Below are 48,705 nucleotides of genomic sequence, written 5' to 3' on the forward strand. Positions count from 1 at the left end.
CTTACGTTATCTGGGCATTGATCCTGTTACTGCCACCGAACAAGACAAGCAAGATGCGGGTATCTTTTTGGAGGAAACTACCGGCTTGGTACCGGGCTTTGTATCGAATACCGAGACCGATGAAAATTGGGAAGATATTGCTTTTCAGGATGCAGTGAGTCATCAAGCTAACTTTTCCATGACCGGTGGAAATGAAAAAACACAATTTTATATCGGTGGTAATTATTTCGACCAGGAAGGAATTTTATTGGGAACGGGTTTTGAACGCTTCAGTGGCCGTTTGAATCTGGATCACCAGGCTTTTGACCGTTTGAAAGTAGGCGGTGGATTGAGTCTCTCCCGCACCGAACTGGAACGGGTGTCAAACGACAACGCATTTTCCACCCCTTTACAATTGGTAGCCCAAGCCCCGGTGACTCCGGCTTATGATCCGGAAACCGGAGAACCGAACCGGAACACTATTTATGACAATGGCTTGGTGGAATTTGCAAACTCGGAAAGTGGAACCGAGAACTATAGAATGTTGGGAAATATTTATGGAGAATTAACCATCCTGCCAGGGCTGCGTTTCCGTACAGACTTAGGTGTAGATTTATTGGACCAACAGGAAGAAAACTACTCGGGGATTACCTCGATAGATGGCCGCCCCTCTGGCTTGGGGGAAAGCCGGAAAGTGCGGGTAATAAACTTCAATACCAATAATTTCTTGACCTATTCCAAAAGTTTCAATAAGCTCCACAATTTGGATGTGACCTTGGGGATGAGCTTTCAACGTTCTTCCACTCAACTCACCAGTTTGCAGGCCAAAGGATTTCCGCATGATGAATTAAATACGATTGCCAGTGCCGTAGAAACCGTTACATTTATTGCATCGGAGGAAGACTTTTCCTTTTTGTCCTATTTTGCCAGGGCAAATTATAAATTCAATAATCGTTATTTATTGAATGTCAGTGCCCGGATAGACGGATCTTCCAAATTCGGCAAAGACAACCGTTACGGTTTTTTCCCGGCAGTATCTGCCGGCTGGATCCTTTCCGAAGAGTCCTTTCTGGACAACCTTGGAGTCCTTAGCTTTTTGAAACTCCGGGCCAGTTACGGATTAACCGGAAATGCCCCTACCTCAAATTTTGCACACCTTTCCACATATAAAGGGGTGAATTATGCCGGAAAACCGGGCTTGAGACCCTGGACACTCCCTAGTCCCGATCTTAAATGGGAAGAAACTACCCAAATGAATTTTGGTTTGGATTTTGGCCTTTGGAATGACCGCATTACCGGGGAAATTGATTATTATATCAAAAATACTACGGACCTCTTATTAAGCAGAACACTACCTGCTACTTCAGGATACACTTCCATTTTCGAAAATGTGGGAGAAATGGAAAATAAAGGGATCGAGTTACTTTTAAATGTAGCCATCTTGCAACAAAAGCCTTTCTCCTGGGACATGAGCTTCAACATTGCCCGGAATGAAAATGAAGTCGTGAAACTGTTAGGAACAGATATCATCGGAAATCCTTTCCGAGTGCGGGAAGGAGAGCCACTTGGGGTTTTCGTTACCCGGAAATATGCCGGAGTCAACCCTGACAACGGGGATGCTTTATACGCTGACGGGGAAGGTGGAACGACTGCGGATTACAACCTGGCTCCGAATATGGTGGTGGGCGATCCCAATCCTGACTTTGTGGGCGGTTTTACCAATAACTTTTCCTGGAACGGATTTGATTTGAATGTATTCTTCCAGTTTGTCCAAGGCAATGATATTTATGTGGGTTCCAAAACGTATTCTTCCAGTAATGCCTCCAGCTTTTTGGACAACCAAACCAAAGACCAGATGAGAAGGTGGCAAAAACCCGGAGATATTACCGATGTACCCCGGGCCGAATTGGTAGGAGGGATAGGAGATCAAACCTCCAGTCGCTATGTAGAAGACGGTTCGTATATCCGTTTGAAGACTATTACCTTGGGCTATAATTTCCCGAAAACAATTACTGATAAATTGTTTTTAAGAAGTCTGCGGGTATATGTGTCCGGGCTCAACTTATGGACCATTACCGATTATACCGGTTGGGATCCGGAAGTCAATTATACCGGTACCAATCGCTCCCAGACCAATACCAATTTGATCCAGGGGTATGACTTTTACACGGCTCCACAACCCAAAACCTGGAGCTTTGGAGTAAATATTGGCTTATAATTTCCGGAAGAAATATGTCTCAATTTTAAAATTAGAACAAACATGATAAAAATATATAAGGTGCATATAATGAGCCTGGTAGTAGCCGGAACCATGTTGCTACTCACAGCTTGTGATAGTCAATTGGATATTAAGCCCAGGCAGTTGATTAAAACCGAGGAAGTATTGGTGGATGAAGGAAACTTGCAATTGGTGTTGATCAGTGCGTATACAGGGCTAAAAGGGACCTTTGGGACAAATGAGGCCGGTGAGTTGTACGGAGGCGATTTTAACTTTTTCAGTGAATTATTAGCTTCCACCGGGGAAGTGACTTGGGTGGGGTCTTTTGACCAACAGAAAGAACTCATCAATAAAGCCGTTTTGGTTAACAATAGCCGGGTAAGGGACAGCTGGATACGTGCCTATGATGTGATGAATTCACTCAATATTGTGCTCAAATATTTGGACTTGGCTAAGAGTCCCGAAAGTAAAGCTTCTTTGGAAGGACAGGCTCTGGCATTGAGAGGTTTGATATACTTTGATTTAGTGCGTTTTTGGGGAACTCCGTACCAAGCATCGGATAGCGAATATGGGGTGCCATTGGTACTTACGCCAACGGAAAAAGTGGAGGACATTGAGTTTGTACCGCGAAATACGGTTCATGAAGTGTACGGGCAAGTGGTGGAAGACTTATTGAAAGCCAAACAATTATTAGAAGGCTTTGATAAAAATGATGTATTTATATCTTCTTATGCCGTTAGTGCCATTCTTTCACGGGTGTATTTGCAACAGGGTGAGTTTCAAAAAGCGGCTGAAGAGGCCAATAGGGTGATCGGCTTTAATGTAGATGGGAAAAATATTTATAAACTAATGGATTCGCCCCTAAAAGCATTTAACAACGAGTCCAATTCAACGGAAGATGTTTTTGCTTTGCAGTTGAATTCGGTAAGTACCTCCGGTGAAAATAATGCAGGCCTAACCACTCATTATGCCCGGCTTAACGGACATGGAAGAGGGGATATGCGCATCAGTCAATCGCATATTGACCTGTATGAGGATGGGGATTTGCGGGGAGGTGTCGTTGATAACCTGGCAGATGAGGCAGTGATTGCCAATGTAGATCAAATGTTTTATATCGGTGTCGGAGGGCAAAATGACGGAGGGATTCAAACTTCCAAATATGGTGACGGAAGTAGAAATATATCCATCATCCGTTTGGCGGAAATGTACCTGACACGGGCCGAAGCGAATTTTGAAGCAGGAACGAATATCGGAGCTTCTCCCCTGGAAGATATTAATGTGATCCGGGAACGGGCCGGATTGGACCCTTTGGCCGGACCCCTAACCCGGGAAATGATCCATAAGGAAAGGCATCTGGAACTGGCTTGGGAGGGTTTTACCTTGCATGATATGAAAAGATGGAAAGAAAATATCGGGAGCTTGGCTTATGATGCTCCGGAATTGATCTTGCCAATTCCCGAAAGAGAAATAGAAGCCAATGAAAACTTAAAACAACTGCCTCATTACGGTCAGTAATCTTAGGACTGGTTCAAACCAATCAAGTTGCCCCTTTCCGGTTGATCCGGGGAGGGGTTTTATATATACCTGTTCAGAATAGGCATTATTGTAATGAATTTGTAAATAGAAAAGAAGAGGTATATCGGTCTTTTCTTTTTGGGAATAGCCAACTGTTAGAAACTTCTTAGATAAGTGAAGTTTGTGATGTGTTAGTGTTATCTCACATTCTTAAGTAAGAAAATAGTTTTTGCTTTAAGGTGTTGGGAAATAGTGAGTATTGTTGCCGAAGAGCAGTCTCTGTTCTATAGAAGCTTTTTACTTCAAGATAAACCGTACCCTTCTGTTTTTCTTCCGGTTTTGCTCCGAAGTGTTGGATGCCAGGTTTTCCCGGTCGCTTTTTCCCAGGGCGGTGATCCGGTTTTCTTCCATGGTAGGCTTCCGGACAATTATGGTCGATTTCCTCTTGAAACAAATCCCTTAAATTAATCAATGTATTATTAGGAGGAATCCCCACTCTGTATAAGGCATTGATGGGCATTTGAAAACCCCAGACATCGGATTGGGGAGTGGCTTTGCAATGAAAGGCATAGTTGAGTACCGGATGGGTGAAAATAGAGGACTTGACAACCTTTTGTTTGTTTAAAATCAAACTATTGGCTTCCACATAGTAAATATAACAATGGGATGAAGGAAGCATTACATCCAACTTTTTGATGGTGTCCGTATTAAACTCAATAGGCTGTAATAAGAGTGGTGTATTCATTTTTTATATTTCAAAAATGTAGTAATACCAGAATTTTAGGGGTATGGTTTTAATATACTACTTTCTCCGGGTAAAATCCTAATGGATAGCGTTTATGAATTTTTCTTTACAAAATGTAAGATCTGCAAATACTATCCTTTGGATTATACAAAACGAATTTAACTTTGTTGAGTAAATAGAAACTTGTAGAAGATTTTAGGATTTATTTCAGTCCCTGCTGTTGTACATTGTGAGAAAATACTGAAGCAATCTCTTCACGGTTACCACTGAGGCGCAAACAAACTTCCTCAAAGTCCATGAAGAGTGTGACAGTGCAAATTTGTACAATTATATGAATTCTAACATCAATAAAGACTCAAACACAATCCATGAAACACTTGTACCTGATACTTTGCTTTTTACTCTGTATCCCCTTGACCGGTATAGCACAAAAAAAACCGTTTTACCATCCGGAAGTCAGTCATTGGAAGGATGCCAAACCTTCCTCTCAGGAACAAATCACATATAGTTTGTTTTTAGTAGGCGATGCGGGAACTCCTTTGTCAGAAAGTAAAGTAGAGCCGGGGCTGGATTTGCTCCGGCAACAATTGCAAACAACTCAGGTGGCTGCAGATATTATTTTCTTGGGCGATAATATCTATCCCAAAGGCTTGCATAGTAAAGAACATCCTTTGCGAAAACAGGACGAACAAAATCTGACAACCCAATTGGAATTACTTCGGGATTTTAAGGGAAAGGGGTATTTCATCCCGGGCAATCACGATTGGGCGCAAGGGAAAGCATACGGCTTGGAGAATCGCCTCAATCAAGAAGCTTTTATTACTGAGTATGGTTTGGACAATGCTTTAATGCTGCCGGAAGATGCTTGCCCCGGTCCAAAAGTAATTCCGGTAAACGATGAACTGATACTGATTCTGATAGACACCCAGTGGTGGTTGCACCCGTTTGACAAACCGGGAATCGAATCCGACTGTGACGTAAAAAACGAAGAGGAGTTTTTGCTGTTGCTCAAAGATGTCATTTTGGAAAATTATGACAAACAGATTGTGGTCGCCGGACATCATCCCTTGTACAGCAATGGGTTGCATGGAGGGCATGCACCTTTGAAATACCATTTGTTTCCGTTGACTAGCATTAAAAAAGGATTGTTTGTACCCTTACCCGGTTTAGGGTCTATTTATGTAATGGCTCGTACGGTGGTGGGCAATATCCAGGATGTTCCACATCCACTTTATCAAGCCTTGGTAGAAAAGTTAGAAGAAGTATTTCAATTACATCCGAATTTAATTTATGCAGCAGGTCATGAACACAGTTTGCAATACATTCCCAAAAACAAACTGCATTATGTGATCAGTGGGGCAGGGTGTAAGGCTTCTTATGTAGGTAAAAACAAACAGGCCCATTTTACCTACCGCCACAAGGGTTTTGCCAAGGTAAATTTTTATACCAACGGAGACGTTTGGTTGGAGTTTTGGGTGGCTGGAGAAGATGAGCCCCAGGGAAAAGTAGCCTACCGGGAAAAATTATTTACTCATACTGGGCATACTGCCGAATCCCAAGAGGATACAACGGCTTTCCGGAAAAAACCGGGAGAGATGGTTTCGGTGGCAGCCTCTCAGAAATTTGCTTCCAATGAGTTTAATACCTGGTTTTTAGGTGAAAACTACCGGAGTGAATGGAGTGAAAAATTAAAGGAAGTTCCCTGTTTCGATCCGCATACGATGCTAGGAGGATTAAAAGTTGTCAAAAGAGGAGGGGGAAACCAAACAAAGTCCCTACGCCTCCGTGCTCCGGATGCCAAAGAATATGTGTTGCGCTCTGTCGAGAAATTCCCGGAAAAGGTTTTGCCCTCATTTTTGCGAAAAACCATTGCGGAAGATATTGTGGAAGAGCAAATCACCAGTTCCCATCCTTTTGCGGCATTGACGATTCCCCGTTTATCCGAAGCATATGGAATTTACCATACCAATCCAACGATTTTTTATGTGCCCCGTTCTTCCTGGTTAGGGCGTTACGCCAGTGATTTTTCCGAAGGTTTGTATCTGTTTGAAGAGAGGCCCGATGACAATTGGGAAAAAGCCACTTTTTTCGGCAACTCGAAAAAAATCATCAGTACAGCGAAAGTGCTCAAAAAAATCCGGAAGGACAATGATGACTTGATCGACCAATCCATGGTATTGAAGTCCCGTTTGTTTGATAGTTGGATAGGTGACTGGGACCGGCACGATGATCAATGGCGTTGGGCTTCTTTTAAAGATTCCTTAAGAAATATAAAAGTATATCAGCCCATTCCCCGGGACCGCGATCAGGCATTTTTCTGGTCGGATGGTTTTTTGATGAAGTTGGGTACACGTAAATGGGGCTTGCGCAATTTTCAGGGGTTCCATCACGAAATCCGCGACCCGGTGGGCCTGAATTATTATAATGTACATTTTGACCGCTCTTTTTTGAACCAACCCGAATGGCCTGCCTGGCAGGCGGCTGTGGATTCTTTGCAATCTTCGATGAAGGATGAACTGATTGAAGAAGCCATACGGGATTTGCCTCAAGAAATTTATCAATATTCGGGAGAGGAAATCATTGCCAAATTAAAAAGTCGGAGAGACAATTTTGAACAGTATGCACGGGAATGGTATTTATATCTGGCCAAAGAAGTGGATATTGTCGGTTCGAAAAAGCATGAATACTTTCAGGTAGAACGATTGAACGAAGAAGAAACGCGGGTGCGGGTGTTTAAGATGAAGAAAGATAGCCGGGAAAAAAAGCATTTGATTTACGAACGCACCTTTCTGCGAAGCGAAACCAAAGAAATACGTTTGTACGGCATGGAGGGCGAAGATTTTTTTGAGATTAAAGGGGATGTGAAAAAGGGAATCAGGGTACGGGTGATAGGAGGGGAAGATAAGGATGAAGTCAATGATGTTTCTTCGGTGAAGGGTTGGAGAAAGAAAACCAAAGTATATGATCAACCGGGAGGAATTGAAATTAAACCGAATAAAGAAACGCAAAACAAAACAGCAAGCGATCCTCAAATCAACCAATATGATCGCAAAGCTTATAAAATCAATTATGTGGGACCTTTGTTGACCATGGGTATCAGTCCGGATGACGGAATTGTACTAGGAGGAGGAGTGCAAATGAAAACATATGGTTTCCGGAAAGAGCCTTTCAAAGCTCATCACAGGGTTTTGGGAAGTGTAGCCCCTAAAAACCTGTCTTTTTCAGTACATTATCAAGGAGAGTTTAGGCATATTCTGGGCAAATGGGATGCAAAGATAATTGCCGATGTACGCTATCCGAATTTTGTGGATTTCTTTTATGGTTTGGGTAACGAAACCGAAAATCATGTGAACGAACGGGGGAAAAACTATTATCGCTTGCGGTACAAACAGGTCAAATTGTTTCCGGCTTTGCGTAGAAAATCGACCGATGGACAGCACGAATATGGCTTGAGTTATTATTTTCAAAATATAGAAATAGAGGATGATACGGATAAAAGCCGTTTTATTTTTAGTGAAGAAAGTGGCTTGAAAGACGCTACCGTAATTGAAGAAGATCAACGCTTTCAAGGCTTTTTCGGTTATTACCAACTCGATCTTCGCAATTCGGAGGTGTTTCCTACCAGTGGTTTGTATATGAATACCACATTGGGTAGAATATGGGGCTTTGGTGAAAGTCAAATCCGGGATATCAACTATACGAAATTGATTACCGATTGGCGTTTTTATTGGAGTCCGGGCCGGGCCAAACGCCTGACGTTTGCCTTGCGAGCGGGGGGAGCCGTTAACTGGGGGGATTATCAGTTTTTTCAGGCCAATACCTTGGGAGGAGCAAAAAATTTACGAGGATTTCGTAGAATGCGCTTTGCCGGAGACAAATCGTTTTATAGCAATAATGAAGTTCGCTTTACATTACTCAACGTCCGTACTTTTCTCTTTCCTGCCCAGTTGGGACTTAGTGGTTTGTATGACGTGGGAAGAGTATGGTACGAAGACGATCAGGGGAAGGACCCTTCGGTGGCGGATGGCACTTCTGAAAAATGGCATCAAGGCATAGGAGGCGGAGTATGGATCTCTCCGTTCAACAAGGCAATCATCTCTTTGGATTTGACGCATTCGGAAGAAGAAGACCGCTTTTTAGCGTATCTCCGTTTGGGGTTTATGTTTTAGAATGTTGAAGGAATGGAGGAGTGAAGGATAGAAGGAGGGAGGAATATGTCAATGTTAAAAAACGTCCGATCAGCAATTCGCGACTACAACGATTTTGTCTTCGAGCTTCTCAATTCAAGGTTTCAAGCATGTGTTTAAAGAGTTTGGTTCTTTATAAAACTCTTCAAGGTTTTTGCTGAAGTGTCTATACAAATAGATTTTGAAAAACCTTGAAGAGTTGAAATTTCAAATAGAGTAGGAACTACGATTCTTTCAATACACTCCTTGAGATAACAATTTTCTGAATTTCGGAGGTGCCTTCATAGATTTGGGTGATTTTTGCATCCCGCATCAAACGCTCCACATGGTATTCTTTTACATAGCCATAACCACCGTGGACTTGTACGGCTTCAACGGAGATATCCATGGCTGCTTGAGAGGCGTAAAGTTTTGCCATGGCGCTGTATTTGGAAAAATCTTTTTTCTGATCTTTTAAGTAGGCAGCTTTTAGGCAAAGCATCCGGGCAGCTTCCACCTGAGTCGCCATATCAGCCAGTTTAAAGGCAATGGCTTGATGTTCGCAGATGGGTTTGCCGAAAGATTTGCGTTCTTGAGAATATTTCAAGGCCAATTCGTAAGCGCCCGAAGCAATTCCCAAGGCTTGTGAGGCAATACCGATCCGGCCTCCGTTCAGGGTTTCCATGGCAAACTTAAACCCGAACCCATCCGGGCCAATGCGGTTTTCTTTCGGTACTTTTACGTCTGTAAAGCCTAAAGAATGTGTATCGGAACCCCGGATACCCAGTTTGTCTTCTTTTTTGCCTACAACAAACCCTTTCATTCCTTTTTCTACGATCAGGCAGTTAATGCCTTTGTGGCCTTTTTCCCGGTCTGTTTGGGCTATTACCAAATACACCCCGGCAGTACCACCATTGGTGATCCAGTTTTTATTACCATTCAAAAGGTAATAGTCCCCTTTATCTTCCGCAGTGGTATGTTGAGAGGTAGCATCGCTACCGGCCTCGGGTTCGGAAAGGCAAAAAGCCCCAATGATTTCTCCGGTAGCCAGTTTGGTCAGGTATTTCTCTTTTTGCTCTTCTGTACCGTATTTTTCCAACCCCCAACATACCAAGGAGTTATTGACGGACATGACTACGGAAGCCGAGGCATCTATTTTCGAAATTTCTTCCATGGCCAATACGTAGGAGACTGTATCCATTCCCCCTCCTCCGTATTTGGGGTCTACCATCATTCCCAGAAAGCCCAACTCTCCCATTTTTTTCACTTGCTCATGAGGAAACTTTTGTTGTTCATCACGCTCAATAACACCCGGTAAAAGTTCTTTTTGGGCAAATTCCCGGGCTGCATCCCTTACCGCTAATTGTTCTTCAGTAAAATCAAAAGTCATAATCTTATGTCTGTTATTGGTTGGTTATGTTTTATTATGTGTTTGTATAGTTCCCGATGTTTTTGGGATTTTTTGAAGGGAGACCGGAATTTATGTGTCAGTAAGTGGCTCATGCATAGCTTACTGAAGGTCTGCTTCGAGTTATAGCGAATTTTCGCTGAAATTTACAAAAAAGATTGGATTTGAAGAATAAGAAGGAACAGAAAAAATGCCCCTTTGACGGACAGGCACTATCGTCCGCAAAGAGGCATCTTATACTAGGGGTACTGTTTGGAATAAGGTATTTTAGGCTAGTTGTAGGATAATAATTTGGCTTATTTTAACCATTGTTAATCCAGTTGACTCTACTCACTCTATGAATTAGGTTGCTAAGAGAATTATTTCTTGTTCTTATTACAAAGGTAGGGGGAAAGGCATGAGGTATACTCAAATAAATTCACCAAAACCGATACCTGAATCTACTAATTTACACTAGTGAATTATCACTATAGTGAGTCGGCATGATTTTCTGCAGAGTTAGATCTCGCTCTCCGTATAAACGACTTCTTCCTTTTCAGGGACAACTTTAAGTGCTCTTGCCAACAGAATGGCTAAAAAGGAACTGGCTATGGCGATGTATCCTACCGTATCGTAATGGGTGAGTTGTCCGGAAGCATTTACGGTAATTATTATACCGGACACAAAGGCAGCAAGACCGGAACCTAATTGCTGTATGGCAGTCCGCATACTCATAAAGCTGCCCCGGGATTCGGGGGTGACTACCGCGGTAATCATTGTTTGTACGGTCACGATACGCCCACTTGCCAGGATAAAGAACAGAGAAGTGATGATCAGGGCATGTAACAAGGAGGTTTCAGGTAGGTGGGTGAGTAAATAGATGGGAATGGTCACCAACGAAGCGGTGGCGGCAAATACTTTGAGCCTTCCGAAACGGTCGGCCATTCGGCCGATCCAGGGAGATATAAAAAAGGAACAAAGTCCACCAGCCAAATAAATGTATTTGAGTTGTTCTTGTAAAAAACCTACGTTTTTGAGCATATAAGGGGCCAGAAACGGAATAATGGTATATTGACCGGAGATCAATATGACACCTAACAGCAATGCAATGACTTGGTTTTTATTGGAAAAAATATTTTTGAATTTCCGGATCGTTGAGACTTGCTTTGAAGTGACATGTTCCTTCATTGAAGGCATGACTTTGAACATGAATAGACCCACGATAACACTGCCCGTAGCTAGGACAAAAAAAGGCATTCTCCAATTGATCAAATCGGTGAGGTATAAGCCAAAGGGTATACCGGCAACGGAAGCCAATCCAAAAGAAGACATTACGACTCCCATAGCCGAAGCTCTTTGCGACAAGGGGATTGCATCACCTACTATTGATAGAACCAGAGCTCCAATCAAGCCGCCGAAACCTCCGGTAATGATTCTTGCAATTAATAACGTAGAGTATGAATTAGACAGACCACAAAAAAAAGTTCCGATGCTAAAGCCAATGTAAATGCTTAATAAGAGTTTTTTCCGGTCAAACCGATCGATAAAGGTAACTCCTATCAATCCCACTACCCCGGCACTGAATTTATAAGAAGTCACCAATAAGCTAAAGGCGGTGGTATCTATTTGGAATTGGCTCATGAAAATATCCGCCAGGGGCATGATGATCATGAAATCCATAATATGTGTGAAATTGACCGCTGCCAATAAGTAAAGCAATAGCTTATATTCTTTCATACCTCCATTGATTATGCTGCTTTGTACCTTTGCACAAAATCATTTAATACGTTTTCATATAGGAAACTGTGGAGTACCTGATATGTTGAAGCCAGGCCCTTTCTGAAAAGCCCCATTAAGGCTTGTCTGATGTAGAAAAACTCATAAACCTATTGAAAAACAGCAAAACTAGTCTCTTCTTTGCCGGTGCAAATGTATAGAATATTCACCGTACCGGAATCAATAGAGTCACAAGTATATTCCGGTTTTCCGGTTTTTATGCCTTATTTTTGCCTGATTTATTAGCGTATATATGTTGTTTGAACAATGAGAATTGATATAATAACCAGTGTCCCGAAGTTGTTGGAAAGCCCGTTTAGCCACTCTATCTTGCAGAGGGCCCAGGATAAAGGTTTGGTAGAGGTAGTGGTACATGATTTAAGGCAATACGCCATTAACAAACATGGGCAAATCGATGATTATGCGTATGGGGTAGGGGCCGGAATGGTATTGATGATTGAGCCGGTGTATAAATGCCTGATGCGCTTGCAAAGCGAAAGAGAGTACGATGAAGTCATTTATATGACTCCGGATGGGGATAGTTTTGAGCAAAAAACGGCCAATCAACTGTCATTGAAAAAAAATATCATTATCTTGTGTGGGCATTATAAAGGGGTGGATGAGAGGATCCGCCAACACTTTGTCACCAGAGAAATCAGTATTGGCAATTATGTCTTATCCGGTGGGGAATTGGCGGCTGCGGTGATTGCCGATGCTGTAATCCGCCTGATTCCCGGAGTATTGTCGGACGAAACTTCGGCACTGACCGATTCTTTTCAGGACGGCCTGGTGGCACCTCCGGTATATTCACGCCCGGCGGATTTCAAAGGGATGAAAGTGCCCGATATTTTGCTTTCCGGAAATGATGCCAAAATTGAAGATTGGCGTTTTCAACAAGCTTTGGACAGAACCAAAGAGAAGCGCCCCGATTTGTATAAAAAATACACCGGAGAAGAGTAAAGCCTGGCTTTAGATTTAAAACACGCAATATCTGGCTCAAACATTGAACAGTAATGATAAGCGTTAAATTATACTAGAATCTTCCATGAAAAAAACTTTTAGTACTATAGCGGCCCTATGTGTAGCCGGCTGTGTATGGATGAGTTGTTCGGAAACAAAAAGCACACAGGAAAATGAGGCAGCTTCTCAAACGACAACCCCTACACATCAACCAGTTGAACCTGCTGTAACTGCAGATACGAAATTTACTTCCTTTCCGGCTTTTTTCACACACCACTTTGTACAAAAAGAAAAAAGTGTGGTATTGCCAACGCTCAAACAGTTGATTCACTCGGATCATGGCGTGTATTTGAGCTACAAACCTGGAATGTCTGCCAATATTCAACATTTGAAATCCGCCAAAGAGCTTTTGGAATGGGCGCCCAGGCTGTCCGCTTCTCTGGAAGGACTGGATTGTAAGATTGCGGAAGGGGAACTTCCGGAATTTGATTTTGTGACAGGAGAGTTTGCCGAAAACGGTTGTTTTTATTCTACTCAAAAGGCCCGGGTTTTTTCAGAGAAATACGCTTCTTTAAGGGAAGAAGCCATGCTGGAGCCAACAGCTGAAGAAATAAAGCAAGCCCAAAAGATGGATGCATTGATTACAGAGAATGTGGTGATTACCGAGGCAAGAATAGGAATGCAGTTCGCAAATATTGAGGAAAAGTGGTATTTGATAGGGGTGGACGTTTCCTCCTTTGATATGACTTTGTAAGTGCCGAAACAGGTTTGAGGAGAAGCCCTTCTGAAAAATGGTTTTACCTAATGTCCTCAAACCTGTTTTATTTTTTTGTAATACCTTTTTATTAAGAAGTGGTTTCAACGTATAGTTTTTGACCGAAGATGAAAGCAAAACCGGCTCACCAAGGCACTTTTTGAAAAGAATAGCCAGTGCTATTGTTGAAAAAAGGAACACAGAGGAGGCCTTTTTGAAACATTTTCTAGGAAAAAGAAAAAGTTTAATTCACTTCTAAAAACCAAATGGGGTTTTTACACGGTTATTCTCCCGTAATTCAGATAAAAACAACACTTCCCTGGATGTTTTTTTATCAAATTCATTATTACTTTTGTACTACTGAAGTAAACTGACCTGGCTTATTATGGGGAAATTCTTTTTTAGCTTCTTACTACTTAGCCTGCCGCTACTTGCCTTTTCCCAACAATCTACGGAACAAATCAAAGCAAAACGGCAACAACAACTCCAAAAAGTTGAAGCGACTTCCCGTATTTTAAAAGCTACCGAAAAAGACCAATCCTATAACCTTAGCCGGCTTCGGGCTATTAACCGGCAAATAGACCAGTACCACAAGTTAGTAGAGAGTACCCAACAGTTTGTGGTCAGCCTGGAAGAAGATATACACTTTACCTCTTCTGTCATTATGGCCTTGGAGGGGGATATCACCCAATTAAAAGAGGAGTATGCAGCTATGGTGTATATGTCGTCTAAAACGAATAACGACCTCCAAAAGCTGTCTTTCTTGTTTTCCAGCCAAACCATTAATCAATTGATTGCCCGGATTAACTATATGGATCAATACCAATCGGCACGGAAAGAGCAAATAGCTGCGATTGACCAGTTAAAAGATCAGTTGGAGAGTAAGAAAGGGCAATTGGCATTACAACAAACGGAGCAAAAATTATTGTTGGAAAGTGAAGAGAAAGAACTGGAAAAACTAAAACAATTGCGAAGAAGGCAACAGGTGGCCGTCAACCAACTAAAGTCCAAAACCAGTACGCTCAAAGCTCAATTGAAAGAGGAGGAAGTGTCCCGGAAAATGATGAGTGATTTTGTGGAAAAACAAACAAAAAAGCCTTTGAGCGTAGCGGAAGATAATGTGAAAGTGAAAGAACCTGCACCGGCCGTAGCTAAAGAACTTTCTTTTGAAAACCTGAAATCCCAAATGAGCTGGCCTGTAGAAGAAGGCTTTATTTCCTCCAAATTCGGCAAGCAACCTCATCCGGTGCTGGAAAATGTTTTGATCGATAACCTGGGGATTGATATACGTACTAATACCTCTCAGTCGGTCAAAGCTGTATTTTATGGCAAAGTGACTGCGGTTACCAAGGTGCCTAATTTGCGATATGTGGTGATGGTACAACACGGGGATTACATTACCGTGTATGCCAAGTTGAAACGAGCGGATGTAAAAGTGGGACAAGAAGTAACCCCCCAAACGCAGTTAGGGGTAGTCGCCAATAATTCGGATGGGATTCCCGAGTTGCAGTTTCAAATTTGGAAAAAGCAATTGAAACTAAATCCTGAAGAGTGGTTGAAGCAGTGATATGTGTTTTTAACATTATTTATAAAAAGAAAACACTAACTTTAATTGGTTTTTACTAGCTTCATAGTTTCCGGAGTCTGACTTGACGAAGTAGCCTGATTGCTCTTGAATGAGCCGGCTTTTGCGGGAAGTTGTGTAAAAGCCTTTTTTAGTAACAGAAAGGAGGGTAAGTCGTGAGAAGTCCGGTGTTTTTTTAAATTTGAAAAAACTATAACCATCATATCACCTGTTTTTCAGGCAGGACTTGAAAAATAGGGAACATAAAAATTAGTCATTTAAAATCGAAGATGTACGTAATGAAAAGAGCACTAAAAACTTTTGTTCTTGTATTTTTCTTGTCGATAAGCTCCCTGTTGGCCACATCACAAGTTCCGAATTCAGGAAGCCTATCGGATACTAGCGAGATTTTACAACCTAAAGCCAATCATTATAAAGAAGCCATGTTAGTGACGGCAATCTTAGGGCAGTACCACTATAACAAACCTCCTTTTAATGATTCGCTCTCTTCCATCGTCTTCGAGCGCTTTATCAATACCTTGGATAACAGCCGGCAATATTTCATGGCATCGGATTTGGAAGTTTTGGAAGATTACCGCTTTCATTTGGACGATGATCTTAAAAACGGAAATTTGGGGGCGCCCTTTGCTATTTTTGAAGTATTCCGTCATCGCTTTTATAATAGAGTGGATAAAATTCAAAAACGCTTGCACCAAGGCAAGTCCTTTGACTTTACCAAAGATGAATTTTTTGATGTCAACCGGGAAAGTGTTGCTTGGGCGGCTTCGGAAAGAGAACTGGATGAAATCTGGCGTAAAAATTTGAAAAGTCAGGCATTGAATCTCAAATTGAGTGGAGATGATTGGGATACCATTGTACAAAAGCTTACCAAAAGATATGAACAATACCGAAAAGCCATAAGTCAATATAACAGTGATGATGTGTTTCAGCTTTTTATGAATTCATTCTCTGAGGCATATGACCCCCATACAAATTATTTTTCGCCAAAACGGGCCGCAGAGTTCCGCATTGATATGAGCCGTTCTTTAGAAGGTATCGGGGCACAATTAGGGGTGGAAAACGATTATATTGTCGTAAAGGATATTATACCGGGAGGGCCGGCTTTTAAAACCAATTCCCTGAATGTGGATGACAAAATCGTAGCCGTAGCGCAGGAAGGGGACAGCATCTATACGGATTTGGTAGGTTGGCGAGTAGACGATGCCGTACAGTTGATCCGCGGACCTAAAGGGACCGTTGTAAAATTGAAAGTAGTATCTGCCGAAGCCGGGATTCATGCAAAGCCTAAGGAAGTGGTGTTGATGCGGGATAAAATCAATCTGGAAGAGCAGTCTGCACAGAAAAAAGTCATTAAGTTCGATAACAAAGAGAAATCATTCAAATTTGGAGTAATTACGATTCCTGCCTTTTACCTGGATTTTGAAGCGGTGAAAAACGGAGAAGAAGAATTTCAAAGTACTCACCGGGATGTTAAAAAGCTTCTGGGTGAATTGAAAGAGGAAAAGGTAGACGGGCTGATCGTAGATTTGAGATTTAACGGAGGTGGGTCTTTGGAAGAAGCGATTCAATTAACAGGTTTGTTTATCAATGAAGGTCCGGTGGTGCAAATCCGGAGGTCAGACGGAACCGTGGAACATGGAGAAGACGATAACCCTGAAGTAGACTTTGATGGTCCGTTAGTAGTCTTGGTGAACCGCTTTAGTGCTTCGGCTTCGGAAATATTTGCCGGGGCAATTCAGGATTATAAGCGGGGCTTAATTATCGGTGAACAAACATTTGGCAAAGGAACCGTTCAACAAGTAATTGGTCTGAACCGCTTTTTGAATACGGACGAACCCTTGGGGCAGTTGAAATTGACCTTAGCTAAGTATTACCGGGTCACCGGTAGCAGTACCCAACATATCGGGGTTACACCGGATGTTGAATTACCTTCCGCTTACAGTGCCGAGGAGTTCGGAGAGAGTTCGCAGCCTACGGCCTTGCCTTGGGACGAAATTCAACCGATTCAATTCCATAGCTCTAACTTTATCAATGATTCGCTGATGCAACATATCGAAAAGGCTTTTCAGGTGCGGAAAAAGTCGGATGCGGAGTTGAAATTGTTGGAACAAAATATTGAAGAGCTTAACAAGTTGCGTGAAACTACGGTGATTTCTTTGAATGAGGAAGTGCGTAAAAAAGAGATCGATGAGTTGGATGAATGGGATTCGGAAGATTTACTAGAGGAAAATGCAACGATTGCCCCTGAGATAAAGGATATCATGAATGAAGATGAAATTCCGGATACTTACTTAAAAGAAGGGGCCTTTATTTTATCGGAATTGATACTTGCGAAAGTAAGTTAGTCGTAGCAGTGGTTTAAACGTTTTTTAAGAACAAGAAAAAGTTTAATTTACTTCGTAGACAAATACATTTATAGTAAGTAAAAACGGGTGGAATTTAATCCACCCGTTTTTACTTAGAACATTTTATAATACATTAATCAACCGATAGTAATCTATCATTGTCTTTCTAAAGGCTTCCCGTTCTTGGGCAGTATTTAACAGGGGGATTTCCATGTTCTCTTCTTTTATATAAAATTGACATTGGGCCAATAGCTTATTGTACAGCTTAGTGATAAACAAATATTGTTCGATAATATTTCCTTCCTGAAAAGAAATACTTCCGGAAGTGTTCAGGAGGCTGTCTTTCCACACTACTTCAAAATGATAAGGTTGAGAAAAATAAGCATTGGGCTCCAGCATGATATATGCACGGTAATGAAAAGGATCATTGACAATACATAAATTCAATACCGGGGGCAAAGTATCCGTATTTCGCTCTTCAATCCGGTAAAAGACCCTGTCTGTCTGATCATCTTCTTCCTGATCATAGTCCAAGGTCCGTACATTATTGAAAAACATACGGGATTGATCGGTTGTCGTAAACTCAATAGCTTCTTCAGGAATTGTTTTCTTTTTGTCTACGTTGCATGCACTCATCCAAGTTAACAAAATACCCAGGCAGATCCAGGGAGCATTAAATTTCATATACTTAAATCTTTACTATTCTTCTTGTATGACCTTAATAGCTAAGGTCCATTTCTCTGGAAGTGGGTAGTAGTTTTTTGCTTTGTTTATTTTCTTCTTTATTCAAGGGTCCTTTTTGACTTTTTGTGCGAGGCATATCATGGTTGACAGTAACCCTGAGTGCTTTCAATCCCTGAACACCTTGCAAGGCTTCTAACTCAAAATGTTCCACTTCAGAGGTCAGATAGCCCCGGTTTTGTAAATATTCGATGTACTCCAAGTACTCGGTTGCCTCTTTGGGTTGTACATAGACAATCGCGATTTTTCCGGGTTGGGTCAAGCGTTCCTGGGTATCTTTGATATTGGCTTTGTCAATCCGCTTTTTCATGATCTCATACCGGATATTATAGGCTCCGTCCACATCAAATTTTTTCTCATCCGCCCGGAAACGAATGGCCAGAGGGTTACTGTGTACCAATATCAAATGTGTAGTATCCAAAGGTACTCTTAAGGAGGGTTTGAGTTTTTCAGTCATTCTGGCAATTTCACTGGTAATGATTAACTGCCAGATCCGGAAATTCTTTAAAAAGGCTTCGTTAAAAGGTTGATCTTTGGAAATAGATGCCCCTACATACATATTGTATTCCACGCCATCTGTTTTGTATTTTTCGAAATAATGCGGAAACATTTCTTGAGCCTTTTTTTCTTCTTGTTCAATGTAATTGGAAACCATTTCATTGATCTTGGTAAGGCTGTCTTCAAAATCTTTACGCTGTTGGTAAAAGATGCCCAGGCTAGCATCCATTTTATCCCAGTAGGCCTGAATAGCCCTCAATACCTCTTCTTCTTTGCTATGTTCTTCGATATGAAGCATACAAGATTCTATTTCACTATGCAAAAAGTCAATCGTTCCTACTTCATCACCGGAATACAGGCCCTTCTCGATTTTTTCCATATTTTTCTCAATCCTGAAATTCAACTCATCAAAAAATGGAAAAGGGTAGGCCTCATAGGCTTTTTGCATAGCGGTTTTTGCCAGGTCCAATTGTTTCATCAAGTCGTTTTGAATGGCCCTGTTTCGCTCTTCGGAAGAACCCCGGATATCCGTAGCTGCATACAGCGGATACACATCGTCAAACACCAGTTGCTTTACTTCCTGTTTTTTCCCTGCTTCGGAAGCTTGCAAAATGGAGATGGCTTCCTCTATAAATTTCCATTCTACCGAAGGGTGTACGGCCGTAAAACGTTCTTTGATGACTTGTTGTACCTTGCTTTCGTATTCGTCCGCACTGCGCCTCACGGCTACAGAGAATAAGGACAGAATTCCGGAAATTTTATTTAAGGTAATAGCATTGATATCCGAAGGAAGGGAAGAGCTTAACTCCAGTAGTCCTACAAACTCGTTATCGTACAACAAGGGGGCGATCAAGATACTCTTTACATCCCGTTGGAGAAGGTCTTGGACAAATTGTGGAGGGTTTTCCAAATTTTCAAGATTATCTAAGATCAAAGGGGTTCCGCTTTCCCGCACCTCGTCAAAGTAATTTCCATAATACTCCTGACAATCCAGGTTGATGTTACAGTACATCATTACCTTGTTGTCGCGGAGGTTGATAAAATTATTCAGGCTTTTCTGATACATGGCCACACTTAAATGTAATTGCGGCGAGCCTACCAGTGAGCGCAAACTTTTTTGCAAATGCTCAAATTTGTCTTCTTTACCAATGCTGTCCTTTTCCAACAAAAAGTTCTTAATCTCAGAAAGCATTTCCTGTTCGGTTACATCAATCAGGCGCATGACCATGAAGCCCTGAAATTCAAAAGAACAAGGAGGAATTGCTTCTAACCATAAGTCCAAATCGAAAAAATTATTGATCAAATGGTTAATTTCTTTTTGGGTCAAGGGCTTGAGTTTACCGATGAGCTTGATATCGATAAAGTTTGGAATGATTTCCAAACGGTATGTTTTGATTAAGTTATTTTCGTCCGGTATGTTAAATAAAGTTGCCTTTTTAAAAGAAGTAGATACATTGTAAAACTTCTCTAAAATCATAGAATAGGCTTGTAACACCTTAGTTCGGGTGACCTGCTCGTGAGAAACCTGGGCATATTCCAACAAATTGTTGGGCCTATCTCCTACCATTTGTTGGAATCGAGGAGTGAAATATATGGATTCAAGGCCAAAGGGAACAAAGGCTGCGGCAATCTCCTCTTCCCGGAGTCCTACCGGAAAGATGGACTTCATAATCAACTGCACAAAATGGTGATGGTCTTTCAATACATCACAAGTATCCATTGGCTCTAACAAGTAGGGATATTCCGCTATATAGTTTTCAAAATGTTTAAATAACTGATCCTCGAAAGGGCTGGTTTGGTCTCGGCTGGTTTTCCAATCATTGAATATTGGGGCAAAGCTTAACTTGCTATGAAAGGGAAACTTCTTGGCTCCGCACTTTAATTCCTGGTTCATCATGGACTCCTCCGTTTGTTTGAATTCATTAACTATTCTTTGTTATTACCTTAGCGCAAAAAGTTCCTGTTAAGTTCAATTCTACATTAGACCGCTTGAAACATTGAATGGACAAGCCTTCTGTTGAGAGCGTATGAAGAAAGCCATCATATTGACGGGCACTCAAAGCATTTATACGCTGTATTCAGCTTGAGATTTCAATGAAAGGGGATGCGCTTATTATGATGGTAGTCAACTGATTAGCAATAAATTGTAAACTGATTTATGAACGAAATAATTTGGCTAATTGTCTATGCTATCAGTTCTTGTAATTCCAGGTAAAGGTACTTCAAAATGCGGGATCAAAGAACAAAAACATACAATTTTTCAATACTTTTATCCTCTTTTTATCACCTGAGTTTCTTCTTGGAAGAATTGAACGGATCAAGCCTTGATAAGCTCTTGCAAATACTCTGGGCTTGCTTTTAAACGACTGCCAAACCAGGAAAAATAAGTACCGTCAACCAGTATGATTTGACTATCAGGGAAAAGCCTTTGAAATTCCTTTACATGCTTTTCGCGAAAGGGATAAGGTTCGGAGGAAAGCAATATTTTGGACGGTTGAAGTTGTTTGATTTCTTCAATGTTGATCACCGGATAGCGCGGTTGCCGTATTAAATTTTCCATACCGGCACAGGCCAATATATGATGGATATAGGTGTCGTTGCCTGCAATCATAAAGGGGGTTTGCCAGATAAAATACAAGACTCCTTCTTTTTTCTTAGGGAGTACTTCCAATGCTTTAAAGTTGGTCTGGATCTCTGTTGTTAAGCTCTTGGCTTTGGATGTTGTTCGGGTAATTTTTCCGATAGAGAGAATCATGTCCAAGGCACTGGGTACATCACTTACTTCACTTAACCATACGGGGTACTGTTTCCGTAGTTCTAAAATGCCTTCTTTGTAATTTTCTTCTTTGTTGCCGATGATGAGGTCCGGTTGTAACGGATGGATTTTATCGAAGTGAAAGTTTTTGGTTCCTCCGATTTTTACCTTGTTATGTAATTGCTCTTTGGGGTGGATACAAAATTTAGTAATGCCAACGAGCTGTTGTTCCAGCCCCAGCTCTATTAATAGCTCTGTGATTGAGGGTACCAGCGAAATAATTCTTTGGGGTTGTGATCCAATCTCTACCAATTCCCCGGTTTGATCTTTCCAGATAGCTTTATTTTCTGCCATGGTCACTTTTCGGGAAAGTTACATAATGATTTGCGGCTTCAAAAAAATAATGTACTTCGGATTCTACCGGACCCCTCAAACAATCGCCAACTTCCTGAAGTTATATCCCTGTTTAAGGAATAATGATTTGCATTTATGTCAGAATTAAGCATTAAATCCTGGGCTGAAGAAGACCGTCCCCGCGAAAAGTTGATGCTGAAAGGAAAAAGTACCCTGTCTGAAGCGGAGTTAATTGGCATTTTATTAGGCTCGGGTACTCAGCGGTTGAGTGCAGTGGATGTGGCCAAACTTCTGTTAAATCAAGCGGATAACAGCCTGAACCGTTTGGCCCGTTTTGGGATAAAAGATTACAAAAAAATCAAGGGTATTGGCGAGGCCAAGGCGATTACGATTATCAGTGCTTTGGAGCTGGGCAACCGGAGGAAGTCAGAGGCCAAAGAAGATTTACAACAGATTACCTGCTCGGAGGATGTGTATGAACTGATGAAGCCTCATTTATTGGATTTGCCTCACGAAGAATTTTGGGTAATACTATTAAACAGAGCCAATTATGTGATCAAAAAGGAGTCTGTCAGTAAAGGAGGGGTTTCCGGTACGGTGGCCGATCCCAAGGTCATTTTCAAAAAAGCTGTAGACGAAATGTCCAGCAATATTATTTTGGTGCATAACCATCCCTCAGGTAGGCTAAAACCTAGCCAGGCAGATATTCAATTGACGCACAAGATGCGGGAAGGGGGAAAGATATTGGACATCCCCGTGTTGGACCATTTGATATTTTCCAACCATGGCTACTTTAGTTTTGCCGATGAAGGGCTTTTTTGAGAGAGAAGCGGATTCTTTATGTCTACATAATGATTCTTCTACGAAGAAAAATACTACAGGCAGAACCCAAAAGCTCCCTGTATGGCACTTTTTCCTTGTCTTTTTTATGTGTGACTTCTTTTAATTATATTCAAGCCCTGGTAGGGAGAGTCGTGGGGAGGAAGAAAGAAAAATTGTCCTATTATTTATCAAAGAAAAAATGAAAGGGAAAAGCACAAATTACATTTTCTTTTTTGTGGTAATTGTCGTGGTGTCCATGATCATTTATTACTCCTTTGAAGGGGTAGAATACAATCAGAGTTATGAGGAAGAAGTGATTGAGTATCGTGAGAAAAAAGACCGCTCCTTAAAACATGATTCGGAGTCACCTTTGGATAAGCAACAAAAAGAAAAGTTTGGAGGGCTACAGTATTACAAGGCAAATATTGCTTATAAGGTAGAGGCCGAAGTGGTTCCTTATAAAATCCCGGAGACCTTGACGGTTACCACCTCTCAAGATCTTGAGCGCAGTTTTCTAAAATATGGAAAGGCGCGCTTTACTTTGGGGGATAAGGAACACGAGTTGTTACTACTCAAACCTATCCGGAGTACTACTCCTCAAGCAGAAAATATGCTGTTTTTGCCGTTTACGGACGAAACTTCCGGGAGGGAAACCTATGGGGCCGGCCGCTATTTAGACCTTGAGGAAAGAGATGATAAAATTGTCATTGATTTCAATTATGCGTACAACCCTTATTGTGCCTATAATGAAATTTACGATTGTCCCATCCCGCCTCAGGAGAACCACTTGAACATTAAAATATTGGCAGGAGAGAAGGTTTACAAAAACTGATTGTTTTCCGTCATTTTGATAAGAGAGAAAAAGCGGTATAAAGTGTTTCAATACTTTATACCGCTTTTGAGTTTGTTTTATCAAAGTTGATTCGCGTTTCTTCCTCATCGACTAACAAAGTCGCCCGGGCTCCGCAAGGAACTGCCAGGTTATCCGGTTCGTGTCCTATGGGAATGTTAAATGCAATAGGGTAGGAGTATTCTTTTGTATGCTCCAGTATAATATCCTGATAGCTGTGCCCGAAGGGATTGCTTTCATTGGCTTTGATGGCGGAAAAGTGCCCGACAACTAACCCGGCAAGCCCGGCAAGTTTCCCGCTTCTTTTTAACTGGACCATCAGACGGTCAATTTGATAGAGGTATTCGTCAATATCTTCAATAAATAGAATTTTGTCCTTATAGTCCGGTTCGGAGCGGGTACTCATCACGTTGAGTAACAATGAAAGGTTGCCTCCGATAACTTGTCCTTTACTTACGCCATAGCGATTGTATGTACTACTGTCAGCCTCTATACTGTACTTTTCCCCGAAGAGTATTTTTCGTAAACTTTCTAATGAATCCGCCGCATTTTTGGGATCAAAACCAATGGGCATAGGTCCATGAATACTCTGTATACCCAGCTGCTGAAGGGTTCCGTGCAAGGCTGTGATATCGCTATATCCCACAATCCATTTAGGCTTTTTGACAAATTGTGTAAAATCAACTTGGTCTAGAATCCGTGTAATGCCATAGCCTCCTCTGGCACAGACGATGGCCCGTATTTGTGAGTTGTTGAGCATATTTTGAAAGTCTTCCAACCGTTGGGCGTCTGAGCCGGCAAAGGAATGATTTTCTTCGTATAAATATTTCCCGGTAACTACATTCAAATCCCAATCCGAGAAAACAGAAAGTGCTTTTTCAACTCTTGTTTTATCTACCTTTCCTGCAGGAGCAATGACAGCAATTTTGTCTCCTTTTTTTAAAGCTTGAGGTTGAATTAAATTTTTCATAGAAGAAAGTAATAGAGTTGGGTAAAGTTATACCTTCACTTTGATGAATCGTTGGTAATATTTGTTGAATAAAAAAGCCTCTTCATCAATTTGAAGAGGCTTTTTTGATCTTTTTAAAAGATCGCAGCTCTTAGTTGTTTGAAGCTGAAGCGGCTTGTTTTACCTTGGTGATCACATCACCGGTGATGTCATATACCGGATTAGAAAATAAGAATAATTCTTGTCTTAAGATAAAGTCAAACCCTTTTTCTTTTGCCACACTCTGGATAGCTTTTTCGATATCCGCAGAAAGAGGAGAAAGTAACTCCTGTTCTTTCATTCCCAATTTTTGGTTTGCACTTACATTAAATTGCTGATATTCTTGTTGCAAACGTTGGATTTCCTTTTCTTTCTCTTGCAATACATCAGGAATCCATCCAGCTGCATTTTGTTGATAATCCGCTATTTTGGCTTGCAATTCCTTTTCTTTGTCTTGAAGAGTCGTTTGTAGTTGTTTTCCGTAAGTTTCAAGAACTTTTTTCTGGTTTTCGAATTTTGGGTGTGCTTGTAAAACACTGTCTGCATTTACATAACCGAACTTCTGTCCCTGCGCAAATACCCCCGTCACCGCGATCATGCAAGTAAGCAGGGTAAATAAGAATTTCTGTTTCATCAGTCTACTATTATTGTTAATCCTTACAAACATAAATAATAAAGTATTTCTTTTCTAAGAAATTAGCTTTAATTAATACATAAACATTTCTTAACGCGGAGTGTCGGCAGGGTCGCCCAAGCCTAGCTCCTCCAACACATAATCTGTATAATTATGGCGGGGATCAGTGTAAAGCATTACTAAATCTCCCGCTTTGTCGAATACGATAGATAACTTTTTTTGTTTGGCTACTTTCTCTGCGGCTTTGAACAATTTGTCTTGAATCGGTTTCATCAATTCTTGCCTTTTCAAAAACAGAAGTCCCTCATAGCCAAAGGTATTGCTTTGAAACTCTCTGAGTTCGTCTTCCTTCAATTTGATTTCTGCCAAGTACTCCTTCTTCAGTTCGGGAGTCAATAAAATCTCTTCAGCCTGGTAGTTTTCTTTCAGGCTGTCCAGCTGTTTTTTCATTTGGTCGATCTCGTTTTGCCAGTTCATGGCCAAGCGATCGAGTTCCTTTTCAGCTTCTTGATATTCGGGCATTTTTTCTAAAATTACCTGCGTATCAATGTAGCCGAATCGTTGCCCGAAGGAAACAGCTGAAAGGCAGAAGAACAAAAATAAGGTAACAACAGTAGGTTTCATGTTAAGTAGTGATTATCGAATTTGCTGACCAATGGTAAAGTGGAACTGGGCTCCATTGGCAGACGGATTTCCAGGAATATTGTCAAATCCGTATCCCCAATCAACACCCAGCATACCGAAGGCTGGCATAAACACTCTGGCACCTACTCCAGCAGAACGTTTCACTACAAAAGGGTTGAACTCATCAATAGAGCCCCAGTTGTTCCCTGCTTCCAGGAAGCTCAATACGAAGATTGTCGCTGCCGGGTTCAAGGAAACACCATAGCGCAATTCCAAGACATATTTCCCGTAAGCTACACCCCCCGTACCGTTTGACTCAAACGGAAGGATGGAGTTGTTTTCATAACCCCGTAATCCGACAATCTCCGTACCTAACAGAAAGCTGTTTTGCGATAAGCCGTCACCCCCTAAGATAAAGCGCTCAAAAGGACCGATCTCTCTGGAAGGCGTGTACTTCCCGATAAAACCGTAGTGCATGCGAGCATTTAACACCAACTTGTCCAAAATAGGTAAAAACCAAGAGTTATCAAACATCCATTTGTGATATTCTACCCATTTGAACTTAGTTTCCTCAGTAGGTTCACCAAATTCTTTTCCACCGAACTTAGAGTAAGGAGGCGTCAAACTCACTGATAACGACAATTGTGAACCTCTTCTAGGGAAAGTCGGGCTATCAATGCTGTTTCGTGCAATGGTGGTGTTAAAGGTGATGTTATACGATCTACCGTTGTCATACCCCCCAAATCCTGTTGTTCTAAAGTTATCCAAATTGTACATCAGGAAACTAACCGAATTGTTCATGGTAAAGAAGTCATCCGGCCATTTCAAGCGTCTTCCCAAGCCCAATGTAATTCCGGTTACTTTTAAGCTTCCGTTAGTACGATTTGTTCTATAGTCAATCAAGCGCTGGATAGAGCGGCTTAAACTTACGGTAAAGGCATTCGGACGTTTTCCTCCTAACCAAGGTTCGGTAAAGGAGAACGAATAAGTTTGGAAACGTCTACCATTGGCTTGAAGGCGCAAGGATAAGCGCTGTCCGTCACCGGCCGGCAAGGGTCTCCAGGCTTTGAGGTCGGTGATCTTGCGAAGGGAGAAGTTGTTAAACACCAATCCCAAAGTACCCACAAAGCCAAACTGACCTCCCCAACCACCGGAAAGTTCGATTTGGTCACTGGGTCTTTCCGTGACATTGTATTCGATGTCTACCGTTCCGTCCGCAAAGTTAGGAACAGGGTTGATTTCAATGGTTTCAGGGTCAAAATAGCCTAAAGCTGCCAGTTCCCGTTGCGTCCGGATCAAGTTTGTCCGGCTAAATTTTTGCCCGGGAATGGTGCGAAGCTCCCGGTAAATCACATGATCACTGGTTTTGGTATTTCCATTGACAATGATTTTATTGATGGTAGCTTGTTCTCCTTCGTACATCCGCATTTCAATATCAATCGAATCGTCTTCTACCAATACTTCAATAGGTTGCACATTGAAAAACAAGTATCCGTCATCCATATAGAGAGAGGAAACATCCGCTCCGCTAGGGTTAAAGTTGAGTCGCTTGGATAATTCCTGAGGGTTGTACACATCTCCCCGGTTTACACCCAGTACTCTGGAGAGCATCTCATCATTGAATTTGTAATTGCCGGTCCAGGTAATGTTGCGGTAGTAAAATTTCTTTCCTTCATCGACTTTGATCTTCACATTGACCATTTTGCCATTGTGATCATATACCGAATCAGCAACGATGGTTGCATTCCGGAAACCCATAGACCGGTAGTACTCGATGATGTTCTTTTTATCGTTGCGGTATTCTTCGTCAATAAACTTAGAAGGGGTAAAGAGATGGGTAAAGTGTTTCTCTTTGGTTTTCTTCATTTTTTTTCTCAGTTTCTTCTCTTTCACTTGTGTCACCCCTTCAAACTGAATTTCATGAATTTTCACTTTTTTCTTCTTGTCGATGTTGACATGAAGAATCACTCCATTCGCCAAAAGCGAATCCTTTTCCTGGGTGATTTCGACCTGGCAATTTTTAAATCCTTTGCTTGAGTAATGGTTGATAATGGCATTCCGGGCATTTTTAACCAAAGCATCTGTGACGATTCTTCCCCGGATCAAATTGACTTTTTCGCTTAAGGTTTCCCGTTGTCCTTTGGGTACACCATTGAAGAAATAGCGGGAAAGACGAGGGCGTTCTGTCAATTCAATTTGCAAATAGACCTCATTTCCTTCGGTTTTCGTCACGGTGATTTTGACATCGCCCACAATACCGAGTTTCCAAAGTTTCCGGACGGCCATAGAAATGTCATCTCCGGGGATGCGTATTTTGTCGCCCACTTTCAAACCCGAAATGGAAATCAGGGAGTTTTTGTCGTTAAATTGAGAACCCACGACATTGATATCCGCAATTTTATATTCTTTGGGATTTCCATAATCGATATCTTGTGAACTTCCGGAATTGAGTTGAAAGCCCAGTTGTGCCTGTGCTTGGTCAGGTATTACTGCCAGAAAGGAGAGGAGTAATAGACTGGTTACGATAAGTTTGTTAGCAGTGCCTGACAAGAAAAATTTATCCATGAACATATTTCAATAATTATCAATTACCAACCGATTCATTCAACTGTTCGCTGGTTTTACCAAATCTTCGTTCTCTTTTTTGATATGAAAGTAGGGCCTCGTAAAGGTGTTGTTTACGAAAGTCCGGCCATAGTACATCTGTGAAGAACAATTCAGAGTAAGCGATTTGCCATAAAAGGAAGTTGCTGATGCGCATTTCACCACTGGTCCGGATCAGTAATTCCGGGTCGGGAATGTTCCGGGTTTCCAAATAGTTTCGAAAGAAATCTTCGTCAATATTTTCCGGAATGTCTTTGTTGTTTTTTGCTTCCTGTACAATGGCATTGACGGCCTGGAGCAATTCCCATTTACCACTATAGCTCAATGCTAACACCAGGTTCAGCCCGGTATTCTCCCGGGTGAGGTCCATGGCCTCCTTCAATTCTTTTTGACATTTCTTCGGTAAGGCATTGAAATCCCCTATCGTAGAGAGCCGAACGTTATTTTTCAGGAGTGTTTTGGTTTCACTTTTAATCGTACTTACCAACAACTGCATCAACGCTTCCACTTCCAAAGCCGGGCGGTTCCAGTTTTCCGTAGAAAAGGCATAGAGTGTTAAGTAGTTAATACCTAGCTCGGCTGCGCCTTCGGTCACTTCTCTGACGGATTGTACGGCACTTTTGTGCCCAAAAATCCTCATCGAACCTTTTTGTTTTGCCCATCGGCCGTTTCCGTCCATAATTATGGCGATGTGCTGAGGCAAATTCGCCTTATCAATGTTCTCCTTCATGCTATGGTTTAAAGTAGATACCGCAGTAACCCTGCATTTTTTCAACTCGCAAAATTAGAGATATCTGCTTTTTTATCAAATAATGATCCTTGCTTACAAATGGTTGCCTTTACAAAATCGCTATTTTCAGATTTACTTTTTCCCTTCGTGCCTTGGAAGCAGAGTGGCTTATGCTGCCACTATCCCGGTTTTGGATACGCAAAATTACTGTTAAACAAATGCTTATGACAGATTTTATCAAATTTTCAAACTAAGGTCTACTTTAATTTTAGTTGTAAGAGTAAATCATTTTGAAAATAGATGTTAACAAGTTGTAAAGAACAATTTCGCAATTTCTCTATTTACGGACTTTTCTCCAAAGAAAGCCCTAAGGAATTTATTTCATTAAGCAGTTATCCTAAAAAGCATACTGTTCACAAAGTTACGGAATGATGAGGCATTATTTCCGAACTGTTTTTAATTAATCCTCAATTGTTCAGGAATGTTATGACTTCTTTTTGGAGTCAGGGGGATCGGAATTGAGGAAACCAAGAAAAAAGGCAACCTGCAGGTCGCCTTTTTTCTTGGTTTTAAGATAGGAAGTGAATGTTTGATGGTTGTATTTTAAATTCTTTTTTGTCATTATTCTACCCGGATCTTTCCTGCTCCATGATAAGAGTGGTATTCACCGTTGTACATGGCATCGGCACTTACAGGCCCTACTACAAACTCCCCTTTGGAGACAGCCCGTACGGAGTAGTAGAAATGCTTGGCCGTGGTGGAAGCTGAGGTGAATACATGTACCCGGTCGTCACGGAAATCAAAATGCTCGGCTGAAGAAGCATCTTTGGCCCATTGGGCTCCGGAAATGCTGCCGATGCGAGGGTTCTCTACTTCAAAGCCTGCCGGTAACATATCGGTAATGACCACATTTTCAACATTTGGAACATCTGCCGTCAATGAAAGTCTGACAATTACCAGGTCGTTTTGTTCAAATACATTTCCACTGAGGCGGTTGCCCTCTCTGTCAAAATATTCCCGTCTGACTTTCAAATGATTGTCCTCTTCTACATACTCACCGCTCTCGTTCAATCCTTCCATTTCCCAAAAATAGTAAACTTCGCCTCCGGAAGCTTGTAACTGGACGGACTTTCCGGCAATTTTGTCTTTTAGAATCACGTCTTTGCCATCAAAAGAGGCAAGTTGGCTGCCGTTGGCTATCAGTTTTGCCGTAGCTTTTGAACCGGCTTTTTGTTTGGCCAGCTTTCCTAAAGCCAACATTGCAAAGGCTTGCTCTTGAGTGGATAAGTAGCGGCTCTGTTTCATTTGCTCGGTGAGCGTTTTGGTTAATGTACCGATTTGGGCATTCTTAGGATCGTTTTCCAAGAGTACATTTAATACCAAGGCCCTGTCGCGAATATAAGAATGGAAGCTTCCGCCAAATGCCGGTTTGGATTTTTCTCCGGCAAATTGAGGAGGTAATAACTTGCGGAAGTTGCCATGGTCTCCGGCAACCAAATAGGTACAAGCTAGCATATATTTAGAGTCAAGTGAGAGGTCTTCAGGGCGTTTCTTATAATAATTCATTGTAGAAACATCCTTTTGTCCGGCCATTCCTAAGACATACAAAGAATAGAAAATCTCTTTGGGCGCAATCTTTTTGGTGCGTAATTGCTGATTGGCATCCCAATAGACATATTCGATCTGATTTTTTTGTTTGACTTTCTTTTTCAGATAACTATACAACCTATCCAGAAACTGTTGATCCACATCAAACCCGGCTTTTTGTGCCTCCATTAAGAAATGCGCTGCATATACAGTGGCCCACCAACTGTCCTTATATCCTCCTTGCCAGTAAGCTAACCCACCGTTGTACAATTGCATGGTATATAACTTCCGGATAGCTTCCACTACATTTTGATTAGGATTAAGCGTAGCGCCACTCAAATTGCCTAAGGCTTTGCTTAAATCGGCAAAGTAGATTTGAGGGAAAGCCGTTGAGATGGTTTGCTCGGCACAGCCATAGGGGTAGCGAACCAGGTAATTCATGTTGTCGGCAAATTGTACCAAAGGCAATTTACTCACATACAATTTAGCGTCAATGGAAGAAGACAAGAAGTCTTTTTTGAAGTCCAGTTTTGCCGACTGACCGGCTTTTACCATTCCCGATCCGCTGGTTTTGAGTACGGAAGTAGAAGGGCGAACGGTCATTTCCACTTCTTCGGAGAAGGTTTCGTTGAGCGCTTTTACTTGTACGCTTACTTTTGCCTGGCCAATGGCTTGCTTTGCTTCCAGGTTAAATACTACGGTTTTTTCACTGTTGGCGGGAATACTCACGTTTTGATTGTTATTTCCGGCAATGTTTACTTCTCCTTCAGTGTTTAGGTTTACACCGGCACTGATAGACTTATCCGTAGTATTGGATAAAGTCACCGGCATAATCACCTTGTCCGTAGGACTCATAAAGCGAGGTAAAGCGCTGCTGATCACCACGGGGTCCGCTACTTTGATATGAGCATCGGCACTGCCAAAGGCTCCATCTTTCACGGCTACAGCCATGACGCGCAAGTCACCCGAAAACTGAGGAATATCTACGGTGTATTTTACTTCACCGTCACTATCGGTTTTTAAGGTACCACTCCAGAAGCTCACCAGTTTTACTCTTTTGTTAGTAAGAGGGTTCACCCTTTTGCCCATATCATATCCCCCTGCTCCAAAGCTGTTGGGAGAAGGGGCCAGTTCCGGGAATAATTTAGGGTATAAGTCATAAGACTCTACCTGCAAGGCTCTTTTTTGGAAGAAATACTTGTGAGGATCTGGTGACGAATAGTTTTTGATTTGTAATATTCCTTCGTCTACCACTGCTACAGTAACCTCAATATCTGATTGTTCTAAATCCGATTTGATTACAATTTCTTGTTTGCGTTTGGATCGGGATTTTTCCGGAGCCTGAATTTCCAAATTAATTTTGGTTTCGGGATCATTTACCTTAAACGGAGCCACACCATGAGCCACTGTTAAAGGAATAGCATTGTCGGTTACCGGCTTGATCAATGTGGCCGTCACGTATACATTCGGCAAATACTCCTTGCGGATCGGCAAAGTATAAGAGGCAGATTTTTTATCAGCTTCAACAAAGAAATAGTCAAATACCTTGTCTTTTTCAACGGTTACTAACATTTTGCCAGAGAAAGGAGCTTTGAATAATATGTTGGCGGTTTCTCCAACTTCGTATTGTTCTTTGTCAAACTCTATGAGGATTTGGCCCTCTTTGTCCACCTCGAAAGAAGAGTGGGTGGTGCTGCCCCAGGAGTAAGCATAAAAGTGCTGGGAAACATAGCTGTCAGAACCTTGTGCTCTTACCCGTACCTCATAGCTTCCCGATTGGCTGGGAACAAAGGGAAAGTTGGTGTTTTTACCATTGAGGGTAATGACTTGGTCTTCCAACAGGTTTTCCCTCTTTTGGGATACATACCGGTAGCGTCCGTAGCTGTCTTTCTCTAACACACTTTGCCATTCGTTCTTGATGATTTGGACATGGGCTTTGGCTGTTTGGTATACTTTGCCTTCCTTGTTGACGGCCACCAACGGAATATGTATGGTTTGATTGGCTTTGACATAGCTGTCAAAGTACTTGATTCCATAGAATGTTTTTTGAGTAGCAACCGTAACTTTGGACAGACGGTGAACAGGGCGCCCCGTTTCGTCAAAAACGGTAGTATAGATTTTTCCTTCTAATAAGCCGTGGTTCTTGTAGTCATCTGCTATTTCAAAAGATTCACTGAATTTCCCTTCTTCATCGGTATTGCCATCCCGAAGTTCATCATCGAAATAATTGTTTTTTAGCCCTTCTATAGAAAAGTCATAATCTTTTAAGCCTTTGGGAGAGAAATACTTCCGGGATAAGAGCATTTCCACTTCATAGTTCCGGTTTTGTGCGGGAGGACCGAACAAGTTCAAGGCCTGAGCATCCAACTTGATTATTTCTCCCATTTCAAAATCTTCCCCATTGGTGTTTACATTTACTTTGATCCGGTCGGGCATAAATTCTTCCACACTGATGGCACGCGTACTGAGCATTACATCATTGGCCGTCAATACTTCCAATTGGTAGGTGCCCGTAACACTGTTATCAGGAAGTTTGATCGAGGTTTCGTAAGTGCCTTGTTCGTTCAAATCCACTTGTTGAGAAAAGAACTCCTTTCCATTGGGCATTAGCAGTTTTACTTTGATCGGGATCTTTTTTACCGCTTCCCAATTGTTCTTCCGGATAATGGTTTTCAAGTGGATGGTTTCACCGGGGCGGTACAAATTACGGTCCCCATAGATGAAAGCTTGTAAGCCTGTTTCATTATTACGCATTCCGCCCACTTCGTAACGGGAGGTTTCCACATGAGTTTGCCGGAAGTGCATATAGTTGAAATCATCTCCTAACTGTGCCGTCACCATATTGACGTTAAATCCCGGGGCTTTCTTTTTTACATCCGGGAACACGGCAATCCCCCGGTGGTCTGTATTGACCGTATAGATTTCCTGATTGTTGGTACTAATCAAGCTGACAGCCACACCGTTGAGCGGTTCGCCTGTTTTCAATGAGTTGGCAAATACCAACACTTCATTGTCACTTGCTTTGGCTATCAAGCCGATATCCGATACTGCGATGACCTTGGTGGCTTTTAAATAGCGGTCTTCACTGGATGCTACCGTTAATTTGTAAATACCTTTTAACGGGTTGGCGTCCTGAAAACCTAAGTTTACCAGACTTAAATTTCCCGACTTTTGCAAATCTTTGGATTGCAGGGTTGTTTCGAAAACGACATCCGAATAGTTCTCATCATTTACATAATAATAGTCATAATCGGATACATAGGAGTACAAACTCCCCGATTCCCGGAGGTACTCCTGAATATTGTTCTTGTATATTTTGCGAACCGTAACGGTAACTTTCGGCACATTTACTATCTGCATACCGATGTTTTTGTTACCTTTTTTTGTCAGGTAAATCGCTTTTTGGGAGGTGAAACTAATGCTGGGCTCCACATCTCCAAACAGGATAACTTGTTCAAAGTTATGGTTCATGCCTGTTTGGAAAATACCTTTCAGATTTTTGTCAATGAGTAATTTGTAATTTTGACCGATATCATAGTCTCCTTTCAGGATAAAACCAAAGTCCAGCTTTTCTACTTTAAAGTTTATTTGAGGAGAAACTTTGACATACTTTTTAATTTGATCGCTGCCTACACTTTGGTTGGTGTAAACATGAATGACCATCTCATCGCCATCGTATTCGGCCAGCGCTTGTGTGATCCGGAATTTATCCTTAGCGGGAATATTCGTTTCAAAGAGCAATTCTTCCGCTTCGTATTCTCCTTCGGCAGGTTTAAGCCCTTTAGCGATTTTGATTTGTACCGCTTGTTTGTCCAGTTGGGTTGCTGTTTCTTCCTGTAAGGTCAACTGTACGGAACTGGTAGGAGAGGTGGATTGTACTTGAAAGTTTGCTTCCTTTCCGTTTACCGTCAGAGATGCCAACTGCCCTACTTGCTCCGGTGTGACCGGATAGTTGAAGTTCAACATCATTTTGACTACCGGAGAGCCTTGATGGCTGGCAGACCAAAAAACATCGGTATTTACCAGGTTGAGGAAAGGCGTGTGGAAGGCAAACTGAGTACTTTCCCCCAGTTTCTTTTCCGTAGCAACTTGTGCGGAAAGCTTGGCTTTATAGTGTGTGTTGGGCCTAAAGCCTGCTTCCGGTGAAAAGACCAATTCATTTTTTGAAATCCATTTGAACTTACCGGCAACCTCCGGGCTAAATTCAATCAAAGGTTCATCCACCCAGAAGTTCAATTGCTCCTGTGCTACCAAGTCCTGATTAAAAATCATGGAAAGGTTTTGTTGCAGGGCCACTTCTTCCTCAAAATTCTTATAAGTGATTTCAAGGTTTTCAGAGTCGGAGCAGGATACCATTAAGAACGCTATCCAAACTGCCAATAGAAATGTACGTAGCTGTTTCATTAAGTTTTGCTCGGTTTTAGTTAGTGCTGGGTACTTGTTTTAAATTATAAAATATCCTCTTCTTTGACAAAGGAAACGAGTTCAATACTTCACGAGGGAGGTTAACTTTTCGCCCCTTTTAAAGGCTGTATATATTCCACCAGCCCTTCATGAAGTAGCTTGAAACGGGTCTGTTTATATCGTGAAAATTTTCACACTGTCTAGCCGTACTATCTGATGATGAAAGGTACTTGCCAGATGGTGGTTTACACCGGTTTACAATGAAAAATTGATCAGAGAGAGTGTTATAACATACAATCTTGTAACCGGCTGAAAAGCGTTGTTATAAGCCTATGTTTTTAATACAACTTCTGGTATATACAAAAATAAGAAGTGTTTTTTGAAAAAATGGGTATTAATGAGATAAAAAGCCGAATTATCCAAAATTTTATTTTGTAGCAATAGAGATTCCTGCCTGCGATTCATAAAGAACCTTTTTCAGGTAAGGCGAAAGCCAAGGGACGTATGCCTTGGGAAGGGTGTTTTGTGTGGATTCCATAAATGCCTTCCTTTTGCATTTGACAACTGCCTGGGGCAGATGAACAATGGTAGATATCGAGGGCTTTATATGGGAATTTCCGGATTGGAAGATGTTAATTCCTTCTTTTTCAGAGAAATTAACTCTAATTGTTTAATGTTATATGTATATACTTAAACAGTTTGGTGAATATTTCTGTTTATGCTAAGGACAAGGTGAGCGGAACTATATACCTTTGCAGATAGTTGTGGGATGGGATTGAGATAAAAAGGTAAAAACAGAAAACAGATACCCTTATCCGTGAGCCCTTCCTTTGTGAATAAAAAGCTATATTTTTAACATTAGTCATTAACAGAACAAGCAACAGGTACGATAATGAGATTGTCGGTATATAGAAAAGAGCACTTCAATGCGGCTCATAGGTTACATAACCCTTCTTGGTCGGAAGAACAAAATACAGCGGTATTTGGGAAATGCAATAATCCTAACTACCACGGGCACAACTATGAATTAATTGTAAAAGTAACCGGTGAAGTCGATTCTGAAACGGGGTATGTGATAGATTTAAAAACCCTGAGAGACCTAATCCATGAAAATGTGATCAAAAAATTTGATCATAAAAACTTAAACCTTGATACAACTGAATTTAAAGAGCTCAACCCCACTGCGGAACATATTGCCGTAGTGATTCACGATATCCTTCGTGAAAAACTTGATGCAAAATACGATTTAAAAATCACGCTTTATGAAACAGAACGAAACTTCGTGGAATACCCTGCATCTTGACGAAAATGGTTCATCGCAAAACGTAACGGAAACTACAATGCGCAATGGAGAGGAGATCGGTATCATCGATCAAATTGGCAATGAGCATGTAGGGACTTCCCATGATACACCCATGCGACAAGATGCATTCGAACTCAACGATGACACAAAAGTGGCTCTGATTGAAGAGCGCTTTCGTGAAATTATGGAAATCCTCGGTTTGGACCTTACGGACGATTCGCTAAGGGGTACACCTTACCGAGTAGCTAAAATGTACGTTAACGAGATTTTTAGTGGGTTAAATCCTAAAAACCGGCCGGACATCCGCTTGTTTGACAACAAGTATAAATACGATGAAATGCTGGTGGAAAAGGATATTAGTTTTTATTCCAACTGTGAGCATCATTTTGTCCCCATCGTAGGGAAAGCACATGTCGCTTATATTTCCAATGGGAAAGTGATTGGCTTATCCAAGATTAACCGTATTGTGCAATATTATGCCAAGCGGCCTCAGGTACAAGAGAGGTTGACAGTGCAAATTGCCAACGATCTTAAAACGACACTGGGAACCGAAGATGTAGCGGTAGTAATCAATGCTCAGCACCTCTGTGTGTCGATGCGAGGAATAGAAGATATAACCAGTGCAACCGTTACCTCACATTATGGAGGGAAGTTTAAAGATAAGGCAGTAAAAGATGAGTTTTTAAAATATCTGGAATTAAAATAAACTGCCCGTTTATTCAAATAAAAGCCCGGTCTCCCCGGGCTTTTTTATTGAAGTGGTTTCTACGTATAGTTTTTGACCGAAGATGGAATCAAAACCGGCTCATCAAGGCACTTTTTGAAGAGAATCGCCAGAGCTATTATTGCAAAAAGTAAGACAGAGGAGGCGTTCTTGAAACATTTTTTAGCAAAAAGAAAAAGTTTAATTCACTTCAATATATCCTCATGAGGCTTACCGGAATGCCAAACAAAAAAAATCCACTTCCAAATGAATAAGAAGTGGATCATAAGTTAATCGGCTAAATGTAATTTACACAAATCAAATAAGGTTCTCAATCTCTTTTAAAGATACATCTTCGAAATAAGAATATATCTGATTGATATTGGAAATCATCTGAATCTTTTCAATACCTATACTTAAGTCATTATACCAGACCTCTATCAAATAGTCAAAGCCTGCATAGAGGTTCAATGTATAATGGTAATGCTCTCTTGAAGCGATGAACTCACAGTGGTTGAAAACAATTTCTCCCTTTTCTGTTAGTGATAATTGGTTAAAGTCTTCAGGAGTCATTTGGTTTATCTATAAGTGAACAAATCAATTATTTACATTCTAAACTTTCAATATCTACTTTGTCGACAAAAGGCATGAGTTGGCCGTTGTGTGTGATGCGAGTGATCTTTTCCACATCATTAGTCAACCTATGCAAGATTACCTCCACCATCAGTTTTCCTTTTTTCCCTGCATACAGTATTTTCAAATATTCTTCCTTCTGAACAGATTCCAGATATTGGAACCTTGAAAATACTAATTTTGCTTTCTCTTTCAAATTTAAAGCATCAAACTCATCGATTCTCATTTTGTCTAAATCTCAAAGGTTTTTAAATAGTTAACTTAAAATTTGCCCAAAATTTCAATTTAATATTTACCTCCTGAAGAAAGGTATTGGGCGGATTTTGTATTTTCTATTTCTAGAATAATCATATAAAAACTAAATAAATCGCTATTTCTATTTGTTGGGATTGGTGAAGTCAGGTGGAAATGTACAGGGCAAAAGGAAACGTCTCCATTTTACAGCCTTTAGCTCTACCTATAAATAATACAATTTACTCTGTGGATTTCCTTTCATAACACTCTCCATACTTGCTTGTTGGCATTCCTTTTTATTCAAAATACAATTGTTTATGGATAGTCGTATGCCTTTAACAACTTCATAGAAGGCATCTTCTTAAGCGTATGATTTTCATGGTTTTTTTTTATAAATATTCTTCGAATTATAAAATCGTATGTAATAAGCCTTGTAAGAATTAATGCTAATTCACAATTTTTTAACTCCTATTTTTCATAGGAATCCCCCTCACTCCTTCATGGTTGTGTTGTATGAGCTTTGTCAGTGACAGCCTGGTGGTATGAATCGCTTGAGTAATTTTTGAGTTGCTTTACAAAAGTAAACAATTCTAATCTTATTGGGAGAAAATTTTAACGGAAATTATTGATAATCAAATTGTAAGGATTTGTGGTTTGTGTAGGTTAACCACTGTTTATTTCAGGATTAACCATGTTGGTATTGTATAATTGGAAGAGAATAAATTTTAATAAAATCAATATCAGGTATTGATAATCCTCGCCAATGAGTGAAAATGAAAGGCCCTCATAGCTTGAATGCCAGATAATGAGGGCTTTACAGGGAGAATAAATCGTTTGTTGAGCAGTGCTTTGTTATCCGTAAGTAGAATGGAAAGCTCCTAAGTGTTTATTTTTGGAGTAATAAATTCGCTTTTAAAAGGCCGGCTACGCTGATGGCATCGGTGATTTGTCCATTCATTACCATCTGAATTGCTTTATTAAAGGGAAGCTTTTGGATTTGGAGCACTTCTGTTTCATCAAAGTCAGTAAGGCCTTGGGTAAGGCCTTGAGCCAGGTAAACAAAGCCTACTTCATCCGTAACAGAGTTGGAAGTATGGATTTTCATAATTTCTGTCCAGTGAGAAGCTATTAAGCCTGTCTCTTCCTGCAACTCCCGTTGAGCCGATTCCAATATTCCATTTTCCATCAATCCACCCCCCATGGGGATTTCCCACGAATATGCATCTAGCGTGTAGCGGTATTGTCCGACCAGCCAAGTGTTGCCGTCTTGGTCGACCGGAATGATTCCTAAAGCATAGTTTTTAAAGCTAACCACTCCGTAAATGCCCTCTTTTCCTGCCGGAGTAATGACTTGGTCTTCCCGTACGTTGATCCAGGGGTTGTCATAGACTGTTTCGGTTGTTAATTTTTTCCAAGGGTTGCGCTTCTCATTCATAATGTATCAGGATTACTTTGTTTTGCAAAGCTAGAAATCTTACCGAGCCTTAGTGGGTTTTAGTATGAATAATTTGTAAACTAGCAGAGGAAAATCCATTTTGAAAAAGTGATATGTCATATGTGTTTTATAGTTAACTATTTTTCCGTTTTGTCTCATCATAAAAATTAATGTATCATGTGTGGCAGATTTTCAGTAAGTAAAAAGCAAGAGGACATCGAAAGCCGGTTTGGCATTCAATTTAACCCGGAAAAATTACAGCCTAGATGGAATGCCGCTCCAAGCCAATTATTACCTGTCGTTACGGGAAATGCCCCTCAACGAGGACAGGTATTTCGTTGGGGATTTGTGCCTCCATGGGCCAAAGATGAACGGATGGGATATAAGATGATCAATGCCCGTTTGGAAACGGTTTTGGAGAAAAGAGCTTACAAAAATGCGTTTGCAACACAACGGTGTTTGGTGATTGCCGATGGGTATTACGAATGGCGTATTTCAGGCAAACAGAAAATCCCACATAGAATTATTTTGCCTGGGGAGAACTTGTTTGCAATGGCGGGTATTTGGGAGCAATGGCAAGCTGCTACCGGTAGTGTCGTGTATACATTTGCGATCCTGACTCAGGAAGCCAATCCGGGCTTATCTTATATCCATGAGCGCATGCCGGTAATCCTTGCTCCCGAAGATGAAAAGCCCTATCTGAGTAATGACCTTTCACCCAAAGAAATACCTGAATGGTTAGAAGCAAGGCCCCCTATTTCTTTGCAAACTTATACGGTAGGAAAGTTGGTCAATACGGTGGCCAACGAAGGAGCTGAATTGTTTCAAGCAGTGGATTATCCGGAACAACAATCGTTATTTTAGACTGTTCTTTTCTCCTGACAAGTGACGACTTATTCATACCGTAAGGATTCGATAGGGTCAAGTTTGGATGCCTTTCGTGCAGGGTAGTAACCCGCAGAGATACCTACCAATACACAAACTACAATTCCTACAAAGATCCATACCCAAGGCACGATGAATTCACCTTGAGCCAATAGTTTGGCTACCAGGTTGCCAATGCTCATGCCCAAGATAATACCCAAGGCACCACCTAAAAGACAGATGATAATGGCTTCAAAGAGAAATTGTTCCCGGATTCTTTTTGGAGTGGCACCTAGTGCTTTTCTTACGCCAATTTCCCGGGTCCTTTCCGTAACAGATACCATCATAATGTTCATCAGCCCGATAGCAGCGCCCAACAAGGTGACCATTCCAATGGTAGCACCGCCTAATTTTAAGATTACAGATGTATCATTTAAGGAAGTAGCAATGGATTCACTACGGTTGATTTCAAAGGATTCCGGTTTGCCCAGTTCATCTTTCCGGATCAGGCGCATCAGGCCGGTTGCCTCTCCCATGGAGTATTCAATTCTGGTGGGGTCTTTTTGGTATACAACAATGGTGTAAGACAAGTCGCGGTTTGCCCGGTATTTGTTGGCGTTTTCCAAGGGGATCAAAATACTGCGGTCAGCGGCCCCACCTCCTAGTCCACCTGTCTTTTCCAAAATGCCCACCACTCTGTACTTCTTACCCAAAAAACCGATTTCCTTATTCAGGGGGGGCTCACCGTCTTTGAAAATCTGTTCCACAAGGTTTTGACCGATTATAGCCACATTGTCGCCATGCAATAATTCGATACTGGAAAAGTTTCTGCCTTTTTCCAGGTCATATCCTTTATTGGTGATAAAGTATTCGTCCACTCCCATGACAGTGGAATTGGGATTGGATTTTTTGGAAAAACGTTTGACTTCCACACCGCCTGTCACTGTAGTATTGATACTTACATTGGACGCATGGCGGAATTTTTGTTTAAAATCAGCCGCTTCTTTAAATTCTATCGGTCCTTTGCTTTGAATTTTAACCCCTCCTCTGGTCCGGGAGCGGGAGATCGAAGTGATTTCAAAACTATTCCCCCCTAAACCGGCCAAACCGGAAGAGATGGTATATTGAATTGCATCAATGGCCGTGAGAATGCCTACTAAAGCCATAATCCCCAAGGCTACAATAGAGGCCGTCAGTACGGAACGTAGTAGGTTGTCTTTGATGGCTTTTAGCCCTTCGTTGATATTTTCTTTAAACTGCATAACGAATTGAATATAGGTTCTTTTAGGGCTTACATAGCCTATGAATTACCTTCGGGTATTTTCTATTCGATTGTTTCTTTCACAGGTTAAGTGAACGATAAAGTTTCAGCCTTCAACGCACGAAATGAATACCGTTGTTTGAATTTTGCTGTGGCGAAAGGCGAATTAATTCCTAATCTCCATTGTCAAAAAAATGTAAACCAATACTTCTTTTGCTTAGTTAATTCATTACATATATATTGAGCACTTTCTACCATGAAAATCCCTTCGAATTTTTTCTTCCCAACTGAAAAGTAAAGAGATTTGAGTAGATTTATAATTAAAATTAAATGAGCGGTTAATATGAGGTACTTGCTGGTTGTATTTTTATCTGTATTTCTAAGCTTGTCTGTAAAGGCTGCTTACCTGTTGGTTCCTATGGACGAAACCCAGACGAATCACTTGAAAGCTTATGGAATGACGTATTGGGTGTTGAACAACGATGTGGAAGCCGAATGGCTATTGAACTATCGGGGAGGGGGATTTATGTTTAAATACTTGCAAAGTTTTGAAAATGAATTGATTGTGAGGGGGGTGAGCTATGAAGTGATCTCGGATGCGCAGGCTTTGCAAATTAAAGAATTGATTGCCAGCCCGGAGGCGAATATGGATGTGATGAAGTTGGAAGTTCCACCCAAAATTGCCGTGTACTCGCCCAAGTCGAAGCAGCCTTGGGATGATGCGGTAACACTGGTGTTGACTTATGCCGAAATTCCATACGATGTAGTGTTTGATGATGAAGTGATGATGGATAAGCTGCCGGAATACGATTGGTTGCACTTACACCACGAGGATTTTACCGGGCAGTATGGGAAATTTTATGGTACCTATGGCAGAGAGCGTTGGTACATTGAGCAACAGAGAGAGTTTGAAAAATCGGCCAGAAGGCATGGGTTTCAAAAAGTTTCGCAATTGAAATTGGGGGTGGTTAAAAAAATCCGTGATTTTTGTTCCGGAGGAGGTTTTTTGTTTGCCATGTGCTCCGCGACTGATACATATGATATTGCGCTTTCGGCCGAGGGGGTGGATATTGTAGATTATATGTATGACGGAGATCCTCCGGATAAGAATGCTCAAAGTCATCTGGATTATACCAAAACCTTTGCGTTTCGTGACTTCCGTTTGATTATGAATCCTTATGAATATGAATACTCCAATATCGATAACCGTGATCACGAAAGAGGTTTGAACGAATCGAATGATTTTTTTAAGCTCTTTCAGTTTTCGGCCAAATGGGACCCGGTACCCACTATGCTGACGCAGAATCATCATCATATTATCAAAGGGTTTATGGGGCAAACCACCGCATATAAAAAGCCTTTGATTAAATCGGATGTGGTGATCATGGGAGAGACCAAAGAGGCAAATGAGGCCCGTTATATTCATGGTACCTTTGGTAAAGGAACCTGGACATTTTATGGAGGTCACGATCCTGAAGATTACCGGCATTTTGTTGGGGAAGAACCTACGGATTTAAACTTACACCCTAACTCCCCGGGATACCGTTTGATTTTGAATAATATTCTCTTTCCGGCTGCAAAAAAGAAAAAACAAAAAACCTGATATACAAAAGGGAGGAGCTGAAAAGCACTCCCTTTTGTATTGAAGTATGTCTTTGTCCTGAAAGGATTTTGAGTGAAAACCGGGTTTTATACCGCCTGCCATAGAGAGTCTGTGAAGTAATGTTTACAATCGAAAAGGTTTTCGATGACTTGAAAACCGGACTGTTGGGCCAAATCATAAATTTCTGCCTGATCGAATTTTTTGGAAAGTTCCATATAAATAGGTTCCCATGCTTCGAATTCAATTGTGGTATCCAATAATTCGATATTTTGTTTCTGAGTACTGATCAGGTAGCTCCGGGTTTCTCCCGTGTCGGGATTGTAGGTTGGATAGTGTTTGAATGTAGTCAAGTCAAAATTAGCATCTAATTCATCATTGATTCTTTGGAGTAAATTTAAATTGAATGCTTTGGTTACCCCGGAGGAATCGTTGTAAGCCTGTAGAATCGTATCCGGGTTCTTTTTTAAATCAAACCCAATGAGCAATATATCTCCTTCCTTCAGGTATTTTCTTAACGCTTTCAAAAAATCAGAAGCTCCGTCCTTTTTAAAATTTCCAATATTAGAACCCAAAAATAAAATCACATTGCGTTCCTGTTGGTGCTGATTGAGCTTTTCCAAGGCATGGAAGTAGTCGTTGCGAATACCGGTAATACGAAGCTCCGGAAATTGCTTTAACAAATCGCTCGTCAGGTTATCCAGTGCATTTTGAGAGATGTCAATGGGCGAATAGTGAAAAGAGCTCTTTTGTTCAAGGAAATAGCTGAGCAAAACTTTTGTTTTGAAGCCGTCTCCCGCACCAAATTCAATGAGGTTAAATTGTTCCGTACCCGATTGAAAATATTGCAAGATTTTGTCTTTTTGAAAAGAGAAGATTTCAAATTCACTATCGGTGAGGTAATACGCTGGCAGCTGCATGATTTTCTGAAATAGTTGATCCCCCTGTTTGTTGTAAAAGTATTTGGAGTCTAAATATTTAGGCTGGGAGGTCAAGCCTTTAAGGATATCTTCTGCAAATTGATTTGACATGGTGGTAGAGCGTAATGATTTTATAATAAGAGTGCTTTGGTCAACAAAATGTATGTAAGGGCTGCAATCGGATTATTTTTGCTTACAGGTGGTTACAGTAGTTTTCAAAATAGTGATTTTGCCAGTCGTATTCCTGTAAATTGCCAACGTTTATCCGTATGGAAAAAGTTGCGGTATGTAGGGCGGATATGTGTTTTGGGAGTGGCACAAGAGCCCCCTCTTAGTACCATTTGGTTTACCATAAATTTTCCGTTGTATTCGCCAAGCGCTCCTTGGGCTTGGGTATAACCGGGGTAGGGGAGGTATGCACTTTGCGTCCATTCCCAACAGTCACCAAAGAGTTGTGTGTGATGATTGGCCGGGCTGGGGTGGAAAAAGCCAGATTTTTGAAAGTTAGCTTGTTCGGGAATGGTGGCTTGTAACTGTTTGCAAGCTACCTCCCATTCAAACTCGGTGGGCAAGCGCATTTTTTTCCAACGGGCGAAGGCATCCGCTTCAAAATAATTAATATGTGTGACAGGATCGTCCAATTTGATCTCTTGTAGTCCGCTTAAGGTAAATTGATGCCATTTTCCCTTGATTTGATGCCAATACAGAGGGGCTTTGATTGCCAACTGTTGGACCCAATCCCAACCTTCGGACAACCAGAATTCGAAGTGTTCATATCCGTTGTCTTGCATAAAATCCAAGTATTCCCGGTTAGTGGCCAACCGGTTGGCTATTTGATAGGGGTGTAGGTAAACTTGATGGGCTTTGGTTTCATTGTCATAACAAAAGCCTTCGGCTTGAAAACCGACTGTGTATAAGCCCTCATTTATTTCGGTAAAGTTTAATTCGGGAAGAGAGGAGGAGGAGGGGCATTGCGTGTTGGTATATGTAGGAAAGAGGGGGTTGTGTCCTAAAATATATTTTAAGTCTGTCAACAAAAGTTCTTGATGCTGTTGTTCGTGTTGTAAGCCTAGCTCTATGAAATTCCGTACTTTTTCAGGGATGGGATGGGATGCCAAATAAGCTACCATTGCCTGGTCTACATGTTTTCGAAATTTCATGACTTCCTCTACGGAGGGCCGGGTCATATTTCCCCGGTGTGCCCGGAATACCCGTTCGCCTTGACTTTCATAGTAACTGTTGAACAAGTAATTGTATCTGGGATTGTAAAGCTCATAGCCCATAAGGTGCTTGGCCAGAATAAAGTTTTCAAAAAACCAAGTGCTGTGCCCCAAGTGCCATTTGGGAGGGCTTACATCTACAATAGGTTGTACTACATAGTCTTCCGTTTGTAGTGGTGCGCACAATGCTTCCGTTTGAAACCGGATGTTCTGATAACGGAGAAGCAAATGTTGGGTTTCTTCCAAAGGAGCGGCTTGTTGTTGGGTGCTGTCCATAAATATGGGCTTAAGGTTTTGGATGGAAAGGAGCTATTATTTTTTATAGAAATTACTTTTTGAGTGATTTGATTTGTTACCTTCTGTTTCCGTACCCCTGCTTCGTATTCTATATTACAAAAAACAAAGAGGATTTAAAAGTTTTATAAGCAAGAAAGCGTAAAGAATTTGAGAGTAGTACTCTTGCCGAAATAGTGGAAGAGCACTTGGTGCGTTAGGCCCTTAGGAAATGAAAATGATTTTGTTCTGGTGAATCGTTATTTACTTTTCGACTAAGTGGCTATTGGCTATTTTTTTATTGAAGTGGTTTACATGTATCGTTTTTAACCGAAGATGGAATCAAAACCGGCTCATCAAGGCACTTTTTGAAGAGAATAGCCAAAGCTATTGTTGAAAAAAGTAAGACAGAGGAAGCGTTTTTGAAACATGTTTTAGGAAAAAGAAAAAGTTTAATTCACTTCATTAGCTAAATTGCAGTTTCCCCAATTGATTGTATACGCTAAGTGGAGTGAAGTACTATAATCATATGAAGTTCCATTAAGTCTTTTACGTTGAGTTATGTAAATTTGCTCCCCGAAAAAAATATTGGATCTATTAACAGTCATGAAAGTATTCAAATTTGGAGGGGCTTCTTTGCAAAATGTTGCATCAATAAAAAATATTGCCCGGATCATACAAAACTATGGTCCGAAAGAGCGCTTGATTGTCGTTCTTTCGGCCATGGGGAAGACCACGGATAACCTTGAAAGCATATTTAATGCATATAAAACAGAGGAGGATTATCCGGATATGATTTATCATCTCAAAAAATACCACCTTAGCATTTGCAATAATCTTTTTGAAAATAGATACGACCGGGTGTTTTACAGAGTTGAGAAGCTGTTTTCGGATTTGGAAGCTGAATTTAGAAAAGGAGATAAAAATTTTGCTAGGCTGTATGATCAAACGGTTTGTTACGGAGAGCTCCTTTCTTCTTATATTTTTTCGGCATACCTGGCACAAGAAGGGGTGAATAACCAATGGCTGGATGCACGTAAATATATTCAGACCGATGATAATTGGAAGGAGGGAATTGTGGATTGGGCTTGGTCAGAAAAGTTGATGAAAAGCGATTTGCCGGATCTGATGAAAGGTCAGATTTTGGTGACACAGGGCTTTTTGGGAGGAACCGTCAGCGAGAAGACAGCTACACTAGGCCGGGAAGGTTCCGATTTTAGTGCCGCTATTTTTGCTTATTGCCTGGATGCCGAGTCGGTCACCATTTGGAAAGATGTGCCTGGCATTTTGAATGCCGACCCCAGGCGGATTCACAATACCTGTCTGTTTTCTCAATTGCCTTACAAAGAAGCCGCAGAAATGACTTACTATGGAGCTACGGTGATTCACCCGAAAACTATCAAGCCCTTAGCAATTAAAAAAATACCTTTGTACGTAAAATCTTTCATCCATCCGGAAGAAGCCGGAACTTGTATTGGAGAGGTAGAAGAATATGATACAATTCCTGCGATAATTTTTAAGCCGAACCAAAGTATCATTCGTTTCGAACAGAAAGATTACTCAAGTGTCAACCAAAGTAATTTGAGTCAAGTATTTAATCTTCTTGCGGCTAACAATGTGAAGATCAATTTGATGAAGAGCAGTGCGATTTCCTTTTCCATCTGTGCAAATACTGAAAAAGAAAAGTTTGAAATTATATCGGAACGTTTGAGTGATGATTTTTATATAGATTTTTACCACGGTTTGGAGTTAATTACCATTAAAAACTATAATGAAGACTCGCTGAGTAAGTTTAGCCGGAAGACTATTTATTGGGAGCAAAAAACACGGAATATTTATCAGATTGTAAGGGAGTCTTAGTCAGGATAAGGTTTACCAAAAAGTTCATAGAATAGCTTTATAAAAGCGTAAAAAGCACAAAAAAAGCACCTGTGTGACTAGCTTAGCACTTTTTTTGGAGGAATAGCCGGAAGGTATTATTCCGGGAGGTTTTCTTTGGAAATACAGACCCAAGCTCTATTTTTAGAGGATGGATTAATGAAATTAGTTGAAAACGGTTTATTAGAAAAGTTATAAAGGGCAGGTTTTAGTTGTGGCTGATTGGTTTGAAAGTTTGTTTAGCTTAGAACACATTTGGTGTTAGTATGGAAGAAAGTTGTAATCACATATATCCTGAACTAGTCTCAATTATAACGCCTGTATACAATACCTCACCGTATTTATCAGCCACCGTTGAGTCAGTTATCAGGCAAACCTATGCTCATTGGGAGATGATCATTATTGACGATGGTTCTGAAGATCAAAGTGCTGCCATTGCCCATCATTATAGTAAACAGGATGAGCGGATACGTGTAGTGTCATTGGGAAAGAACTATGGAGCAGGAGTGGCCCGTAATGCCGGGATCAAAGAAGCAAAGGGCCGGTACATAGCCTTTATAGACAGTGACGATATTTGGCTTCCGGCCAAGCTGGAAAAACAACTTCGCTTTATGCGTGATACCCAAGCCGAACTTGTCCACACGGCTTACAATTTGATTGCTGAAAACGGAAGTTCCCTTTGTAAGCACTACTGCCCTCCTTCCAAAGTTACCTATCAGGACATGCTAAAGACCGATTATATCGGTTGTTCCACGGCAATATATGACACACAGCGCATCGGCAAAGTGTATATGCCAGAAATACGCAAAAGGCAAGATTACGGCTTATGGTTACGGATGATGCAAGATATAAAATACGCCTACGGATTACCTGAGCAGTTAGTTCTTTACCGGATCCGGAAAGGCTCCTTATCCCACAACAAATGGAGGTTAGTCCAAGTACAATGGGATTTTTACGTACAGACTGCCCGCCTGGGAGTGATGGGAGGCCTGCGCTCCATGGCTTATTGGAGTTTCTTCGGCCTGACCAAATACGCAAAAAATTAATCGGGCTTTCCAACGCCTTTCTTCAGTTAAGGGACTACTTATAGAGAATCTTAATTATTGAAATTCTTCAAGAAGTACTTTTCTTAAAAGGAGAGTGTATGGAATTATCTTACTTTCATACCCTAATTGTAGTGAGGAGTGTATAATTTCGCGGGTGTAAATAATTTATTTGATAAATCTTAAAAAGCGTGTTAAACGGCAAATCGATATTAATTACTGGGGGAACTGGTTCTTTGGGCAAAGCATTGACAAAGACCATTTTGGAACGGTGGCCAGAAGTAAGACGACTGGTGATTTTTTCCAGGGATGAGCAG

34 protein-coding genes (1 of these 34 cut by a window edge) are annotated in these 48,705 nt (G+C 41.1%); 16 read left to right on the top strand and 18 right to left on the bottom strand.

Annotated elements, in window-relative coordinates; translation table 11 throughout:
• Positions 1-2,197 carry the 3' portion of a SusC/RagA family TonB-linked outer membrane protein gene (locus AAG747_RS23415; protein WP_346823671.1) on the top strand. Its footprint begins 845 nt before the window's first position, so the window shows 2,197 of its 3,042 coding nt (coding positions 846-3,042); its start codon lies beyond the left edge, outside the window; it ends in the stop codon at positions 2,195-2,197.
• 42 nt (positions 2,198-2,239) lie between these two features.
• Positions 2,240-3,712 (top strand): RagB/SusD family nutrient uptake outer membrane protein, encoded by a 1,473-nt coding sequence (locus AAG747_RS23420; RefSeq protein WP_346823672.1) that lies wholly within the window; start codon positions 2,240-2,242, stop codon positions 3,710-3,712.
• A gap of 202 nt (positions 3,713-3,914) precedes the next feature.
• Here the strand turns inward: AAG747_RS23420 and AAG747_RS23425 are convergent, their stop codons facing one another.
• Positions 3,915-4,457 (bottom strand): hypothetical protein, encoded by a 543-nt coding sequence (locus AAG747_RS23425; protein ID WP_346823673.1) that lies wholly within the window; start codon positions 4,455-4,457, stop codon positions 3,915-3,917.
• A 368-nt stretch (positions 4,458-4,825) separates the two neighbouring features.
• Here AAG747_RS23425 and AAG747_RS23430 point away from each other — a divergent pair, with 368 nt between their 5' ends.
• A complete protein-coding gene (locus AAG747_RS23430) occupies positions 4,826-8,626 on the top strand; it encodes a metallophosphoesterase (protein WP_346823674.1) in 3,801 nt (1,266 codons plus the stop codon).
• A 241-nt stretch (positions 8,627-8,867) separates the two neighbouring features.
• Here AAG747_RS23430 and AAG747_RS23435 read toward each other — a convergent pair whose 3' ends face one another.
• Together AAG747_RS23435 and AAG747_RS23440 are read right to left on the bottom strand one after the other, a co-directional pair.
• Entirely contained in the window at positions 8,868-10,013 is a 1,146-nt protein-coding gene (locus AAG747_RS23435; protein WP_346823675.1) for an acyl-CoA dehydrogenase, read from the bottom strand.
• A gap of 516 nt (positions 10,014-10,529) precedes the next feature.
• Entirely contained in the window at positions 10,530-11,747 is a 1,218-nt protein-coding gene (locus AAG747_RS23440) for an MFS transporter (protein WP_346823676.1), read from the bottom strand.
• Positions 11,748-12,053: 306 nt separating this feature from the next.
• Between AAG747_RS23440 and trmD the strand changes: the two genes are divergently transcribed.
• From trmD to AAG747_RS23460, 4 genes are all read left to right on the top strand, one after another.
• On the top strand, positions 12,054-12,746 hold the full coding sequence (trmD, locus tag AAG747_RS23445) for a tRNA (guanosine(37)-N1)-methyltransferase TrmD (protein ID WP_346823677.1): 693 nt from the start codon (positions 12,054-12,056) through the stop codon (positions 12,744-12,746).
• Between the two features lie 85 nt (positions 12,747-12,831).
• On the top strand, positions 12,832-13,500 hold the full coding sequence (locus tag AAG747_RS23450) for a hypothetical protein (protein ID WP_346823678.1): 669 nt from the start codon (positions 12,832-12,834) through the stop codon (positions 13,498-13,500).
• Positions 13,501-13,885: 385 nt separating this feature from the next.
• Positions 13,886-15,067, top strand: coding sequence for a murein hydrolase activator EnvC family protein (locus AAG747_RS23455; RefSeq protein ID WP_346823679.1), 1,182 nt, complete (start codon positions 13,886-13,888; stop codon positions 15,065-15,067).
• 296 nt (positions 15,068-15,363) lie between these two features.
• Positions 15,364-17,430: a carboxy terminal-processing peptidase gene (locus AAG747_RS23460; RefSeq protein ID WP_346823680.1), complete on the top strand. Its 2,067-nt coding sequence runs from the start codon at positions 15,364-15,366 to the stop codon at positions 17,428-17,430.
• Between the two features lie 123 nt (positions 17,431-17,553).
• Here AAG747_RS23460 and AAG747_RS23465 read toward each other — a convergent pair whose 3' ends face one another.
• From AAG747_RS23465 to AAG747_RS23475, 3 genes are all read right to left on the bottom strand, one after another.
• Positions 17,554-18,114 carry a hypothetical protein gene (locus AAG747_RS23465; RefSeq protein WP_346823681.1) on the bottom strand — a complete coding sequence of 187 codons (561 nt, stop codon included), beginning with the start codon at positions 18,112-18,114 and terminating at the stop codon, positions 17,554-17,556.
• Positions 18,115-18,148: 34 nt separating this feature from the next.
• Positions 18,149-20,566, bottom strand: a complete 2,418-nt coding sequence (locus AAG747_RS23470) for a GAF domain-containing protein (protein ID WP_346823682.1) — start codon at positions 20,564-20,566, stop codon at positions 18,149-18,151.
• Between the two features lie 420 nt (positions 20,567-20,986).
• Positions 20,987-21,778: an ABC transporter substrate-binding protein gene (locus AAG747_RS23475; protein WP_346823683.1), complete on the bottom strand. Its 792-nt coding sequence runs from the start codon at positions 21,776-21,778 to the stop codon at positions 20,987-20,989.
• A 135-nt stretch (positions 21,779-21,913) separates the two neighbouring features.
• On the opposite strand from AAG747_RS23475, the gene radC reads away from it, so the two are divergent.
• A complete protein-coding gene (radC, locus tag AAG747_RS23480) occupies positions 21,914-22,600 on the top strand; it encodes a RadC family protein (RefSeq protein ID WP_346823684.1) in 687 nt (228 codons plus the stop codon).
• Between the two features lie 199 nt (positions 22,601-22,799).
• Positions 22,800-23,432 carry a DUF1684 domain-containing protein gene (locus AAG747_RS23485; RefSeq protein WP_346823685.1) on the top strand — a complete coding sequence of 211 codons (633 nt, stop codon included), beginning with the start codon at positions 22,800-22,802 and terminating at the stop codon, positions 23,430-23,432.
• A gap of 55 nt (positions 23,433-23,487) precedes the next feature.
• Here the strand turns inward: AAG747_RS23485 and AAG747_RS23490 are convergent, their stop codons facing one another.
• From AAG747_RS23490 to AAG747_RS23515, 6 genes are all read right to left on the bottom strand, one after another.
• Positions 23,488-24,420, bottom strand: coding sequence for a S66 peptidase family protein (locus AAG747_RS23490; RefSeq protein ID WP_346823686.1), 933 nt, complete (start codon positions 24,418-24,420; stop codon positions 23,488-23,490).
• A gap of 130 nt (positions 24,421-24,550) precedes the next feature.
• Positions 24,551-25,072, bottom strand: a complete 522-nt coding sequence (locus tag AAG747_RS23495) for an OmpH/Skp family outer membrane protein (RefSeq protein WP_346823687.1) — start codon at positions 25,070-25,072, stop codon at positions 24,551-24,553.
• 90 nt (positions 25,073-25,162) lie between these two features.
• Positions 25,163-25,696: an OmpH/Skp family outer membrane protein gene (locus tag AAG747_RS23500; RefSeq protein ID WP_346823688.1), complete on the bottom strand. Its 534-nt coding sequence runs from the start codon at positions 25,694-25,696 to the stop codon at positions 25,163-25,165.
• Between the two features lie 12 nt (positions 25,697-25,708).
• A complete protein-coding gene (gene bamA / locus AAG747_RS23505) occupies positions 25,709-28,261 on the bottom strand; it encodes an outer membrane protein assembly factor BamA (protein ID WP_346823689.1) in 2,553 nt (850 codons plus the stop codon).
• A gap of 19 nt (positions 28,262-28,280) precedes the next feature.
• Positions 28,281-29,030: an undecaprenyl pyrophosphate synthase gene (gene uppS / locus AAG747_RS23510; RefSeq protein WP_346823690.1), complete on the bottom strand. Its 750-nt coding sequence runs from the start codon at positions 29,028-29,030 to the stop codon at positions 28,281-28,283.
• Between the two features lie 621 nt (positions 29,031-29,651).
• Positions 29,652-35,021, bottom strand: a complete 5,370-nt coding sequence (locus AAG747_RS23515; protein WP_346823691.1) for an alpha-2-macroglobulin family protein — start codon at positions 35,019-35,021, stop codon at positions 29,652-29,654.
• A gap of 892 nt (positions 35,022-35,913) precedes the next feature.
• On the opposite strand from AAG747_RS23515, the gene AAG747_RS23520 reads away from it, so the two are divergent.
• Together AAG747_RS23520 and folE are read left to right on the top strand one after the other, a co-directional pair.
• Positions 35,914-36,324: a 6-pyruvoyl trahydropterin synthase family protein gene (locus AAG747_RS23520; protein ID WP_346823692.1), complete on the top strand. Its 411-nt coding sequence runs from the start codon at positions 35,914-35,916 to the stop codon at positions 36,322-36,324.
• Between the two features lie 37 nt (positions 36,325-36,361).
• On the top strand, positions 36,362-37,030 hold the full coding sequence (gene folE, locus AAG747_RS23525; RefSeq protein ID WP_346823705.1) for a GTP cyclohydrolase I FolE: 669 nt from the start codon (positions 36,362-36,364) through the stop codon (positions 37,028-37,030).
• Positions 37,031-37,345: 315 nt separating this feature from the next.
• Here the strand turns inward: folE and AAG747_RS23530 are convergent, their stop codons facing one another.
• From AAG747_RS23530 to AAG747_RS23540, 3 genes are all read right to left on the bottom strand, one after another.
• Complete coding sequence (locus tag AAG747_RS23530; RefSeq protein WP_346823693.1) at positions 37,346-37,600, bottom strand: hypothetical protein; 255 nt, start codon at positions 37,598-37,600, stop codon at positions 37,346-37,348.
• 28 nt (positions 37,601-37,628) lie between these two features.
• Positions 37,629-37,886: a hypothetical protein gene (locus tag AAG747_RS23535; RefSeq protein ID WP_346823694.1), complete on the bottom strand. Its 258-nt coding sequence runs from the start codon at positions 37,884-37,886 to the stop codon at positions 37,629-37,631.
• Between the two features lie 894 nt (positions 37,887-38,780).
• Positions 38,781-39,329: an NUDIX domain-containing protein gene (locus AAG747_RS23540; protein ID WP_346823695.1), complete on the bottom strand. Its 549-nt coding sequence runs from the start codon at positions 39,327-39,329 to the stop codon at positions 38,781-38,783.
• 177 nt (positions 39,330-39,506) lie between these two features.
• Between AAG747_RS23540 and AAG747_RS23545 the strand changes: the two genes are divergently transcribed.
• Entirely contained in the window at positions 39,507-40,193 is a 687-nt protein-coding gene (locus AAG747_RS23545) for an SOS response-associated peptidase (RefSeq protein WP_346823696.1), read from the top strand.
• Between the two features lie 29 nt (positions 40,194-40,222).
• On the opposite strand, the gene AAG747_RS23550 is transcribed toward AAG747_RS23545, so the two are convergent.
• Positions 40,223-41,455, bottom strand: a complete 1,233-nt coding sequence (locus AAG747_RS23550) for an ABC transporter permease (protein WP_346823697.1) — start codon at positions 41,453-41,455, stop codon at positions 40,223-40,225.
• Positions 41,456-41,797: 342 nt separating this feature from the next.
• On the opposite strand from AAG747_RS23550, the gene AAG747_RS23555 reads away from it, so the two are divergent.
• Positions 41,798-43,057, top strand: coding sequence for an asparagine synthetase B (locus AAG747_RS23555; protein ID WP_346823698.1), 1,260 nt, complete (start codon positions 41,798-41,800; stop codon positions 43,055-43,057).
• Positions 43,058-43,143: 86 nt separating this feature from the next.
• Here AAG747_RS23555 and egtD read toward each other — a convergent pair whose 3' ends face one another.
• Together egtD and egtB are read right to left on the bottom strand one after the other, a co-directional pair.
• Positions 43,144-44,085, bottom strand: a complete 942-nt coding sequence (gene egtD / locus AAG747_RS23560) for an L-histidine N(alpha)-methyltransferase (RefSeq protein WP_346823699.1) — start codon at positions 44,083-44,085, stop codon at positions 43,144-43,146.
• Positions 44,086-44,189: 104 nt separating this feature from the next.
• Positions 44,190-45,470, bottom strand: a complete 1,281-nt coding sequence (egtB, locus tag AAG747_RS23565; protein WP_346823700.1) for an ergothioneine biosynthesis protein EgtB — start codon at positions 45,468-45,470, stop codon at positions 44,190-44,192.
• Between the two features lie 603 nt (positions 45,471-46,073).
• Between egtB and AAG747_RS23570 the strand changes: the two genes are divergently transcribed.
• The 3 genes from AAG747_RS23570 to AAG747_RS23580 all read left to right on the top strand — a co-directional run.
• Positions 46,074-47,327 carry an aspartate kinase gene (locus AAG747_RS23570; RefSeq protein ID WP_346823701.1) on the top strand — a complete coding sequence of 418 codons (1,254 nt, stop codon included), beginning with the start codon at positions 46,074-46,076 and terminating at the stop codon, positions 47,325-47,327.
• Between the two features lie 284 nt (positions 47,328-47,611).
• The gene (locus AAG747_RS23575; protein WP_346823702.1) at positions 47,612-48,391 is read left to right on the top strand and encodes a glycosyltransferase family 2 protein; all 780 of its coding nucleotides are present in this window, start codon (positions 47,612-47,614) and stop codon (positions 48,389-48,391) included.
• 188 nt (positions 48,392-48,579) lie between these two features.
• The coding region (locus AAG747_RS23580; RefSeq protein WP_346823706.1) for a polysaccharide biosynthesis protein at positions 48,580-48,705 on the top strand (126 nt) is incomplete at its 3' end.

The sequence above is a fragment of the Rapidithrix thailandica genome (genome assembly GCF_039710355.1).
GTDB lineage: Bacteria > Bacteroidota > Bacteroidia > Cytophagales > Flammeovirgaceae > Rapidithrix > Rapidithrix thailandica.

Coding starts and splice junctions, on each gene's coding strand:
- AAG747_RS23420 (WP_346823672.1), top strand. CDS start 2,240: ATGATAAAAATATATAAGGTGCATATAATGAGCCTGGTAGTAGCCGGA.
- AAG747_RS23425 (WP_346823673.1), bottom strand. CDS start 4,457: ATGAATACACCACTCTTATTACAGCCTATTGAGTTTAATACGGACACC.
- AAG747_RS23430 (WP_346823674.1), top strand. CDS start 4,826: ATGAAACACTTGTACCTGATACTTTGCTTTTTACTCTGTATCCCCTTG.
- AAG747_RS23435 (WP_346823675.1), bottom strand. CDS start 10,013: ATGACTTTTGATTTTACTGAAGAACAATTAGCGGTAAGGGATGCAGCC.
- AAG747_RS23440 (WP_346823676.1), bottom strand. CDS start 11,747: ATGAAAGAATATAAGCTATTGCTTTACTTATTGGCAGCGGTCAATTTC.
- trmD (WP_346823677.1), top strand. CDS start 12,054: ATGAGAATTGATATAATAACCAGTGTCCCGAAGTTGTTGGAAAGCCCG.
- AAG747_RS23450 (WP_346823678.1), top strand. CDS start 12,832: ATGAAAAAAACTTTTAGTACTATAGCGGCCCTATGTGTAGCCGGCTGT.
- AAG747_RS23455 (WP_346823679.1), top strand. CDS start 13,886: ATGGGGAAATTCTTTTTTAGCTTCTTACTACTTAGCCTGCCGCTACTT.
- AAG747_RS23460 (WP_346823680.1), top strand. CDS start 15,364: ATGAAAAGAGCACTAAAAACTTTTGTTCTTGTATTTTTCTTGTCGATA.
- AAG747_RS23465 (WP_346823681.1), bottom strand. CDS start 18,114: ATGAAATTTAATGCTCCCTGGATCTGCCTGGGTATTTTGTTAACTTGG.
- AAG747_RS23470 (WP_346823682.1), bottom strand. CDS start 20,566: ATGATGAACCAGGAATTAAAGTGCGGAGCCAAGAAGTTTCCCTTTCAT.
- AAG747_RS23475 (WP_346823683.1), bottom strand. CDS start 21,778: ATGGCAGAAAATAAAGCTATCTGGAAAGATCAAACCGGGGAATTGGTA.
- radC (WP_346823684.1), top strand. CDS start 21,914: ATGTCAGAATTAAGCATTAAATCCTGGGCTGAAGAAGACCGTCCCCGC.
- AAG747_RS23485 (WP_346823685.1), top strand. CDS start 22,800: ATGAAAGGGAAAAGCACAAATTACATTTTCTTTTTTGTGGTAATTGTC.
- AAG747_RS23490 (WP_346823686.1), bottom strand. CDS start 24,420: ATGAAAAATTTAATTCAACCTCAAGCTTTAAAAAAAGGAGACAAAATT.
- AAG747_RS23495 (WP_346823687.1), bottom strand. CDS start 25,072: ATGAAACAGAAATTCTTATTTACCCTGCTTACTTGCATGATCGCGGTG.
- AAG747_RS23500 (WP_346823688.1), bottom strand. CDS start 25,696: ATGAAACCTACTGTTGTTACCTTATTTTTGTTCTTCTGCCTTTCAGCT.
- bamA (WP_346823689.1), bottom strand. CDS start 28,261: ATGGATAAATTTTTCTTGTCAGGCACTGCTAACAAACTTATCGTAACC.
- uppS (WP_346823690.1), bottom strand. CDS start 29,030: ATGAAGGAGAACATTGATAAGGCGAATTTGCCTCAGCACATCGCCATA.
- AAG747_RS23515 (WP_346823691.1), bottom strand. CDS start 35,021: ATGAAACAGCTACGTACATTTCTATTGGCAGTTTGGATAGCGTTCTTA.
- AAG747_RS23520 (WP_346823692.1), top strand. CDS start 35,914: ATGAGATTGTCGGTATATAGAAAAGAGCACTTCAATGCGGCTCATAGG.
- folE (WP_346823705.1), top strand. CDS start 36,362: ATGCGCAATGGAGAGGAGATCGGTATCATCGATCAAATTGGCAATGAG.
- AAG747_RS23530 (WP_346823693.1), bottom strand. CDS start 37,600: ATGACTCCTGAAGACTTTAACCAATTATCACTAACAGAAAAGGGAGAA.
- AAG747_RS23535 (WP_346823694.1), bottom strand. CDS start 37,886: ATGAGAATCGATGAGTTTGATGCTTTAAATTTGAAAGAGAAAGCAAAA.
- AAG747_RS23540 (WP_346823695.1), bottom strand. CDS start 39,329: ATGAATGAGAAGCGCAACCCTTGGAAAAAATTAACAACCGAAACAGTC.
- AAG747_RS23545 (WP_346823696.1), top strand. CDS start 39,507: ATGTGTGGCAGATTTTCAGTAAGTAAAAAGCAAGAGGACATCGAAAGC.
- AAG747_RS23550 (WP_346823697.1), bottom strand. CDS start 41,455: ATGCAGTTTAAAGAAAATATCAACGAAGGGCTAAAAGCCATCAAAGAC.
- AAG747_RS23555 (WP_346823698.1), top strand. CDS start 41,798: ATGAGGTACTTGCTGGTTGTATTTTTATCTGTATTTCTAAGCTTGTCT.
- egtD (WP_346823699.1), bottom strand. CDS start 44,085: ATGTCAAATCAATTTGCAGAAGATATCCTTAAAGGCTTGACCTCCCAG.
- egtB (WP_346823700.1), bottom strand. CDS start 45,470: ATGGACAGCACCCAACAACAAGCCGCTCCTTTGGAAGAAACCCAACAT.
- AAG747_RS23570 (WP_346823701.1), top strand. CDS start 46,074: ATGAAAGTATTCAAATTTGGAGGGGCTTCTTTGCAAAATGTTGCATCA.
- AAG747_RS23575 (WP_346823702.1), top strand. CDS start 47,612: ATGGAAGAAAGTTGTAATCACATATATCCTGAACTAGTCTCAATTATA.